43 protein-coding genes (1 of these 43 cut by a window edge) are annotated in these 57,671 nt (G+C 69.8%); 16 read left to right on the top strand and 27 right to left on the bottom strand.

Translation table 11 applies throughout. The annotated features are described in order from the left end of the window. Together LDO11_RS01735 and LDO11_RS01730 are read right to left on the bottom strand one after the other, a co-directional pair. Positions 1 to 463: the 5' portion of a hypothetical protein gene (locus LDO11_RS01735; RefSeq protein WP_232140024.1), read on the bottom strand. 50 nt of this gene lie to the left of the window's left edge; only the first 463 of its 513 coding nucleotides appear in the window; its start codon is at positions 461 to 463; its stop codon lies beyond the left edge, outside the window. Beyond that, a complete protein-coding gene (locus tag LDO11_RS01730; RefSeq protein ID WP_232140022.1) occupies positions 460 to 867 on the bottom strand; it encodes a copper resistance protein NlpE N-terminal domain-containing protein in 408 nt (135 codons plus the stop codon). The genes LDO11_RS01735 and LDO11_RS01730 overlap by 4 nt, the downstream gene beginning before the upstream one ends. A gap of 112 nt (positions 868 to 979) precedes the next feature. Between LDO11_RS01730 and LDO11_RS01725 the strand changes: the two genes are divergently transcribed. Next, a complete protein-coding gene (locus LDO11_RS01725) occupies positions 980 to 1,177 on the top strand; it encodes a hypothetical protein (protein WP_232140019.1) in 198 nt (65 codons plus the stop codon). A 23-nt stretch (positions 1,178 to 1,200) separates the two neighbouring features. Here LDO11_RS01725 and LDO11_RS01720 read toward each other — a convergent pair whose 3' ends face one another. The 3 genes from LDO11_RS01720 to LDO11_RS01710 all read right to left on the bottom strand — a co-directional run bounded on the left by LDO11_RS01720 (position 1,201) and on the right by LDO11_RS01710 (position 2,846). Continuing rightward, positions 1,201 to 1,614 carry a hypothetical protein gene (locus tag LDO11_RS01720; RefSeq protein WP_232140017.1) on the bottom strand — a complete coding sequence of 138 codons (414 nt, stop codon included), beginning with the start codon at positions 1,612 to 1,614 and terminating at the stop codon, positions 1,201 to 1,203. Between the two features lie 179 nt (positions 1,615 to 1,793). Then, positions 1,794 to 2,552 carry an HAD family hydrolase gene (locus LDO11_RS01715; protein WP_232140015.1) on the bottom strand — a complete coding sequence of 253 codons (759 nt, stop codon included), beginning with the start codon at positions 2,550 to 2,552 and terminating at the stop codon, positions 1,794 to 1,796. 108 nt (positions 2,553 to 2,660) lie between these two features. Next, on the bottom strand, positions 2,661 to 2,846 hold the full coding sequence (locus tag LDO11_RS01710) for a hypothetical protein (RefSeq protein ID WP_232140013.1): 186 nt from the start codon (positions 2,844 to 2,846) through the stop codon (positions 2,661 to 2,663). A gap of 79 nt (positions 2,847 to 2,925) precedes the next feature. Here LDO11_RS01710 and LDO11_RS01705 point away from each other — a divergent pair, with 79 nt between their 5' ends. Continuing rightward, complete coding sequence (locus LDO11_RS01705; RefSeq protein ID WP_232140012.1) at positions 2,926 to 4,146, top strand: PQQ-dependent sugar dehydrogenase; 1,221 nt, start codon at positions 2,926 to 2,928, stop codon at positions 4,144 to 4,146. A gap of 93 nt (positions 4,147 to 4,239) precedes the next feature. Here LDO11_RS01705 and LDO11_RS01700 read toward each other — a convergent pair whose 3' ends face one another. Then, positions 4,240 to 4,605 carry a glycine zipper 2TM domain-containing protein gene (locus tag LDO11_RS01700; protein WP_129134998.1) on the bottom strand — a complete coding sequence of 122 codons (366 nt, stop codon included), beginning with the start codon at positions 4,603 to 4,605 and terminating at the stop codon, positions 4,240 to 4,242. Positions 4,606 to 4,749: 144 nt separating this feature from the next. On the opposite strand from LDO11_RS01700, the gene LDO11_RS01695 reads away from it, so the two are divergent. Beyond that, a complete protein-coding gene (locus tag LDO11_RS01695) occupies positions 4,750 to 5,271 on the top strand; it encodes an adenine phosphoribosyltransferase (RefSeq protein ID WP_232140010.1) in 522 nt (173 codons plus the stop codon). 122 nt (positions 5,272 to 5,393) lie between these two features. On the opposite strand, the gene LDO11_RS01690 is transcribed toward LDO11_RS01695, so the two are convergent. The 5 genes from LDO11_RS01690 to xerD form a co-directional block, all read right to left on the bottom strand. Next, positions 5,394 to 7,265 (bottom strand): S8 family serine peptidase, encoded by a 1,872-nt coding sequence (locus tag LDO11_RS01690; RefSeq protein ID WP_232140008.1) that lies wholly within the window; start codon positions 7,263 to 7,265, stop codon positions 5,394 to 5,396. Between the two features lie 125 nt (positions 7,266 to 7,390). Beyond that, the gene (locus LDO11_RS01685; RefSeq protein ID WP_232140006.1) at positions 7,391 to 15,310 is read right to left on the bottom strand and encodes an ESPR-type extended signal peptide-containing protein; all 7,920 of its coding nucleotides are present in this window, start codon (positions 15,308 to 15,310) and stop codon (positions 7,391 to 7,393) included. A 505-nt stretch (positions 15,311 to 15,815) separates the two neighbouring features. Then, the gene (purL, locus tag LDO11_RS01680) at positions 15,816 to 19,772 is read right to left on the bottom strand and encodes a phosphoribosylformylglycinamidine synthase (RefSeq protein ID WP_232140004.1); all 3,957 of its coding nucleotides are present in this window, start codon (positions 19,770 to 19,772) and stop codon (positions 15,816 to 15,818) included. A 138-nt stretch (positions 19,773 to 19,910) separates the two neighbouring features. Then, entirely contained in the window at positions 19,911 to 20,729 is an 819-nt protein-coding gene (locus LDO11_RS01675) for a DsbC family protein (protein WP_232140320.1), read from the bottom strand. 93 nt (positions 20,730 to 20,822) lie between these two features. After that, positions 20,823 to 21,803, bottom strand: coding sequence for a site-specific tyrosine recombinase XerD (gene xerD / locus LDO11_RS01670; protein ID WP_232140003.1), 981 nt, complete (start codon positions 21,801 to 21,803; stop codon positions 20,823 to 20,825). Between the two features lie 157 nt (positions 21,804 to 21,960). Here xerD and LDO11_RS01665 point away from each other — a divergent pair, with 157 nt between their 5' ends. Beyond that, a complete protein-coding gene (locus LDO11_RS01665; protein WP_232140001.1) occupies positions 21,961 to 22,431 on the top strand; it encodes an RDD family protein in 471 nt (156 codons plus the stop codon). 200 nt (positions 22,432 to 22,631) lie between these two features. Here the strand turns inward: LDO11_RS01665 and LDO11_RS01660 are convergent, their stop codons facing one another. From LDO11_RS01660 to LDO11_RS01650, 3 genes are all read right to left on the bottom strand, one after another. Then, the gene (locus LDO11_RS01660; RefSeq protein ID WP_232140000.1) at positions 22,632 to 25,463 is read right to left on the bottom strand and encodes a valine--tRNA ligase; all 2,832 of its coding nucleotides are present in this window, start codon (positions 25,461 to 25,463) and stop codon (positions 22,632 to 22,634) included. Positions 25,464 to 25,581: 118 nt separating this feature from the next. Then, positions 25,582 to 26,004 carry a DNA polymerase III subunit chi gene (locus LDO11_RS01655; RefSeq protein ID WP_129134990.1) on the bottom strand — a complete coding sequence of 141 codons (423 nt, stop codon included), beginning with the start codon at positions 26,002 to 26,004 and terminating at the stop codon, positions 25,582 to 25,584. Between the two features lie 67 nt (positions 26,005 to 26,071). Continuing rightward, positions 26,072 to 27,550, bottom strand: a complete 1,479-nt coding sequence (locus LDO11_RS01650) for a leucyl aminopeptidase (protein ID WP_232139998.1) — start codon at positions 27,548 to 27,550, stop codon at positions 26,072 to 26,074. A gap of 172 nt (positions 27,551 to 27,722) precedes the next feature. Between LDO11_RS01650 and lptF the strand changes: the two genes are divergently transcribed. Beyond that, a complete protein-coding gene (gene lptF, locus LDO11_RS01645) occupies positions 27,723 to 28,808 on the top strand; it encodes an LPS export ABC transporter permease LptF (RefSeq protein ID WP_232139997.1) in 1,086 nt (361 codons plus the stop codon). Then, complete coding sequence (lptG, locus tag LDO11_RS01640) at positions 28,805 to 29,914, top strand: LPS export ABC transporter permease LptG (protein ID WP_232139996.1); 1,110 nt, start codon at positions 28,805 to 28,807, stop codon at positions 29,912 to 29,914. The genes lptF and lptG overlap by 4 nt, the downstream gene beginning before the upstream one ends. Positions 29,915 to 29,924: 10 nt before the next feature. On the opposite strand, the gene rimI is transcribed toward lptG, so the two are convergent. From rimI to pssA, 3 genes are read right to left on the bottom strand one after another with little or no spacing between them, the layout of a single operon-like run. Then, positions 29,925 to 30,359, bottom strand: coding sequence for a ribosomal protein S18-alanine N-acetyltransferase (gene rimI, locus LDO11_RS01635; RefSeq protein WP_232140319.1), 435 nt, complete (start codon positions 30,357 to 30,359; stop codon positions 29,925 to 29,927). Between the two features lie 44 nt (positions 30,360 to 30,403). Beyond that, positions 30,404 to 30,724: a hypothetical protein gene (locus LDO11_RS01630; RefSeq protein ID WP_129134986.1), complete on the bottom strand. Its 321-nt coding sequence runs from the start codon at positions 30,722 to 30,724 to the stop codon at positions 30,404 to 30,406. Continuing rightward, positions 30,721 to 31,503: a CDP-diacylglycerol--serine O-phosphatidyltransferase gene (pssA, locus tag LDO11_RS01625; RefSeq protein ID WP_129134985.1), complete on the bottom strand. Its 783-nt coding sequence runs from the start codon at positions 31,501 to 31,503 to the stop codon at positions 30,721 to 30,723. The genes LDO11_RS01630 and pssA overlap by 4 nt, the downstream gene beginning before the upstream one ends. 108 nt (positions 31,504 to 31,611) lie before the next feature. On the opposite strand from pssA, the gene LDO11_RS01620 reads away from it, so the two are divergent. From LDO11_RS01620 to LDO11_RS01610, 3 genes are all read left to right on the top strand, one after another. Further along, positions 31,612 to 32,028, top strand: coding sequence for a DUF4124 domain-containing protein (locus tag LDO11_RS01620; RefSeq protein WP_232139995.1), 417 nt, complete (start codon positions 31,612 to 31,614; stop codon positions 32,026 to 32,028). A gap of 234 nt (positions 32,029 to 32,262) precedes the next feature. After that, positions 32,263 to 33,963 (top strand): proline--tRNA ligase, encoded by a 1,701-nt coding sequence (locus LDO11_RS01615; RefSeq protein WP_232139993.1) that lies wholly within the window; start codon positions 32,263 to 32,265, stop codon positions 33,961 to 33,963. Positions 33,964 to 34,239: 276 nt separating this feature from the next. Further along, on the top strand, positions 34,240 to 34,620 hold the full coding sequence (locus LDO11_RS01610) for an H-NS histone family protein (protein WP_232139992.1): 381 nt from the start codon (positions 34,240 to 34,242) through the stop codon (positions 34,618 to 34,620). A gap of 571 nt (positions 34,621 to 35,191) precedes the next feature. Here the strand turns inward: LDO11_RS01610 and LDO11_RS01605 are convergent. Further along, the gene (locus LDO11_RS01605; protein WP_232139990.1) at positions 35,192 to 36,442 is read right to left on the bottom strand and encodes a threonine/serine exporter family protein; all 1,251 of its coding nucleotides are present in this window, start codon (positions 36,440 to 36,442) and stop codon (positions 35,192 to 35,194) included. 127 nt (positions 36,443 to 36,569) lie between these two features. On the opposite strand from LDO11_RS01605, the gene LDO11_RS01600 reads away from it, so the two are divergent. The 4 genes from LDO11_RS01600 to LDO11_RS01585 all read left to right on the top strand — a co-directional run bounded on the left by LDO11_RS01600 (position 36,570) and on the right by LDO11_RS01585 (position 40,294). After that, complete coding sequence (locus tag LDO11_RS01600) at positions 36,570 to 37,673, top strand: ABC transporter permease (protein WP_232139988.1); 1,104 nt, start codon at positions 36,570 to 36,572, stop codon at positions 37,671 to 37,673. After that, entirely contained in the window at positions 37,670 to 38,506 is an 837-nt protein-coding gene (locus LDO11_RS01595) for an ABC transporter ATP-binding protein (RefSeq protein ID WP_232139987.1), read from the top strand. Before LDO11_RS01600 ends, LDO11_RS01595 begins: the two co-directional genes overlap by 4 nt. A 2-nt stretch (positions 38,507 to 38,508) precedes the next feature. After that, positions 38,509 to 39,438 (top strand): MlaD family protein, encoded by a 930-nt coding sequence (locus LDO11_RS01590; RefSeq protein WP_232139986.1) that lies wholly within the window; start codon positions 38,509 to 38,511, stop codon positions 39,436 to 39,438. Positions 39,439 to 39,652: 214 nt separating this feature from the next. Further along, positions 39,653 to 40,294 (top strand): ABC-type transport auxiliary lipoprotein family protein, encoded by a 642-nt coding sequence (locus LDO11_RS01585; protein WP_232140318.1) that lies wholly within the window; start codon positions 39,653 to 39,655, stop codon positions 40,292 to 40,294. 21 nt (positions 40,295 to 40,315) lie between these two features. Here the strand turns inward: LDO11_RS01585 and LDO11_RS01580 are convergent, their stop codons facing one another. The 4 genes from LDO11_RS01580 to LDO11_RS01565 all read right to left on the bottom strand — a co-directional run bounded on the left by LDO11_RS01580 (position 40,316) and on the right by LDO11_RS01565 (position 44,235). Next, positions 40,316 to 41,677 carry a sensor histidine kinase gene (locus tag LDO11_RS01580; RefSeq protein ID WP_129134976.1) on the bottom strand — a complete coding sequence of 454 codons (1,362 nt, stop codon included), beginning with the start codon at positions 41,675 to 41,677 and terminating at the stop codon, positions 40,316 to 40,318. Next, positions 41,664 to 42,347 carry a response regulator transcription factor gene (locus LDO11_RS01575; RefSeq protein WP_129134975.1) on the bottom strand — a complete coding sequence of 228 codons (684 nt, stop codon included), beginning with the start codon at positions 42,345 to 42,347 and terminating at the stop codon, positions 41,664 to 41,666. Before LDO11_RS01575 ends, LDO11_RS01580 begins: the two co-directional genes overlap by 14 nt. A 291-nt stretch (positions 42,348 to 42,638) precedes the next feature. Further along, the gene (gene rimK / locus LDO11_RS01570) at positions 42,639 to 43,571 is read right to left on the bottom strand and encodes a 30S ribosomal protein S6--L-glutamate ligase (RefSeq protein WP_232139985.1); all 933 of its coding nucleotides are present in this window, start codon (positions 43,569 to 43,571) and stop codon (positions 42,639 to 42,641) included. A gap of 157 nt (positions 43,572 to 43,728) precedes the next feature. Continuing rightward, positions 43,729 to 44,235 carry a hypothetical protein gene (locus tag LDO11_RS01565; protein WP_129134973.1) on the bottom strand — a complete coding sequence of 169 codons (507 nt, stop codon included), beginning with the start codon at positions 44,233 to 44,235 and terminating at the stop codon, positions 43,729 to 43,731. Positions 44,236 to 44,429: 194 nt separating this feature from the next. Here LDO11_RS01565 and LDO11_RS01560 point away from each other — a divergent pair, with 194 nt between their 5' ends. Next, positions 44,430 to 46,457 carry a sodium-translocating pyrophosphatase gene (locus LDO11_RS01560; protein WP_232139983.1) on the top strand — a complete coding sequence of 676 codons (2,028 nt, stop codon included), beginning with the start codon at positions 44,430 to 44,432 and terminating at the stop codon, positions 46,455 to 46,457. A gap of 289 nt (positions 46,458 to 46,746) precedes the next feature. Here the strand turns inward: LDO11_RS01560 and LDO11_RS01555 are convergent, their stop codons facing one another. Beyond that, complete coding sequence (locus LDO11_RS01555; RefSeq protein ID WP_232139982.1) at positions 46,747 to 47,286, bottom strand: hypothetical protein; 540 nt, start codon at positions 47,284 to 47,286, stop codon at positions 46,747 to 46,749. A gap of 202 nt (positions 47,287 to 47,488) precedes the next feature. Beyond that, entirely contained in the window at positions 47,489 to 49,027 is a 1,539-nt protein-coding gene (locus LDO11_RS01550; RefSeq protein ID WP_232139981.1) for a M91 family zinc metallopeptidase, read from the bottom strand. A gap of 189 nt (positions 49,028 to 49,216) precedes the next feature. Between LDO11_RS01550 and ppa the strand changes: the two genes are divergently transcribed. Together ppa and LDO11_RS01540 are read left to right on the top strand one after the other, a co-directional pair. Then, complete coding sequence (gene ppa / locus LDO11_RS01545; protein ID WP_129134969.1) at positions 49,217 to 49,753, top strand: inorganic diphosphatase; 537 nt, start codon at positions 49,217 to 49,219, stop codon at positions 49,751 to 49,753. Positions 49,754 to 49,876: 123 nt separating this feature from the next. After that, positions 49,877 to 51,004 carry an HDOD domain-containing protein gene (locus tag LDO11_RS01540; RefSeq protein WP_232139980.1) on the top strand — a complete coding sequence of 376 codons (1,128 nt, stop codon included), beginning with the start codon at positions 49,877 to 49,879 and terminating at the stop codon, positions 51,002 to 51,004. Between the two features lie 373 nt (positions 51,005 to 51,377). Here LDO11_RS01540 and LDO11_RS01535 read toward each other — a convergent pair whose 3' ends face one another. From LDO11_RS01535 to LDO11_RS01525, 3 genes are all read right to left on the bottom strand, one after another. Continuing rightward, entirely contained in the window at positions 51,378 to 54,224 is a 2,847-nt protein-coding gene (locus tag LDO11_RS01535; RefSeq protein WP_232139978.1) for a TonB-dependent receptor plug domain-containing protein, read from the bottom strand. A 189-nt stretch (positions 54,225 to 54,413) separates the two neighbouring features. Then, positions 54,414 to 55,277 (bottom strand): helix-turn-helix domain-containing protein, encoded by an 864-nt coding sequence (locus LDO11_RS01530; RefSeq protein WP_435574575.1) that lies wholly within the window; start codon positions 55,275 to 55,277, stop codon positions 54,414 to 54,416. A gap of 106 nt (positions 55,278 to 55,383) precedes the next feature. Continuing rightward, positions 55,384 to 57,615: a winged helix-turn-helix domain-containing protein gene (locus tag LDO11_RS01525; RefSeq protein ID WP_232139976.1), complete on the bottom strand. Its 2,232-nt coding sequence runs from the start codon at positions 57,613 to 57,615 to the stop codon at positions 55,384 to 55,386. Positions 57,616 to 57,671 lie beyond the last annotated feature (56 nt).

Below are 57,671 nucleotides of genomic sequence, written 5' to 3'. Positions count from 1 at the left end.
TTTCCGTGCGCAGGCGCTGGAAGGGCGCAGTCCCCGGTGCGGCGCCCACCTGGCCGGCGATCTCCGACCAGGGCTGCGCCGGCGCGCGCTCGCGCAGGGTGACCACGGTACGGCAGGGACGTCCGGACACCTGGCCGAGCGCGCAGGCGAAATACAGGTCTCCCGCGGACCACGCATCCTCGCGTGCGAGCAGTTCCGCGGCCAGCGCACGCGGCGCCCCGTGGTAACGCACCAGTTCATCGATGAAGGCATCGAGGTGGCGCGCGGCGTAGTGGTCGATATCCAGCAGCCGGGCATCGATCCAGGTGTCGCCGGTGGCGGGGCCGGCAGCGACCGGCTGCACGGATGCACTCTCCTCGGCGGCCTCCGCTGTGGCCGAATCCTGCGCCAGGGCAGCGGGCATCAGGGCCAGCAGCAACGGCAGCATTGCGGACGCCACAAGGAAGCGCTGGATCATGTTCATTGCGTCACTCCGGCCACCGGCTGCAGTTCATGCGCTGCGCGCTCGGCGCGACCATCGGCCTGTCGCGACTGCAGGCGGCCGTCGCCCAGCAGCAGGTAGGTGCGCAGGCTGCCATCGTCGCCCTGCAGGCGGACCAGGGTGTCGTCGTACCGCCATGCGCCGGCATCGGTGAAGGGTTCACCGCCGCCGTCGAGCCGATAGGTCTCGATCATTTCGAACCGTTGCTCGCCGTCTCCGTGCGACAGCACCAGCACGGTATCGATGGCATCGCAATCGGCGCAGTGCTGCATGCCCTGCCATTCCATGCGTTCCGCCTGCACAGGTGGCTCCGGCGACGGCGATCCGCATGCCGACAGCAGCAGAAGGATGGCCGGTCCCGCGACGATGCCCGTTGGATTACGCATGCGGCGATTGTGCCGCACGCGTACGCCCGTGGCGTGCACGCCGCCGAGACGTGGCGCTGCCTACGCTTGCCGTGCATGTCGCAAAGCGGCGGCAGCACCCGGAGTACGAGTCATGGCCAGCACCGAATCCCCATCCGCCCCCATCCGCCCCCGCCTGCGCCGCTGGACCATCGGCGCGTCGGCACTGCTGCTCGCCGGGGTCGGATACGCGATCGTGCTGCATCAGCTGAGCGAGCAGGTCGGCGCCGGTGTCGAGGCCAGCCTGCGCGTGGCGCCGGCGGTCGAGGATCACCACCACCGGGCCAAATGACGGCCCGGCAGCGCCGGTGCGTGCTACCAGCGACGGCCCCGCGTCTTGCGGTCGTAACGCGGGTCGTAGTACTGCGCGGTGCAACGACCGCGGCGGTCGCAACGCACGTTGCGCGACGGCGCATGGCGGACATTGTTGCGATGCCCCGGCGGAATGCCATGCACCGGATGCCGGCCACGGTAATGCACGACGTGGGCATTGCGCGGCGCGTAGCGGTAGTACACCGGACGACCATAGCGGTCGCGTTCGACGATCAACCGGTCGTCGTAGCCTTCATGGCGGTAATAGGGAGCACCTCCACGCAGGATGACGTCGGCGGCATCGACGATCACACGCACCAGGTCATCACTGGCACGGGCCGATGCCGGCATCAGCGAGGCGGCACCCAGGCCGAGTGCAAGCGCCAGTGGCGCGATCCAGCGGGCAATTACGGGCATGAGGTGCTCCTTGGGTCCGATCGCGCCACGACCATCGCAGCGCGCGGGTCCAAGCTGCCTCGTCACAGGTGAACCACAACTGGATCCGGCGCCTGTTACGCGAACCCGTTCAGACGTAACCCCTTACAACGCGTTTTCAGCCATGCAACGGCTTACCCGCGCGTCACCGGCGGCGATGCTCAGCGCGTTGCGCACGCCAGCTCATGCAGACTGCGCACCGCCGCGGGCAGGCCACCGATGCCGGGAAGTTCGCGCCAGCGATCGCCCACCGCCGGATCGATGTCGGCCTCGCGCTCGTGCTCCCAGGTCAGGTGATAGGGCACGTGCACCGCCCAGCCACCGAGCCGCAGCACCGGCGCGATATCGGAGCGCAACGAGTTGCCGACCATGCAGAACTGGGCCGGGCCGAGGCCGAATTCGCCGAGCACACGGTGATAGGTGGCGTCATCCTTCTCGCTGACGATCTCGATGCGGCCGAACAGGTCGGCCAGACCGGACTGGCGCACCTTCGCCTCCTGGTGGAACAGGTCGCCCTTTGTGATCAGCACCACCGCATGTTCGCGGGCGACGGCCTCCACCGCCGCGCGCACATCCGGCAGCAGCTCCACCGGATGGCGCAGCATGTCCTTGGCGATCGACACGATCCGGTGCAGGTCAGTCGCGCTGATGCGTTGCGCGGTGATGTCGACCGCAGCCTCGATCATCGACAGGGCCATGCCTTTGACGCCATAGCCGAACAGCGCGAGGTTGCCCTTCTCGATCGCCAGCAGGCGCTGGCGTGCACGTGCGTTGTCGAGGTCGATATAGCCGCCGACGATGCGCTCGAACTCGCGCTGCGCGGCGGCGAAGTAATCCTCGCTGCGCCACAGGGTGTCGTCGGCATCGAAACCCACGAGGTGGATACCGCCGGCGGCGGTGTCGGGAGAGGACGTCTGCATCGGCGGATTGTAGGACCCGGGCCGCGGTATCGACACCGCACCGGACATGACGAAGGCGGCCGCGGCGGCTTCGCTGTCTTCATTGCAGGGCAATGCCGCATCCAGCGGTCACTCGTCGCCGGCCGGGCGTGCGCCCTGAGCGGCGGCGGACATGCGGTACTGGTCAGCGGTCAGCTGGCTGTCGCCGTCGTCATCCGCCCGTCGAGCACCGCTCGCCGATGCGGAATGCGTCGCGGCCTCGTCGCGGCCGGGCGTGCCGTCGCCACTGCTGTCGGGTCCGCCGGCAAGCGGCACGGGCGGCGGGTCTCCATCGGTTCTGCCGGCCTTTCGTACGCGTTACCCTTCCCATCCACCATTCCAGCCGGACGCTCCCATGACCCGACACCTGCTTGCTGCCGCCTGCATTGCCGCACTTGCCGCCTGCAGCGCGGACACCAGCGCCCGTGCCGACGCCGCCGCTGCCCCGGTCGCCGATGCCGCGCCTGCCGCCACCACCGCGGCGCGCACGATCGCGCTGCCCGCGGCGGACGGCCGTCCCTTCATCACCGAGGAAGTGGCGCAGTTCAAGGAACCCTGGGCGATGACCTTCCTGCCCGACGGCCGCCTGCTGGTCACCGAGAAGCCCGGCACGCTGAAGCTGTTCGATCCGGCCAGCGGCCGCGGCAGCGACATCTCCGGCGTGCCCGAAGTCGCCTACGGTGGCCAGGGCGGACTGGGCGACGTGGTGCTGCACCCGGGCTATGCCGACAACGGGCTGGTCTACATCAGCTATGCCGAAGCCGGCGACGGTGGCGCGGGCGGCGTGGTCGCCCGCGCGCGGCTGCGGATCGATGGCGACGGTGGCGAGCTGCAGGACCTCGCGGTGATCTGGCGACAGGTCCCGAAGGTCTCCGGGCAGGGCCACTACGCGTATCGCATCGCTTTTGATGGCGACGGCATGCTTTGGATCACCTCGGGCGAGCGCCAGAAGTTCGATCCCTCGCAGGACATGGCCTCCAACCTGGGCAAGGTCATCCGTCTGCATGACGACGGCAGCGTGCCCGCCGACAATCCCTTCGCCAACCAGGGTGGCGTGGCCGCGCAGGTGTGGTCGCTGGGCCATCGCAACCCGCTGGGCCTGGCCTTCGACGGCGACGGCAGGCTGTGGGTGCACGAAATGGGCCCGAAGAACGGCGACGAACTCAACCGCATCGAGCGCGGCGCCAACTACGGTTATCCGCTGGTGTCCGACGGCGAGCATTACCACGGCCGGCCGATTCCGGACCATGCCACGCGGCCCGAATTCAACGCGCCCGCCGTGGTGTGGACGCCGGTGATCTCCCCCGCAGGCTTCGTCATCTACGACGGGGACCGGTTCGCGGACTGGCGCGGCGACGGATTCATCGGTGGCCTGTCGTCGCAGGCACTGGTGCGGGTGGCCTTCGATGGCGACAGCGCGCGCGAAGTCGAGCGCTATCCGATGCAGACCCGCATCCGCGAAGTCGAGCAGGGGCCGGATGGTGCGCTATGGCTGCTCGAGGACGGTGGCCGTGGTTCCAGCGGCCGGATGTTCCGGCTGGTGCCGGTGACGGATGCCGGGACAGCACGCCCCTGACGCGCGCACGCGGCGGCGACGTCGCCCCCCCCGGAACGTGAGAAGGGCCCGCATTGCGGGCCCTTCTGCTTTGCCGCGGGATATAGCGGGACGTCAGTTGTGGACGCGTCGGCAGCGCTGTTCGACGACGCGCTCGCCACGGGCTTCCTGCTGGTTGCCCTGCACGTTGCGGCCGATCGCGCCACCGGCAACGGCACCGCCGACGGTCGCGATCTTGCGGCCACTGCCGCTGCCAATCTGGTTGCCGACCAGGCCACCGATCACCGCACCCGCGGCAGTGCCGGCAACGCGGTTGGGATCACTGCCTGCGCGTTGCACTTCGACGTCCTCGCAGACGACGCGGCTGCCGTCATTGAAGCGCCGGCCTTCGTCCTGCGGGCCGTAGGTCTGCGCGTGCACGGTGCCGAACGCTGCCAGCGACAGCACGGCCGCACCGGCAAAGCTGCGGAACTTGTTCATGTCGTTCTCCGCGATGGGGTGACGCGATGGGGTGACGCGATGGTGCGTACGCCGCCGCAAACAGGCAGTGAAACGGGAGCCCGAACATGGCTGCGGCCTTAACCCGCCGCGTGGCTATCATGCATCGCCGTCCGGAGAACACCCATGCACGACTGGCACCACCTGATCCGCGAGGTCACCGATTTTCCGCGGCCCGGGATCCGCTTCAGCGACATCACTCCGCTGCTGGCCGATGCACGCGGCCTCGCCGCTGCGATCGATGCGATGGCCGCGCCGTGGCGGGGGTCCGGCATCGATGCGGTGGCCGGTATCGAATCGCGTGGTTTCATCATCGGTAGTGCGTTGGCGCTGTCGCTGAGCGCGGGCTTCGTGCCGATCCGCAAGCCTGGAAAACTGCCGGCGCGCACCCTGCACGAGGACTACGCACTGGAATACGGCCGCGACCGGCTGGAGATCCATGTGGATGCGTTGCAGGCCGGCCAGCGCGTGCTGCTGGTGGACGACGTACTCGCCACCGGCGGCACCCTGATCGCCGGTGCACGCCTGCTGCAGCGGCTCGACGTGGAACTCGTCGGCGTCGGCGTGCTGGTCGAACTCGAGGCGCTGGACGCCCGCGAACGCTGGCCGCATGCGGACATCGCGCTGCACGCCGCGGTGCGTTTCTGAGCGGGTGATGCGCGGCCGGTCCGGGACCGCCCGCCGCAGCTGACAGAGGGTTCTTCTCTTCTGGAGAAACCACAAAAAAAGCCCCGGCACCAGCCGGGGCTTTTCCATACCGCTTTGCGGACTCAGTTGTGGCGGGCCTGCAGCGTCACGTTGCTGTAGGCACGCACGCCGACCAGCTTGATGTAGTACGTGCCGGCCTGCGGTGAGGGGATGCGCACCGTCTCGCTGTTGCCCGGACGCGTGGAGCTCCAGTCGGCGTCGCCTGCGGACGGCTCTTCGTCGAAGCTGACGTACAGCGAGACGTCGCCGCTGCCCCCGCTGGTGCTGATGCTGAGCGGACCGGTGATGCCTGCCGGAACCTCGATCGCGTACAGCACTTCCGAACCCGCTGCACCACCCAGGCCCGGGACCGGCACCTTGTTCTGGATCGTGGTGGCGTCCGGCCCGCATTCCTCGACCGCCGGATCGCAGGGCTCCTCGGTGGCCTTTTCCAGCAGCGCCGGCAGATCGAGGATGCCCGCGCCCATCGGCGTGGACGCCGGGATCGCCACCGGGAACGGGCGCGCGGTTTCGGCCAGCAGGTCACGCATTTCCTGCCAGTCGAGCGGCGTCTCCACGACCGACTGCACCATCGCCGCGGCCGCGGCCACGTGCGGCGACGCCATCGAGGTACCGGCGGAACCGCGCAGGATCCAGTTGCCCGGTTCGGGGCTCTGGGCACCGCCGTTGGTCACCTGCCAGACGTAGCCGTTCGGGTTGCCGTCGGCCGAACCACCGCCACCCGGCGCCGAGATGTCCACGCGCGCGCCGTAGTTGGAGTAGGAGGCCTTGCCGCCGGTGATGCGGGTGGCGCCGACGCTGATCACCCCGTTGCAGGCCGACATCGTGTAGTTGGCGGCGTTGCCATTGGCGTTGCCCGCCGCGACGACGATGATCGAACCGGCAGCGTTGACCTGGTTGATCGCATCCTGGTAAAGCCCCGGGCACGTGGTCTGTCCGCCGCTGCCCAGGCTCATATTGAGCACTTCGGCCGGATTCGGGTTGTCCGGGAGCCCGGGCACGCTGATGCCGGCGGCCCACAGCATGCCGTCGGAGATATCGCTGCCGAAGCCACCGCAGGAACCAAGCACGCGGATCGGCATCACCTGCGCGCCATGGGCGATGCCCGCCAGGCCCGTCCCGTTATTGGTCTCCTGGGCGATGGTGCCGGCGACATGACTACCGTGCCAGGAACTCGATGCCGGCCCGTGCGGCGGCGCGCCGAGCGCGACGCAGTAGTTCTCCTCCTCCCAGTCACCAAGGTCCCAGCCGCCTGGAACGCGACCGTTCTCGGCCCGACGCGACACGCGCGCGTCGCTGATCATGTCGTAACCCGGGATCACGTTGTTCTGCAGGTCCAGCGTCCCCTGCACGATGCCGGTGTCGAGCACCGCCACCACGACGCCCTCGCCGGTGGAGATCTCCCAGGCCTCCTCGGCGCCAACGCCACCTGCGGGATTGTTGAAGTTCCACTGGTACTGCGCGTAGTTCGGATCGTTCGGCGCCGCGGCCGGGCCCATCGTGCCCATGTGCCGGTACAGCAGGTCGGGTTCCGCAGAGACCACGGCCGGGTCGGCCGCCAGTTCGCGCAGGAAGGTCGCAGACTCCGACGCGCTCAGCGGCCGCGAGGTGGTGACCACGTGCCAGCCGGGTGCTGCTGTGCGGCGCAGCACCTGCGCGGACACCGCGGCGCGTGCGCTTGCGTTCGCGGTGGCCTGCAACGGACGGTCGAGCCCGGAGCGGCCCAATGCGTTCTTCAGCGCCGCCGCCTGCGAGCGCGCGGCGGTATCGCGGTACTTGACCACATAGCGGTCACCGGTGGTGGCCACGGCGGGCGCGGTCGAGGGCTCGCTCACGCGGGTGCCGGAAATGCGGTCGGCCGCGGACACGCCCATGCCAACGCTGCCGACGAGGATCGCCGCGGCGACCGCCATGCTGATCTTGCTCTGCTTCATCTCGTTCCTGCCTCTCTTGAGTTGGGTGCTGCACGTGTGCGATCCGTCGTCGCGCCGCCGCGAACCGCTTTGGAAATCCCTGCGCTGTCAGGTGGCCGGCCGGCGGGCCGGCCACCCCGTGTCCATCACCAGCCGAAGCCCGCGCCGATACCCACCGACTTCTCGTCACCGCTGAAGGCGCCACCAACCGTCACCGTCGCGCGCTCGCTGATCGCACGCTGGTAACCGATCGACAGCGCGCTCTCGCCGCTCTGGAAGCCGACACCGACACCAACGCGGTTCTGCGTGCGCACGCCCGCGGCGCTGGTGGCCATGTTGAGCATCGCGGCGTTCATCGCGCCCTGGCGGTCCATGCGACGGTCGACATCGTCGAAGCGACGCTCCACGTCGCCGCGGTACGCCTCGAAGTTGTCGTCCCATGCGGCGAACTTCGCGTCCGTGTAGGCATTCGCCGAGCCCAGCGTTTGGGTTGCGGTGCTGCGCACCTGGCCCACGTTGGCCGCGTCGGTATCAGCCGTACCGGCCGCCACGTTGGTGACCTGCCGTTCGTTGCCGGTGCTGCCGACCGAGACGGTGTTGGCGCGGGTGGCAACCGAACCGTCGCCCAGCGCGACCGAGTTGTTGCCCGATGCCACCGCGCCTTCACCGATCGCGGTGCCCGCCGAACTCACCGGAGCGGTGAGCTGGCTGCCCCCCGGCGCAGCGGCCTGTGCACCGCCCACCTGCACCGGACCACCGGCCGACATCGTCCGGGGCCCGCCGGATACGGTTGCCGTTCCCACTGCGGGCGTTTCTTCGGAATCAGAGTCGGTCGAAACCGGGCCGTCGTCCACCATCGCGATGCCGGTGTCGCCGGTCACCGATGCGGACGCATCCGGTGATACGGCGTCGCCTGCACCAGCCCCGTCCTGCACGGCGGCGTCCTGCGATGTCTGCAGGGAAGCGACGTCCGACTGCAATGCCGAGGTCGCGGCAGCGACGCCCGCGATGTCCTGCTCCGCCCACGACATCCGGTTCGTCAGCGAGCCGATCTCGGCATCGAGTGCGCCGATCGCGTCACCGACGCTGTAGTAGTTGCCCCCCTGAACGGTGTAGACCGGTGCGACGAGGCTTCCGAACGCCGTCACGCCTGCGCCGCCGCCGAGCGCTTCCGCAGTGCTCGACATCGCGCCGAAGAGCTGTCCACCGGTGATGGCGTCCCTGCTGCCGGACGTCACGGCGCCTGCGGCGAGGTTGGTCAGCCGCGTGCCGTTGTTGCCGTCCAGCGTAATCACCGAGTGCGACTCGTCGTCGTACCGCACCGCACCTTCCGCGACCGAGTTGAGTTGAGCCACGTTGACGGCGTCGGTGTCCTCGGTACCTTCCGCGACGTTGGTGATCTGGCGATCGACGGGCTGGTGAACGACGCCGTACTCGTCGGTCCACGCCTGCGCCGCACCGACCGAGATGGTGCTGGCGCGATCAGCCATCGAACCGGCGCCGAGCGCCACGCTGTCTGCCGCCGCTGCATAGGCATTCGCGCCGATTGCGACGCCATTGATGCCATTGCTGTCGACGGTCGCCCGCCAGCCCTGCGCGATCGCGTTGTCGGCGAGGCTGAGAGTGCCGCGACCGATCGCGACCGCGTTGGTGCCGTCCGCCAGGCTCGTCGCGCCAAGCGCCATCGCATAGTTCTCCGTGGCAAGGGCGCCGCGGCCGATTGCGATGGCGCTGATGCCATCCGCCCAGGTATCCATACCCAGCGCCGTGGCACCGCCGTCTGCCGCCCAGGCACCGTAGCCAAAGGCGGACGCGTTGGCGGCGGTGGCCCAGGCCGAGGCGCCGAAGGCAGTTGCGCCATTGGCGGTGGCCCACGCGTAGGCGCCAGTCGCAGTGGCGTCGCCACCGCTGGCCCATGCATTGCTGCCGACGGCCGTACTCCACTCACCCGTTGCGCGCGACTTGAAGCCGTTGGCGGTGCTGTTGCCCCCCAATGCCTGGGCACCGCTGCCGAACGCGGAAGCACTAGCTCCAGTGGCCAGCGCGCCGGCACCCACGGCGGCAGCATCCACCCCGGCCTGGGCCGCGACGAGCTCGGGATTGCCCTCGTCGTCGGTGATCGGCGAGTTGAACTGGTCGTAGGCCTGGCCCATGCCACCGACCGCGACCGAACCGGTCGCCGCACTGCTGTTCATGCCGACGGCCACTGCGTTGTCGCCCAGTGCCGTCGCGCCGCTGCCGACTGCCGAGGAACCGGCCCCGAATGCACTGCTGCCGGCACCGACCGCGGTGCTGTAGTCGGCCTCGGCGTAGGCATCCGAACCTGCCGCGGTGGCGTCCTCGCCCAGCGCGAAGGCTTCGCCGTCGCCGGTGGCGCGGAAGTAACGGGTGTCGGCGGTGGCTTCCTGCAGCTGGTCGAGGTTCACCGCGTCGGTGCCCTCGGTACCCGCCGCGACATTGGTGATCTGGCGCTCGGCACCGGCCGAACCGACCGACACCGTGCCGTCGCGATCGGCCACCGAGGCCTGGCCCAGCGCCACGCTGTTGTCGGCAGCCGCGACACTGTCGGACCCCAGCGCCAGGCTGCTGTCGCCTTCGGCCGAGGAGAAGTTGCCCAGCGCGGTGGAGTTGAAACCGCCGGCGTAGGCCGCGCCACCCACGGCGGTGGAGAAATCGCCCGCGGCTTCGGTCGGGATCAGGCCGAAGAACGCACCACCGACGGCGACGCTGTTGTCGCCGCTGGCGATCGCGTTGGCGCCGACCGCGGTGGCGTCGAAGTTCGAGGCCAGTGCACCAAAACCGACGGCCGTGCTGGTATCGGCCGAGGCTTCCGCGCCGTAGCCCAGCGCGGTGGCGCCGAAACCGGTGGCGGTGGCGTAGCTGCCGTAGGCCGACGCACCATCGGCCGTGGCCTCGGAACGGAAGCCGCTGGCGGTGGCCTGGGTACCGGAGGCGGTGGCCTCGGTGCCGGTGGCGGTGGCATAGGCGCCGTCGGCGGTGGCCGACGCACCGGTCGCGGTCGCGCCGATTTCGCCGGCGTAGGCCGCGGTGCCCAGTGCGGTGCTGGTTTCACCCCAGGCTTCGGCAAACGCGCCCAGCGCCACCGAATCGATGCCCGCGCCCACGCTGTTGAAGCCGATCGCGGTGGCGCCGATGTCCATTGCGAAGGCGCCGCTGCCGAAGGCGGACGACCCGTCGCCCTGTGCCTGCGCGGTGGAGCCCACCGCGGTCGAGTAGTCACCGTCCGCTGCGGCACCCGAGCCCGCCGCAAGCGCTTCCTCACCGGTGACCCAGGCCTCGCCTTCGCCGGTGGCCTTGAAGTAACGACTGGTCTCCTCGGCGACGTCCGCCACCTCGTTGAGCTGGGCGACATTCACCGCATCGGTGTCCTCGGTACCCGCCGCGACATTGGTGATCTGGCGCTCGTTGCCGGCGCTGCCCACCGAGACGGTATCGGCACGGTCGGCTTCCGATCCGGCGCCCAGGGCCACGCTGTTGTCGGCAAGTGCGAACGCGCTCTCGCCGATGGCGGTTGCGCTCGTCGCATCGGCCCAGGCATTCCAGCCGACCGCGGTTGCATAGTCCTCCGTGGCCCATGCGCCGGCGCCGAATGCGGCGGCACCGGTGCCCGTGGCCTGTGCGGGGATGAGGCCGAAGAACGTGGTACCGCCGACCGCGACGCTCTCGTCGCCGGTGGCCGCGCTGTATTCGCCCACCGCGACGCTGCCGGTGCCTGACGCACCGGCCGCGACACCGACCGCGGTCGAGTAATCGCTGGCCGCCGCGGCGCCGTAGCCGAGCGCGGTGGACTGGTAACCGGTGGCCTCGCTGAAGCCACCGAAGGCCGAGCCGTAGTCGCCCGCCGCCGAACTGCTGTAGCCGGCCGCGATCGCCTGCCCGCCCACGGCATCGGCACCGGCGCCCACGGCGGTGGCGAGGAAGCCGCTGGCCTGCGCGCCCGCCCCCAACGCCGAGGCGCCGAAGCCGGTCGCCGCGGTGGCCTGGTCGAGCACCACGTTGCCGGCCTCGTCCTCGTAGTACAGCCAGCCGCCGAGCGCGGTGCTGGAATCGCCTTCTGCCACCGCGTTGTAGCCCGAGGCGTAGGCGTAGGTGCCCCACGCCGTCGCGCCGCTGCCCACTGCGGTCGAGCCCACGCCATAGGCGCTGCTGCTCGAGCCCAGCGCGGTGGAATAGTCGGCTTCGGCCAGCGCATTGGACCCCGCGGCGGTGGCGTCCGCGCCTTCGGCGAACGCCTCGCCATCGCCGGTGGCGCGGAAGTAGCGGGTGTCGGCAGTGGCCTCTTCGAGCTGGCCGAGGTTCACCGCGTCGGTGGTCTCGGTCCCCGCCGCCACGTTGGTGATCTGACGCTCGGCACCTTCGGAGCCCACCGACACGCTGTTGTCGCGGTCCGCAAGCGAACCCTGGCCAAGTGCCACGGAACCTTCCGCGGTTGCCACGGCATCCGAGCCGAGCACCACGGTGTTGTCGCCGAGGCCTTCGGCAAAGTTGCCGACCACCGTCGAGTTGAAGCCGGCCGCATAGGCCGCCCCGCCGATGGCGGTCGAGAAATCACCCGAGGCCTCCGTGGGCAGCAGGCCGAAGAAGCCTGCGCCGCCCACGGCGACCGAGTTGGCACCGGTCGCCTGTGCGCCCTGGCCGACTGCGGTGCTGGTATCGCCGGCCGCCACGCTGTCGGAGCCGACCGCCAGGCTGCCCGAGCCGGACGCCTCGCTGAAGTTGCCGAGCGCGGTGCTGTTGAAGCCCGAGGCGGTCGCGTAACCGCCGACCGCGGTGGTGTAGTCATCGGTCGCCTGCGCAAGGAAGCCGAATGCGGCCGAGGATTCGCCGCTTGCGACGCTTTCCGCACCGACCGCGGTCGCCACCTCGCCGGAGGCATCGGCGAAGAAGCCCACCGCGGTGGCTTCGATGCCCGAGGCGTCGGCCAGCGCACCCGAGGCCAGGCTGCCGTCGCCCGTGGCAACCGCGCCTGCCCCGGTGGCGGTCGACAGCTCACCCGACGCCAGGCTCTCGGCGCCCAGCGCGATCGAGTATTCGCCCGCCGCCTCGGCGAGCGCGCCCAGCGCCAGTGCATTGGCCGCCGAGGCGCTGGCATTGAAACCGACCGCGGTGGCGTTGGTTTCGAGTGCGAACGCCCCGCTGCCGAACGCCGAGGCGCCCTGCTCCAGCGCGAGCGCGGAGGAACCCACCGCGGTGCTGTAGTCGCCATCCGCGGCTGCGTTGGAACCCGCCGCGACGGCTTCGTCGCCGGTCACGAACGCCTCGCCCTCGCCACTGGCCTTGAAGTAGCGCGACGTGCCTTCGGCGACGTCGGCCACTGCCTCGAGCTGGCCCATGTTGACCGCGTCGTTGGCATCGATGCCATCCGCGACATTGATGATCCGGCGCGTTGCTGGATGCCCGCTGGCACCGGTGCCGTTGCCGACCGAAACCACGTTGGCCTCGGTGGCGCGCGAACCGGCGCCCAGCGCCACGCTGCTCTGGCCATTGGCCCAGGCACTCACGCCGATCGCGGTGGCATTGATGCCGCCATAGGCGAACGTGTCGCGGCCGATCGCGGTGGAACCTGCCGAGGTGGCCCAGGCGAACTGGCCCAGCGACGTGGTGTTGTCGGCGGTGGCTCGCGCGGAACCGCCCATCGCGGTGCTGTTGAGCCCGCTGGCGGTCGCCGTGCTACCTGCCGCGAGACTGGCACTGCCGCTGGCGGTGGCGGTGTTGCCCAGCGCGGTGGCGTTGAGGCCGGAAGCCGAGGCGCTGATGCCGACCGCGGTGGTGCGGGTGTTGGTGGCCGCGGCGCCATAGCCCAGGGCGGTCGCGAAATCACCGGTGGCCTCGGTGAAGCCGCCATTGGCGGTGGCTGCCAGGCCGGTGGCCTGGCTGTTGTAACCGGTGGCGGTGGCCTGGGTGTTGCTGGCGACGGCCCCGGCGCCGGTGGCCGTGGCGAACGCGCCGGACGCCTGTGCCCCGGCACCCAGGGCCGAAGCACCGTCGCCGGTGGCCGACGTGGCCTGGTCGAGCAGGACCTCGCCGGTGGCCGGATCGACGTAGTACAGCGTGCCGCCGACGGCGGTGCTGGAGGTCGCCTCGGCCACCGCGCCATAACCGGACGCGGTGGAGAACTGCCCGCCCGCCAGTGCACCGGTGCCGAACGCGGACGCGCCCTCGCCAAGCGCACTGCTGCCGGCACCGACCGCGGTGCTGTAGTCGGCCTCGGCGTAGGCATCCGAACCTGCCGCGGTGGCGTCCTCGCCCAGCGCATAGGCTTCGCCATCGCCGGTGGCGCGGAAGTAACGGGTGTCGGCGGTGGCTTCCTGCAGCTGGTCAAGGTTCACCGCGTCGGTGCCCTCGGTGCCGGCGGCGACATTGGTGATCTGGCGTTCGGCACCGGCCGAACCGACCGACACCGTGTCGTCGCGATCAGCCACGGAGCCCTGGCCGAGTGCCACGCTGCTGTCGGCGGCCGCGACGCTGTCGGAACCCAGCGCCAGGCTGCTATCGCCTTCGGCCGAAGCGAAGTTGCCCAGCGCGGTGGAGTTGAAGCCACCGGCAAAGGCGGCGCCACCCACGGCGGTGGAGAAATCGCCCGCGGCTTCGGTCGGGATCAGGCCGAAGAACGCACCGCCCACCGCGACCGAATTGTCGCCGCTGGCGATCGCGTTGGCGCCGACCGCGGTGGCGTCGAAGTTCGAGGCCAGTGCACCAAAACCGACGGCCGTGCTGGTATCGGCCGAGGCTTCCGCGCCGTAGCCCAGCGCGGTGGCGCCGAAGCTGGTGGCGGTGGCGTAGCTGCCGTAGGCCGACGACCCATCGGCCGTGGCCTCGGAACGGAAGCCGCTGGCGGTGGCCTGGGTGCCGGAGGCCGTGGCCTCGGTGCCGGTGGCGGTGGCATAGGCGCCGTCGGCGGTGGCCGACGCACCGGTCGCGGTCGCGCCGATTTCGCCCGCGTAGGCCGCGGTGCCCAGTGCGGTGCTGGTTTCACCCCAGGCTTCGGCGAACGCGCCCAGCGCCACCGAATCGATGCCAGCGCCCACACTGTTGAAGCCGATCGCGGTGGCACCCGCTTCCATTGCGTACGCGCCGCTGCCGAAGGCGGACGACTCGTCACCCTGTGCCTGCGCGGTCGAACCCACCGCTGTCGAATAGTCGCCTTCCGCAAGCGCATCCGCGCCGGCGGCCACCGACTCCTCGCCCTCTGCCCAGGCCTGGCCTTCGCCGGTGGCCTGGAAGTACTGGCTGGTCTCCTCGGCGACGTCCGCCACCGCATTGAGCTGGGCGACGTTCACCGCGTCGGTGTCGGCAGTGCCGGCGGACACGTTGACGATCCGCCGCGTCGCCGGCGCACCACCGGCACCGGTGCCATTGCCCACGGACACCGTATTGGCCTGGCTGGCGATCGCACCGTGACCCAGCGCCACCGCGTTCTCCGCACTGCCCTGCACGATCGCCGCGCGGCCGACCGCAACACCGCCGGTCGCCAGCGTCTGCGCGTTGAAGCCGACCGCGGTGCTCTGCTGTGCGCCTGCGCGCGCGTTCGAGCCCAGCGCGGTGGCGCCGGTCTGCTGCGCATTCGCGCCCGCACCCAGCGCGGTGGCGTTGGCGGCGGTCGCGCGGCTGTTGGCGCCGACCGACGTCGCGCTGGTGGCGGTGGCCTGCGACGACGCACCCAGTGCCACGGTGTTGGCGCCGGTGGCCTGTGCGGCACGTCCGATCGCCACTGCCTGCGCGCCGCTCGCCCTCGCCTGGCTGCCGATCGCGACCGCGTTCTGCCCGCTCGCATCCGCGGACCCGGCCGCGGCGCAGCGCGCCAGCAGGCTGGTATCGAGCACCAGGCAGTTGCGGTTCTCGCCCACTGAAACCGACTGGCCCATCGCCGCCGGCGCCAACAATGCACCGGCCAGCGCCAGGCCGAGGGTCGCTGCCCGCATGCCGTATCCGCGCAGCACGACATCGGCTGCCCGTACACCGGCGCTGTCGCCCGAGGCGAGCTCCGATGCCACGACCAGCTGGTTCAGCGACTTGTTCCAGACCTTGCGGTAGATGCGGTTCATCGATGCGTTCCTTCGAGAGTGGTGGACGCCACGCGCAGAGCGCGCAGGTTGGAAATCGAGGAAGAGGCAGACGATCTGCCAAGGCCGGACAGCTGGCATGTCCGCCGTGCACGGGTGCACGGCCTGCATGCAAAGCTGAACTCCCCCTCAACGGCCTGTTGACGCTCGATACTGCGACCCGGTGACGCAGGGAGTCAAGCCGTGACGCGGAACAGCCATGAAGGCACTGGATGTGACGACATTCGTCACGAATATGACCGCGTGGCAGCACGAGACCGGCCGATGTCGCCATGACGCGACGGAACTACGTCACTACGGGCAACTGGCTGCGGGTCACACATGCAGCCACCTGACCCGACGCGCCACGCCCGAGGTCAGACGGACGAACACCGGCATAGACACGCGAGGAACCGGGCGCTTCTTTCCCGCCGGCACGAAAAAGCCCGCCTTGCGGCGGGCTTGGAGGGGATCCGGCCTGACCTGCGGCCGGCCCGCTGCCGCGTGGTCAGCCGACCGCGCGGCGGGCGTTGCGGAACATCCGCAGCCAGGGCGAATCGTCAGGCCAGTCGGCCGGGTGCCAGCTGAAGTTGAGCGTGCGCAGCGTGCGCTCGGGATGCGGCATCAGGATGGTGGCGCGGCCGTCCACACTGGTCAGGCCCGCGATCGCGTCCGGCGAGCCGTTGGGATTGGCCGGGTACATCGCCGCCGGCGCGCCGGTGTTGTCGAGGTAGCGCAGCGCCACCACGGCCTGGCCGGCATCGGCATCGCTGTCGAAGCGGGCCCGACCCTCGCCGTGGGCGATGGCCACCGGGATGCGCGAACCTTCCATGCCCTGCAACAGCAGCGACGGCGTCGCCTCCACGCCGAGCAGCCCGAGGCGCGCCTCGAACTGCTCGCTGCGGTTGCGCAGGAAGCGCGGCCAGTGCGTGGCACCGGGGATGATGTCCCTGAGCTGGGACATCATCTGGCAGCCGTTGCACACGCCCAGCGAAAACGTGCCCTCGCGTGCGAAGAACGCGGCGAATGCATCGCGCAGATCGTTGCGCTCGAGGATCGAGGTGGCCCAGCCACGGCCGGCACCGAGCACGTCGCCATAGCTGAAGCCGCCGCAGGCGACGAGGCCCTGGAAGTCGCCCAGCTGCAGGCGACCGGCGACCAGGTCGCTCATGTGCACGTCGATCGCGCTGAAACCGGCACGGTCGAAGCCGACCGCCATCTCGGTCTGGCTGTTGACGCCCTGCTCGCGCAGGATCGCCACCCGCGGCCGCACGCCGCGCGCGATGTACGGCGCAGCGATGTCGTCGGCCGGGTCGAATCCGAGTACCGGCTTGAGGCCGGGATCGTCGAACCGCCGCGCGGCAGCACGCTCCTCGTCGGCGCACTCGGGGTTGTCGCGCAGGCGCTGCAGCGCATGGCTCACCGACCACCACGCATCGAACAACGCCTCCCAACGCCACTCGGCGAGGATGTCGCCGTCGTCCAGCACGCGGATGGTCGGCGCCGTCGTCGGCCGCGCGATGCGCTGCGCGCACTCCACCAGCCCGTGGCGCGAGACCAGGTCGGCGAACTCGGCGCGGTCGCCCGCCGCGATCTCGACCACCGCGCCCAGCTCCTCGTTGAACAGCACCCGGAACACGTCGTCGATGCGGTCCTCGCCCCAGCCGGCGAGATCGATGTCCAGACCCGCATGCGAGCAGAACGCCATTTCGCACAGTGCGGCGAAGGCACCGCCGTCGGATCGGTCGTGGTAGGCGAGCAGAAGATCCTGTTCGCGTGCGTCGCGCACCAGTTCGAAGAATGCGCGCAGCCGCTCGGGCTGGTCGAGATCCGGGCAGGCACCGCCGAAGGCGCCGTGGCACTGCGACAGGATCGAGCCGCCAAGGCGCTGGCGACCACCGCCGAGACCGATCAGCCACAGCTCGGTATCGCGGCGGCCCGACAGCAACGGGGTGAGCTGGCGGCGCACGTCGGCCACCGGCGCGAATGCGCTGACCACCAGTGAGACCGGCGAGACCGCCTTGTGCGCGCCCTCCTCGCCCTGCCACTGCGCCTGCATCGACAGCGAGTCCTTGCCGACCGGAATCGACAGGTCGAGCGACGGACACAGCTCCATGCCGACCGCGCGCACCGCATCGAACAACCGCGCGTCCTCGCCGTCGTGGCCGGCGGCGGCCATCCAGTTCGCCGACAGCTTGACCTGCTCGAGAGAGGCGACCGGCGCGGCACACAGGTTGGTGATCGCCTCGCCGACCGCCATGCGCGCGGCGGCTGCAGGATCGATCAGCGCCAGCGGCGTGCGTTCGCCGATCGCCATCGCCTCGCCTGCATGGCCGTCGTAACCGGCCAGGGTGATCGCGCAGTCGGCGACCGGCATCTGCCACGGGCCGACCAGCTGGTCGCGTACGGTGAGGCCGCCGACATAGCGGTCGCCGATGGTGATCAGGAACTGCTTGGAAGCAACGGTCGGGTGCGCAAGCACCCTGAGGCCGGCGTCGTGCAGATCGAGCGTGCGGCCGTTGAGCACCGGCCAGCGCGCCGTCGCCGGGCGTTCCACATCGCGGTGCATCTTCGGGGCCTTGCCGAACAGCACGTCCATCGGCAGGTCGATGGGGTGAGCGGAGGCGTTTGCGGACCACGGGTCCGCGCCTTCGCGAACGCCGGCAGGCGGTGCCTGCTGACCGGGCACCGCGGCGGCATCGCCATAAACCGAATCCACGGTGGCGCCGTAACCGACCACCAGCCGTTCCTCGGCGGTGGCGTGGCCGACGACCGCGAACGGGCAGCGCTCGCGCTCGCACAGCGCGGCGAACTCCTCCACGCGCTCGGGCGCGATGCCCAGGACGTAGCGTTCCTGCGATTCATTGCTCCACAGCTGCATCGGCGACAGCGACGGATCGTCGCTGGGCACGCGGTCGAGGTCGATCACGCCGCCGACGCCGGAGTCGTGCAGCAGTTCCGGGATCGCGTTGGACAGCCCGCCGGCGCCGACATCGTGGATCGACAGGATCGGGTTGCGTTCGCCCAGCGCCACGCAGCGGTCGATGACCTCCTGGCAGCGGCGCTCCATTTCCGGGTTCTCGCGCTGCACGCTGGCGAAATCCAGCGCCTCGTCGCTGCTGCCGCCGGCGACCGAACTGGCGGCGCCACCGCCCAGCCCGATCAGCATCGCCGGCCCGCCCAGCACCACCACCGCCGAACCCGGCCGCAGCGGCAGCTTGGTCACCTGGTTGCGGTCGATCGCACCCAGTCCCCCCGCCAGCATGATCGGCTTGTCGTAGGCCCAGGTGATCCCGGCGTCGGGCTGCGCGAGTTCGAAGCTGCGGAAATAACCGGTGAGGTTGGGGCGGCCGAACTCGTTGTTGAACGCGGCGGCACCCAGCGGGCCGTCGAGCATGATCTCGAGCGCCGGCGCCAGGCGCGGATTGAGCGCGCGCGGCTGTTCCCAGTCCTGCGGCAGGGTCGGGATGCGCAGGTGCGACACCGAGAACCCGGCCAGTCCGGCCTTCGGCTTGCCACCCCGGCCGGTGGCGCCCTCGTCGCGGATCTCGCCACCGGCGCCGGTGGAGGCGCCCGGGAACGGCGAAATCGCGGTGGGGTGGTTGTGGGTTTCGACCTTGATGCAGAACGCGCTGTCGGCCAGCGGCTCGGCGCGGTATTCCTGGGTCTGCGGATCGGGTCGGAAGCGGCGCGCGGGGAAACCTTCCACCACCGCGGCGTTGTCGCTGTAGGCGGTCAGCGTGTATGCCGGCGTCTGCGCATGGGTGTGGCGGATCATGGCGAACAGCGACTTCGGCTGCGCCTCGCCGTCGACGGTCCAGCTGGCATTGAAGATCTTGTGCCGGCAGTGCTCGGAGTTCGCCTGCGCGAACATCATCAACTCGACATCCGACGGGTCGCGGCCGAGCTGCGCATAGCGCTCGCGCAGGTAGGCGATCTCGTCCTCGGCCAGGGCCAGGCCGAGCCGGTCGTTGGCGGCATCGAGTTCGCCAAGCGGAATGCGTTCGAGCGCGCCGCGTGCGGGCACCGCGAACAGGCCGGCAGCCTCGTCGTGGCCGGCCAGCAGCGACTGTGTCATCGGATCGTGCAGCAGGCGCTCGATCGCGGGCGCCCCGGCGTCGCGCCAGCCGGCGAAATCCAGCCGCACGCCGCGCTCGACACGGTGCACCGGCAGGCCGGCACCCTGCAGGAGCTCGGTGGTCTTGCTCGCCCAGGGCGAGATGGTGCCCAGCCGCGGGGCGACGAAACGCGAGACCGCGCCTTCGGCCAGCGGTTCGACACCGTCGCGCGCCTGCAGGATGCGCTGCAGGGCGGCCGGATCCGGGATCGCGCCCGGCTCGGGATCGACCCAGTAGACATGCCATGCGCCCAGCAGGCGCAGGTCCGGGGCAACGGTGAGCAGGCGGGCTTGGAGGCGCTCCAGTCGGAACGCTGACAGGGCCGGCAGGCCCTCGAGGACGATCATGTCCGGCAGCTGGTGGGACGGGCCCGCTATTGTAGCGGACGCGGTGCCGCAGGCCCGGCCCCTGCACTCCAGCCCCCCGCCGCCCGGTACGGCCGCTCAGCCCGCGGTCAACCTGCGGCCTGCGGCCGGTGGCTGGCCTCAGCCATCAGCCGCAACGGCACCATCGGCGTTCTTCGCCAGGTCATCCAGTGCCGCGCGCAGCGCCGTCGGCGGCATGTAGCCCGGCAGCTGGGTGCCGTCCTCGGCAATGATCAGCGGAGTGCCGCTCAGGCCGATGCGCTGGCCGAGTTCGTAATGCATCGCCACCGGATTGGTGCAGCGGCGCGACGGCACGGTCTTGCCCGACTTGGCGTCGGTCAGCGCCTGCTTGCGGTCCTCCGCGCACCAGACCGCCTCCATCGTGCGGAAGTCCTCGCTCGACGGTCCCATGCGCGGGAATGCGAGGTACTGGATCGCGATGCCTTGGCGGTTGTACTCGTCGATCTCCTGGTGGAGCTTGCGGCAGTAGCCGCATTCGACGTCGGTGAAAACGGTGACGGTGTAGGTCGGCGCCGGCGGGCCGAACACGATGCGGTCGCTCTCCGGAACGTCAGCCAGCAGCGTGCGGCGCACCTTCGCCAGCCCGACCTCGCTGAGATCGCGCCGCTGCTCGATGTCGAACAGGCTGCCCTGCAGCAGGTAGCGGCCGTCATCGCTGACATACAGCACCTGGCCGCTGACGATCACCTCGCGGAAGCCGTCGATCGGCGCCGCACCCACGGCATCGACCTCGACGCGCGGATTGATGCTGCGGATCGCATCGACCGCGCGGCCATCGGCACTGGCCGGGTCGACATCGGGCCCGGACGCCGGCGGCGTCCCGTTGGCGGCGCCCTCGCCGGCGGCGGGTGCGGGCGCCTGCGCGCAGGCGGTCAGGCTGAACGACGCGATCAGCATCGCAGGCAGCAACAGCTTCATGGCTGGGGTCATCGTGCGGATCCGACCGCGCGCGGAGGCGGTCTCGAAGGTGGCCGGATTGTCGCACGCCCCACCCGGACGCCCGCTGAGCGCTCAGGCGCGTGGATGGTGGCGGGCGTGCAGGCGCTTGAGCTGTTCGCGCGCGACGAGGGTGTAGATCTGCGTGGTCGACAGCGAACTGTGGCCGAGCAGCATCTGCAAAGCACGCAGGTCGGCGCCGTGGTTCAACAGATGGGTGGCGAAGCTGTGGCGCAGTGCGTGCGGGCTGACCCGTGCCGGGTCGATGCCCGCGACCGCGGCGTAGGCCTTGACCATCGACCAGAACCGCTGCCGCGTCAGCGGCTGTCCGCCGCGGGCCAGAAACAGCACGCCATCCGCCGGCAATGCGCGGCCCGTGGGCGCGCCCCCGGAACCGCGGGCGGCCAGCTGCGGACGCGCGCGCGCGAGGTACTGCTCAAGCCAGTACTGCGCTTCCTCGCCCAGCGGCACCAGGCGGTCGCGGCTGCCCTTGCCGGTCACGCGCAGCACGCCCTGGCGGAGGTTGACGCCATTGGCGACCAGCCCGACCAGCTCGCTTACCCGCAATCCGCAGGCGTACATGAGTTCGAGCATCGCGCGATCGCGCAGGCCGTCGACATCATCGGTGTCGGGCGCCGCCAGCAGCGCTTCGATCTGGCCTTCGGTCAGCGCCTTCGGCAGCAGGCGGCCCTGCCTGGGGGCTTCGAGCAGGGCGGTCGGGTCGTCGCTGCGCTCGCCGCGCGCGACCTGGCTGATGAAGAAGGTGCGCAGTGCCGACAGCAGCCGCGCATTGCTGCGCGCGGTGAAGCCGTGGAGGGCGCGCCATGCGAGGTAATCGAGCAGGTCGGCGCGAGCGGCCCGGGGCAGGCCACCGCCACGGCCATCCAGCCAGCGCGCCAGCAGCACGAGGTCGCTGCGGTAGCTCTCCAGCGTGCTGCGCGCGAGCCCACGCTCCGCCCAGACGACATCCAGGCAACGATCAATGGCCCGCGCATCGGCATCAGCCAATTGCGGCAGCGACATGGAGGCCTGGCGGCGGTCAGCGGGAGTGGGCATGCGGCGGAGGTTAGCGGGTTGGCGTTCCTTTGCCGGTGCCGACGGCAGGCGGCAGGGGGCAGGCGACGAACAGTGTCGCTGGAACGCGCTTGTGGATCCGCGTCGCCGGCGTGCACCGCGACGGAACCTGCGTCGTGGCGAACGGTATCCTTGCGCGATGAACCAGCACGCGCTTCCCGTCGCACGCCCGCGCCCCTGGATCGGCTGGCGCCTCGCCGCACTGTTCTATGACCTGTGGCCGGTGCTTGCGATGTGGTTCGCGCTCGGCTTCGTGTTCGCGCTCGGGCACACGGTGCTCGGCCAGCACGATCCGCGCGAGAACATCTCGCCGCTGGGTGCGCTGCAGTGGCTGCTGTGGGCCTGCTGCTGGACCGTGACGGGACTCTATGCGGTCGCCAGCTGGCGCCGCGGCGGGCAGACACTCGGCATGCGGCCATGGCGCTTGCGGCTGGTCACGCTCGAAGGCGGCCCGGCGCAGGCGCCAGCACTGTGGCGACGTTATGTGGTCGGAACGCTGTCGTTGCTGGCCGGCGGCCTGGGCTTCTGGTGGGCGTGGTTCGACCGCGATGGCCTGACCTGGCACGACCGCGCCAGCGGCACCCGGCTGCTGCGCGAGCCCAAGCGCTGAGGCGGCCTGCCGCGGATCGACGCGGATGGAATGCGATAGAACGGATAAGCGAGTAGCAGGTCCGCGGATAAGCGGAAACATCGAGGCGGGTGCGGCCGCCTCGTTGCGTCACGGCCCGCGACGACGCGCACCGACCGGAGTGCCACGAACACACCGCTGTCGCCCTCGTGCATTCGCGCAGGCCCGCGGCAGAGAAACCTTCAGAGGCGTGCGCGTTGTGCCGCGAGCCCGTCGCGCTGCATGGTCCAGTCGGCCAGGCGCTGGCGCTCCTGCTCGACCACGGCGGCCGGCGCATTGGCCACGAATGTCGCGCTGCCGAGCTTGCCGTTGCACTTGGCGATCTCGGTTTCGACGCGCTTGAGCTCCTTGTCGAGGCGCACGCGCTCGGCATCGAGATCGACCAGACCTTCCAGCGGCACGAACAGGCGCAGCTCGCCGACCACCGCGGTTGCCGACGGCGGTGGATCGCCTTCGACGCGATCGATGCGCTCCAGCCGCAGCAGGAACTGCAGCGACGCGCCGAAGCGCTCGAGGCGCGCGACCTCCTGCGCACCGCCGCCCTGCACCAGCAACGGGACGTGGCGTGCCGGCGGTACGCCCAGCTCGCTGCGTACGCGACGCAGCGCCGACACCATCTGCTTGAGCCATTCGATGTCGCCTGCGGCCTGCGCATACGCCGCGACGTCAATGTCGCCGGCCTGCGGATAGGCCTGCAGCGAGATCGTCGCCGCGCCGATGCCCAGCCGCGGCGCCACCTGCCGCCACAGTTCCTCGCTGACGAACGGGGTCAGCGGATGCAGCAGCCGCAGCAGCGATTCGAGCACGTACAGCAGGGTGTGGCGGGTGCTGCGCGCGGCCTCGGCATCGTCGCCATTGAGTGCCGGCTTGGCGAGTTCGAGGAACCAGTCGCAGACCTCGTTCCAGGCGAACTCGTAGAGCGTCTGCGCCAGCAGGTCGAAGCGGTAGGCGGCGAAATGCTCGGCGGCCTGCGCGCTGGTCTGCGCCAGCTGCGCGAGGATCCAGCGTTCGGCATCGGTGCGCGGCTGCGGCACACCTGCGAAACGCGCGCCTTCGGTGTTCATCAGCACGAAGCGCGTCGCGTTCCACAGCTTGTTGCAGAAGTTCTTGTAGCCCTCGGCGCGGCCGAGGTCGAACTTGATGTCGCGGCCCGGGCCGGCCAGCGCGGCCATGGTGAAACGCAGCGCATCCGCGCCATGCGGGCTGATGCCCTCGGGGAATTCCTTGCGTGTCGCCTTCTCGATCTTCGCCGCCATCTGCGGCTGCATCAGCCCGCCGGTGCGCTTGGCGACGAGGTCGTCGAGGGCGATGCCGTCGATGATGTCGATCGGGTCGAGGATGTTGCCCTTCGACTTCGACATCTTCTGGCCGTCCTTGTCGCGGACCAGACCGGTGATGTAGACATCGCGGAACGGCACCTGCCCGGTCAGGCGGTCGGTGACCATGACCATCCGCGCCACCCAGAAGAAGATGATGTCGAACCCGGTGACCAGCACGCTCGACGGCAGGTAGTCGGCGAACCCGCGCTCGCGCATGGCGGCCTCGTCCGGCCAGCCCATGGTGCTGAACGGCCACAGTGCCGACGAGAACCAGGTCTCGAGCACGTCCGGGTCCTGGCGCAGCGCGACGTCGGCGCCCAGGCCGCTGCGCGCGCGCGCGTCGGCCTCGTCGCGCCCGACATGCACGTTGCCGGCATCGTCGAACCACGCGGGGATGCGGTGGCCCCACCAGAGCTGGCGGCTGATGGTCCAGTCCTGGATGTTGCCAAGCCAGTGGCGGTAGGTATTGATCCAGTTCGGCGGCACGAAACGCACCGACCCGTCCTCCACCAGTTGCAGGCCGCGCCGGCCCATGTCGTCCATGCGCACGAACCACTGGTCGGTGAGGTAGGGCTCGATGACCTGGCCGCTGCGGTCGCCACGCGGCACCTGCAGCCGGTGCGGCCTGGTTTCCACCAGCAGGCCGGCGGACTCGAGGTCGGCCAGCACCGCCCTGCGCGCGTCGTAGCGGTCGAGGCCACGGTAGGCCTCCGGCGCACTGTCGTTGACGGTGGCCGTATCGGTGAACAGGTTGATCATCGGCAGGCCATGGCGCTGGCCCACGGCGTAATCATTGAAGTCGTGCGCCGGGGTGACCTTGACCACGCCGGTGCCGAACGCGCGGTCGACGTAGTCGTCGGCGATCACCGGGATCCGGCGGCCGGTCAACGGCAGCTGCACGGCCCTGCCGATCAGGCCGGCGTAGCGCCGATCCTCCGGATGCACCATCACCGCGGTATCGCCGAGCATGGTTTCCGGGCGCGTGGTGGCGACGACCAGGTAATCGCGGGTCTCGCGCAGGGTCTCGTTGCCGTCGGCATCGTGCTCGACATGCTCGTAGCTCGCGCCGTCGGCCAGCGGATAGCGGATCGACCACAGGAAGCCGTCCTCCTCCTCGCTGACCACCTCGAGGTCGGACACCGCGGTCTGCAGGACCGGATCCCAGTTGACCAGGCGCTTGCCGCGGTAGATCAGGCCTTCCTCGTGCAGGCGCACGAACGCCTCGACCACCGCGGCCGACGGCGCCTCGTCCATCGTGAACACCTTGCGCGACCAGTCGCCCGACGCGCCAAGCCGGCGCATCTGCCGCTCGATGGTGTCGCCCGACTGCGCCTTCCACTCCCAGACCTTTTCGATGAACCGCTCGCGGCCCAGCGAGTCGCGGGTCTCGCCCTCACCGGCGATCGCGAGGTTGCGCCCGACCACCATCTCGGTCGCGATGCCCGCATGGTCGCTGCCGACCTGCCACAGGGTCCGGTACCCGCGCATGCGGTGGTAGCGGACCAGCGCATCCTGCAGCGTGTGCTGGAACGCGTGGCCCATGTGCAGCGTGCCGGTGACGTTGGGCGGCGGCAGCAGGATCGAGTAGGCCGGGCCGTCGCCCTGCGGCGCGAACACGCCGGAGGCTTCCCACTCCGCGTACAGGCGGGACTCGAAGGCACGGGGGTCGTAGCTGGAGGGAAGCTGGTCGGTCATGGCTGGCGGTTCGCGATGGTGACCGCCTTCCCCGCTGGGGAAGGCGCCGGGGACTGGGCCGGGGAACACGGAACGGCGGGCCCGCAGGACGCCTTCCCGGCACAACCGGTGGGATGACTTACATGTCGTGCTTGGCAGGCTCGATGCCGCGCGCGCGGTACTGCTTCCAGCGTTCGCGCAGCGGCTCGCGCGCGGCCGGATCGGCCGGCACCACCTCGAGCACGCGCTCGAAGCCGTCGGGCACCGCGGCATCGCGCAGGTTGATCACCAGCGCGCGCAGCGGCGGGTCGAACTCCGGCGTGGCGATCAGGACCGGGCACTCGTCGTCCTCCTCGTCACCGGCGATCTGGTGCGGGATGAAGACGTCGTCGCCCATGTCCCAGAGCTGGTCGTCGATCGCCTCGGCCTGGGCCTGGTCGCGTGCCAGCACCAGCGTCCACTGGCCGCTGTCGTAGGCCTTGCGTGCGAGCTCGGCGACCAGCCGCAACGGGTCGTCGCGGAAGCGCGGCCTGGCGATGAGGTAGAAGTCGGCGCGTGGCATCGGGAAGCCGGGCGTGGGAGCCGGAGCGGAACGGCGCGAGCGAACCTGCCGTTCCGCCCCGCTGCCGTCAGGCGGCCTGGTCCATCAGCCACTGCGACAGCAGGCCGACCGGGCGGCCGGTGGCCATGCCCATCTTGCCGCTGTCGCTGCCGCTGCCGGCGATGTCGATATGCGCCCAGCGCTGGCCTTCGGTGAAGCGCGAGAGGAAGCAGCCGGCGGTGATCGCCCCGCCCCAGCGGCCGCCGATGTTGTAGACGTCGGCGAACGCGGAATCGAGCACGCCCTGGTATTCGTCCCACAGCGGCAGGCGCCAGGCGCGGTCGAAGACCTGCTCGCCGGCGGCGAGCAGCTCGTTGGCGAGGTCGTCGTGCTTGCTCATCAGGCCGCTGGCCTGGGTGCCCAGCGCGATCATGCAGGCACCGGTCAGCGTGGCCACGTCGACCAGCGCCTGCGGCTCGAAGCGCTGCGCGTAGGTCAGCGCGTCGCACAGGATCAGGCGGCCCTCGGCGTCGGTGTTGCCGACCTCGATGGTCTTGCCGGACATGCTGGTGATGATGTCGGAGGGGCGGTAGCTGTTGCCGTCGATGGCGTTCTCGACCGCGGGCACCACCACGCGCAGGTTGATCGGCAGCTCCATGCCAACCGCCGACACGAACGTGCCGAGCACGGTGGCCGCACCGCACATGTCGAACTTCATTTCCTCGATGCCGCCCTGGGTCTTGAGGTTCACGCCGCCGGTGTCGAAGGTGATGCCCTTGCCGACCAGCACGTAGGGCTTCGCGTCGCCGCCGTTGTTCCACTCCAGCACGATCAGCCGCGGGGTGTTGGCCGAGCCGCGGGCCACCGCCAGCAGCGAGCCCATGCCGAGCTCCTCCATCTGCTCGCGCTCGAGCACGGTGCAGGCGGCCCTGTCGAAGCGTGCCGCGAATGCCTGCGCCTGCTCGGCGAGATAGGCCGGCGTGCAGATATTGGGCGGCAGGTTGCCGAGCTCGCGGGCGAACTCCACGCCGTTGGCGATGGCACGCCCCTGCGCGAGCGCGGCCGCGTCGTCACCGGCGATCGCCAGCGCCTTCAGGCCGGTTTCCTCGCGCTTGCGGTTCTTCGCGCCCAGGGTCGCGGTGTAACGGTAGGCAGCGTGGCCGGCGGCGACCACGGCCTGGCGCACGCGCCACGCGGTGTCATGGCCGGGCACGTCGAGCTCGGCAAGGGTCAGCAGGGCGCTGTCGACCGGACCGGTGCGCAGCGCGCGCACCGCGTCGGCGACCGCCTTGAGGTACTGCGGCGTAGCGAACTTGTCCGCCTCGCCCAGGCCCACGACCAGCACGCGCGGGGCAGCGACGCCGTCGAGGTCATGCAGCAGCGCGGTCTGGCCGGGCTTGCCGGTGATGTCGCCGCGCTCGATGAGCCGGGTGAGGCGCCCGCCGGATGCGGCGTCGATCGCCTGGGCGGCCGGCGACAGCTGCTTGCCGGCGAACACGCCGACCACCACGCAGCCGGTCTCGACGCCAGTGGTCGCTTGCTGGTTCAGGGTGAATTCGAGGGTCATCAAGGAGATTCCGTGGGGGTTGTGGGGGCCGGCCGCGCACTCGGCACGTTCTTTATCCGCATTCCCTACAATGGAGCGCTTGACCGCAGCCGAGGACCGGTGGCCTGGCGGCCGGCCCGCATGAAAAAAGCGCCCGGAATGGACCCCGTAGTCTAAAGCAACCCGCCAGACGATGCCGAAGCTCGATACCTACCTCTTCCGCGAATTCACCCAGGCCACCTTCGCGGTGCTCGTGGTGCTGATGGTCGTCAGCCTCGGCGGCGTGTTCGCCGACGTGCTCGGCGACATCGCCCGCGGCCGGGTACCGGCGGGGATGATGCTGTCGCAGCTCGGCCTGCAGGTGCTCAACTACCTGCCGCTGATCCTGCCGCTGGGGCTGATGATCGGCCTGCTGATGTCGGTCGGCCGGCTGTACCGCGATTCGGAAATGCCGGTGCTCACCGCCACCGGTGTCGGCCCGAAGCGGCTGCTGCGCCCGGTACTGATGCTGGTGGTGCCGATGGTCACCGTGATCGGCCTGTGCTCGCTGTGGCTGGGGCCGTGGGCGCGCGACTACTCGCAGCGGATGATCGCCGAGGGCAACCGCAGCCTGCTGCTGGCCGGGCTGGAAGCTGGCCGCTTCGTGGAACTGCCGGGCGGGCGCGGCGTGGTGTACGTGGGCGGCATGTCCAACGACGGCAGCCAGATGGCGCGCGTGTTCGTCTACCAGCAGGACGGTGAGCGCATGGACGTCACCACCGCCGCCACCGGCACCCTGCACCTCGAAGACAGCGGCCACCGCTTTCTCGAACTCGGCGACGGCTTCCGCGTCGAAGGGCCGCTGCGCGAGGGCCTCGACTTCCGGATGATGCGCTTCGCCAGCAACGAGCTGCAGTTGCCGGAAACCGATGGCCGACGTGACGACGACGATCCCGGCACGAGTTCGACGGTGGCGCTGTTCGGTGATGGCCGACCGGAAGCGCAGGCGGAACTGCACTACCGCATCGCGCCGCCGCTGCTGGCGCTGGCATTCGCGCTGCTGGCGGTGCCGCTGGCGCGCAGCCCGCCGCGGCAGTCGCGTTACGGGCGCACGATGCTGGCGTTCCTCGGCTATTTCGTGTCGATCAACCTGACGATGCTGGGCCAGGACTGGATCGCCGACGGCAAGCTCGCGCCGGGCCTGGGACTGTGGTGGCTGCTGCTGCCGCTGCTGGCGTTCGCGCTATGGGCGTATGCACGTGACGGCCGCCTGCGCCGCCCGCGGAGGCGCGCGGCATGAACCTGCTCCCGCGCATCCACACGCTGTATGTCGCCCGCGTGGTGACCGTCACCGTGCTGCTCACCTGGGCGGTGCTGGTCGGCGTGGACCTCGTCATCAGCGGCCTGCTGGCGGAAATCGACAACATCGGCGAGGGCCAGTACGGCGCGGTGTCGGCACTGACCTACGTGCTGTACACAGTGCCGCGACGCGCCTACATGATGTTCCCGACCGCCGCGGTGATCGGCACGCTGATGGGCCTGGGCCAGCTGGCGGCCAGTTCGGAACTGACCGCGCTGCGCGCGCTCGGGCTGTCGCGCCGGCGAATCAGCCTTGCCGCCGCCGCGCCGCTGGCGCTGCTGACCGTGCTGATGATCCTCAACGGCGAGACGCTCGGGCCGTGGGCGCAGCGCGCCGGCGACGCGATGAAAGCCGCGGCACGCTCCAACGACATGGTGGTTGCGCGCTATTCCGGCCTGTGGGCGCGAGAGGGCAATACCTTCCTCAACGCCCAGGTCGGCCAGCAGCGCGACGAGGGCGGCCGCCAGTGGCTCGAGCTCGGCGATGTGCGCCTGTTCGAGTTCGATGCAAACGGCCGTCTGGTGTCGGTGGCGCGCGCCGAGATCGCCGAGCACACCGGCGACGGCTGGTTGCTGCGCGATGTCGAGCGCACCTGGTTCGAGGAACGCGCGGTCACCCGCACCGAGGCGATGGAGGAAACCTGGGCCTCGCAGCTCGATGCCGCGGCGCTGGCAACCGCCGGCAACCTGTGGCGGCCGCGCTACCAGACCGCCGCCGACCTCAAGCGCGGCATCGACTATCGCCACCGCAACGCGCTCGACGCCTCGGAGTACGAGGAACACTACTGGGGCCGCTGGTTCTATCCGCTCAACGTGCTGGCGCTGTGCCTGGCGGCGATCCCGTTCGCGTTCGGCAACCTGCGCAGCGGCGGCCTGGGGCGGCGGCTGTTCGTGGGCGTGGTGTTCGCGCTGGGCTTCTGGCTGCTGCAGAACCAGTTCGTGCGCATGGCCAGCGTCTACCAGTTCGACTTCCGCATCGCCTACATGATCCCGCCGCTGGCGATGCTGGCGATCTCGTTCCTGCTGTTCCGCAGCCGCAGCGGCTGAGCCACCCCGCTCAACTGTCGGCCAGCAGCTCCATCGCCATCACGATCGCGTCCTCGCGGCCGTTGACGGTCGGGTAGTAGCGCGGTCGCCGGCCGATCTCGTTGAAGCCCTGCGCGTGGTAGAGCGCGATCGCCGCCGGATTGGACGGGCGTACTTCCAGGAACACCCGTTGCGCGCCATGTCCCTGCGCCAGCCGCAGCACCGTCTGCAGCAGGCGGCGGCCGTGGCCGCGCCCCTGGGCGGACGGGTCGACGCAGAGGTTGAGCAGGTGCGCCTCGCCCGCGGCGATGCTCAGCACCGCGTAGCCGATCACCTGCGCGCCCTCGTACAGCAGCCAGGCGGGATAACCGGCGCGGATGCAGTCGCGGAAGATGCCGGGCGTCCACGGGAACGGATAGGCGCGCCGTTCCACCGCCATCACCGCGTCGAGATCGTCCTCGCGCATCGGCCGCAGCGCCGGCGCACCGACACGATCGGCCGCCGGTGCGTTCACCGCCGGCGTGCCCGCAATGCGCGCAGGCGCGGCCACAGCGCGCGCTTGGCGGCCGGCGTGCGCAGCGCCTCGGGTGCCGGCCACTCACTGCACAGGCGCGCGGTGTCGCGGTCGTCGGGACTACGGCCGACGGCGCGCAACAGCGCCAGGTGCAGCGGATGCAGCGCTGGCGGGCGGTCCGACGGTGCCGGCGCCGGGGCGGGTGCAGCGACAGCCACCTCCTCTTCCACCGCTACCGGCTGCGATGCATCGAACGGGCGATAGAGCCGGTAACCCAGCTCGGCAAGCGCTTCGCGCTGGAAGCCGTCCCAGTTCATGCCGTGGCGGTCGGGCTGCGACGCCGGCGCCACAGCCACAGGACAGGCCCGGACAGCAGGTAGAGCGTGCTCGCCGCCAGCAGGGTCTTGGGCGGGTCGATCCACAGCGCGATCAGGATCGCCACCGCGATCGGCAGCGCCACGAACGGCACGCGGTCGGCCCTGGGGCCGGTGCCGCCGCCCTTGAAGCTCGAATAGCGGATGCGGCTGACCATCGCCAGGCCCGCCACCACGGTGACCGCCAGCGCCGGGTAGCGCAGGTCGATACCACGCAGCCCGAGCTCGTGGCAGGTCCACACGAAGCTCGCCATGACACCGGCAGCCGCCGGGCTCGCCAGGCCGACGAACCAGCGCTTGTCGACGGTGCCGACCTGGCTGTTGAAGCGCGCCAGCCGCAACGCCGCGCACGCGGCATACAGGAACGCCGCCAGCCAGCCGACCTTGCCCAGCGTCGGCCCGTCCATGCGCATCTCGATCAGCGCCCAGTGATACATCACCAGCGCCGGTGCCATGCCGAAGCTCACCAGGTCGGCAAGCGAGTCGTACTGCACGCCGAATTCGCTCTGGGTATTGGTCAGCCGCGCCACCCGGCCGTCGATGCCGTCGAGGATGCCGGCAACGAAGATCGCCACGCAGGCGGCTCCGAAGCGCCCCTGCGACGCGGCGATGATGGCGAAGAAACCCGCGAACAGCCCGCCCGTGGTGAACAGGTTGGGCAGCAGGTAGATGCCGCGGCCGCGCGATGGCAGCGGGGCGGCGGGGTCCCGATCGTGATCCATCGCCCAAGTCTAGCGGCTGCGGGGCCACCCGCGCTGCGTGCCGCTTGCGCCGGGGACGGGGCGGTGCTGCAATCCGGCGCACGTCACCGACCCCTCAAGGAGCTCCACATGCGCCATCCGCTCAACGGCCTCGCCCTCGGGCTTGTCGCCGCGCTGCTGGCCGGTGCCGCCGGCGCACAGGACATCTACCAGTGGAAGGACGCGCGTGGCGTCACCCATTATTCGGAAGCTCCGCCCAGTGGGGGAGAGAAGTACACCCACCGCCGGGTGACCCAGTCCGGCGCCAGCCCGGCGCAGCCGGCCAGCACTGCCGCATCGGCAGCGACCGCGACCGCCAGCGCCGCCGCGACGAATGATCCGCGCGCCGAACAGTGCCGCACCGCGCGCGCCAATATCGAGGCGCTCAATGGCGCGGGCCCGGTGCAGCAGGACGACGGCAGTGGCAATCCGCGTACGCTCAACGATGCCGAGCGCGCCGCGCAGCTGGAATTCGCCCAGGCCGCCGCGCGCGCCTACTGCGGCTGACGCATCCCCGGACGCCATTCCCGCGAGCCTCCCGGTCGTCATCCCCGCGAAGGGGATGCTCTCGACAGCCGAATGGGTGGTCGACCATGGACGTGCCGGGGCGAAGCGGCCTGGCGCCGCGCGCTCCCGCCTCGGCCGCTGATGCCCGGCACGGATAATCATCGCCAGCGCGCCCTCCGGCCGCGGCGCAGGTCGCGTGGCACAATGCCCGCCCCCTGATTCCCGACGCCTGCCATGCGCCTGTCGCAGTTCCATCTCCATACCAGCAAGGAAACCCCCGCCGACGCCGAGATCGCCAGCCACCGGCTGATGCTGCGCGCCGGGCTGATCCGCAAGCTGGCCGCCGGCCTCTATACCTGGTCGCCGCTGGGACTGCGCGTGTTGCGCCGGGTGGAAGCGGTGGTGCGCGAGGAAATGGAGGCCGCGGGCGCGGTGGAACTGCTGATGCCGTCGGTGCAGCCGCGCGAACTCTGGGAGGAAACCGGGCGCTGGGAGAAATTCGGCGGCCAGCTGCTGAAAATCCAGGACCGCAAGGAATCCTGGTACTGCTACGGCCCCACGCACGAGGAAGTCATCACCGACTTCGCGCGCTCGGAACTGGCGAGCTATCGCCAGCTGCCGGTCACCTTCTTCCAGATCCAGACCAAGTTCCGCGACGAGATCCGCCCGCGTTTCGGGGTGATGCGCGCGCGCGAGTTCCTGATGAAGGACGCCTATTCGTTCGATATCGACGATGCCGGCATGGCCGCGCAATACCGGCGGATGTACGACGCCTACGTGCGTATCTTTACCCGCCTGCAGCTGGAATTCCGCGCGGTCGAGGCCGATACCGGCGCGATCGGCGGCAGCGCCTCGCATGAATTCCACGTGCTGGCCGATTCCGGCGAGGACGCGATCGCGTTTTCCACCGCCTCGGATTACGCGGCCAACGTCGAACTGGCCGGGGCCGCGGAGCCGGCGCCACGGCCGGCGCCCGCGGAGGAAATGCGGCGGGTTGAAACCCCCACCCAGAAAACCTGCGAGGACGTGGCCGCACTGCTGGGCGTCCCGCTGGCGCGCACCGTGCGGACGGTGGCGGTAATGGGCGAGGACGGTTTCGTCGCCGTGCTGATGCGCGGTGACCACGCGGTCAACGAGATCAAGCTGGCCAAGCTGCCGGGGCTTGCCGAGTACCGCATGGCGACGGAAGCCGAAATCGCCGATCACCTCGGCAGCGAGCCGGGTTTCCTGGGCCCGGTGGCCCCTGCGCGTGCGATCCGCGTGGTCGCCGATCGCGAGGTCGCGGCATTGGCCGATTTCGTTGTCGGTGCCAACCAGCCCGGTTTCCACCTGGCCGGTGTCAACTGGGGGCGCGACCTGCCCGAGCCAGACCTGGTCGCGGACCTGCGCAATGTCGCCGAGGGTGATCGCGCACTGGATGGCGGCGAGATCCGCATCGCGCGCGGCATCGAGGTCGGCCATGTCTTCCAGCTCGGCCGCCGTTATGCCGAGGCCATGGGTTTCAGCGTGCTCGACGAACAGGGCAAGGCGGTGGTGCCGGCGATGGGCTGCTACGGCATCGGCGTGTCGCGCATCGTGGCCGCGGCGATCGAACAGAACCACGACGATGCCGGCATCATCTGGCCCGAGCCGATGGCGCCGTGGCAGGTGGCGGTGTGCATCATCAATCCCAAGCAGAACCCCGACGTGGACGAGGCCGCCGAGGCCCTGCACCGCGAGCTGCGCGCGGCCGGCCTCGACGCGGTACTCGACGACCGTGGCTTGCGCCCCGGCCCGATGTTCGCGGACATGGAACTGATCGGCATCCCGCACCGGGTGGTGGTCTCCGAGCGCGGGCTTGCGGCGGGCACGTTCGAATATCGCGCCCGGCGTGGCGGCGACGCGGAACATCTGGACCGCGGCAATCTGCGCGCACGGCTGGGGCTGGGCGAATAGTCCGGAGGCTGCGCGGCCACGCGGGTCTGCAGGGCGTATTCCGCAGCACCTCCGGATATGCCGCGACCGCATCAGGGCTGCCCATCGGCCCGCCACTGACTGATGGAAACGGGAACAACCGGCGCGGCCGATTTTTCCGTCTTACCTCCGGAAACCTCCGGCCGCATATTCCACCCGGGTTGCACCGGGGTTTCCCCGCCGTGCCTGCTTGCTTTACCATCGCCGCGCACACTGTCAGGACGACTCCCATTCCAACAACCATTTCCGGAGCAGCGCATGGCGATCGACCTCAATACCCTTTCTCCCCGTGAACTCGAATCACTGATCGCCCAGGCGCGCAAGCGCAAGACCACCCTGCAGAAGCGCAAGCCCGCCGCGAGCGTGCGCCGCAAGGTGGAGGCGCTGCTGAAGACCGAGGGATACACCGTCGCCGAGCTGTTCGGCACCGGTGGCACCGCCGGCAGCAGCGCGCCGCGCACGCGCAAGACCGCGGCCGCCGGCAAGTCCGCTGCTGGCCGCAAGCTCGGCAAGGTGCCGCCGAAGTACCGCAATCCGGCCAACCGGGATGAAACCTGGACGGGCCGCGGCAAGCATCCGCGCTGGCTGGCGGCGGAACTGGCGGATGGAAAGAAGATCGAGGATTTCCTGATCCAGTAATCGATCAGCGAAATGCAGAAAGAAGCGCCGGCCCAGTGCCGGCGTTTTCTTTGTTTGCTCCGGACGATCACAGACGCTGGACTGCCTGAGCGCCTACGGGGTGGCTCCGTTTCGATTTCGCGCTGCCCGTTGCGCGCACAGGGGATGTGCTCCCCCGGCCGGAGTCCGCGTCCAGCTACCACGGCCGGCCGCCGGCCATCCATGGCCGGCTGTCCGCACACCCCCTGTGCACGCAACGGGCCCAGACGTCCGCCGACACTGGCAGGAAGATCAACGGCGGTTGAAGCCGAAGTCCTCGGCTGACAGAACGGCCGATCGACCGTCGCCGTTGATCTCCGTCCCGACGCGACGACAGCTTGGGGCCCGCCGCGGCCGCAGGGGGATGTCCAGAGCCGGCCATGGATGGCCGGCGGCCGGATGTGGTAGCAGGACGCGGAGATATCCGGCTGGGCATCCCCCTGTGGCCGTGGTGGGCCGCCCAGACTCGAAGAACTTTCTCGATCGGCGGAAGACACCTTCCTTCGCGCATGGACCGGCGAAGCGCGGACACGATTACCGACAGCAGTCCCGATTACAGGCTTTTGCGCGCCGGCAGCAGCAGGTTTCCGAACATCAGGCCCGCGACCAGCGCCAGGATGATATTCAGCACGCCCAGCATCGCCTGCTGCCCCACCGCGACGTCCTGCTGCTGGAACAGGCTCATCAGGCCGCGCAGGCTGGCACTGCCGGGCACCAGCATGATGATGCCGGGCACGCGGATCACCGCACCGGGGCGGTTGGCCCAGCGCGCGTAACCGTTGCCGGCAGCGGTGACCAGCAGCGCGGATGCGAACAGTCCCACCGATGCCCCCAGCGCCAGGCCGACATACCGCGAGATCAGGTAGCCGCCGATCGCCGCCGACATCACCAGCACGTAGTCGCGACGCGGGGCCCGGAACAGCACCGCGAAGGCGAAGGCGGCCACCAGCATCGCGGCCCACTCCACCCAGTCCGGCTGCGGACGCCAGGCGCGCACCTGCGGCTCCACGCCGGCCAGCTGGGCCGCGGTCAGCGCGATCATGGTGCCGACGGTGAGTTTCATCACCGTGGTCAGCGCACCGGCAAACCGCACCGTTCCCGATACCAGGTGCTGGCTGGTCAGTTCGTTGACCGCGTTGGTCAGCGCCATGCCCGGCAGCATCACGATCAGCGACGCGATGATCACGGTGTTGAGGTTGAGCGGCGCGACATACCCGGCCACTGCGATCGCCACCAGGCCGGCGATCATGCCGGCGATCGCATCGGCGGATTCGCGCATGCGCACGCTGCGCCGGGTCACCGCATCGAGCTGGCCCAGCAGCACGCCGATCGCCGAGGCGGTGGCGATATCCAGCCATGGCAGCCGCCATAACCCGGCGATGCCCGCAGCGACCATGCCGTAGGCCAGCACATGGAACAGCCGGCCGCGCCAGTCCGGCCTGTGCAGGTCCAGCGCCAGCAGCGCGGCATGTCCTTCCGACAGGTCCAGGCGGCCGGCGACGACTTCCTCGGTGATCCGGTCCACCTCGCTGAGCTTGGACAGGTCGAGATCACCCGGCGCGGCGCGGATCACCCGGGTGGTGTCGCTGTCGCCCGGCGGCCGGTGCGGGTCGTTGAACGACAGCACCATGCCGGTGGGGTTCACCCATGGCTCGCAGTGCAGCTGCAGCTGTTCGCAGACGTCGGTGACCGCGCCTTCCAGGCGCTGTGCGGTGGTGCCGTAGGCATGCAGGTGTTCGGCCAGCTCCACCACGAAGGCGATGCGGGCGGCATATCCGTAGGTGTGCGGAGACGGGCGATCCATCGCCACAGGATCGCACGCGCGGCGCGTGCGTTGCTGCGATGCACAGCTTCACGACCCGATTGCGTACTCTATGCGGCACCGGCCCGCGCCGCCCGGACACATCCCTCCGCATGCCCGTTCCGTCCGCATGATCGACACCGCGCCCAGCTTCGACGCCGATCCCGACGGCCGCATGGTGCTGCGCGGGCGATGGACGCTCAGCCATGCCGGCGAGATCGGCGAGGCGTTGCGCGAGGCCCCCGAGGACGCGCACGAGGTGGACGCCACGCATATCGAACGCATCGACTCGGTGGGCGTGCTGCAGCTGCTGCGCTTCGCCCACAAGCGCGGCATCGATTTCGAGCAGTTCCGTTTCCGCGACGACCACCGCGCCTTGGTGGCGGCGATCGAGGACGTGCACGACGACCGCCCGGCGAAGAAAAAGGAGTACGGCTTCGCCGCGGCGCTGGGCCGGCTCGGCTACGCGATGGTCGACAACGGCCGCGAGATCATGGCGCTGATCAGCTTCCTGGGCGAGAACCTGATCAAGCTGATGCGCCTGATCAAGGAGCCGTCGCGCTTCCGGCTCACGCCCACCGTGGCGCACATGGAACAGGTGGGGCTGGATGCGGTGCCACTGGTGGTGCTGCTGTCGTTCCTGGTGGGCGCGGTCATCGCTTTCCTCGGCTCGACGATCCTTGCCGAGTTCGGTGCGCAGATCTTCGTGGTCGAGCTGGTCAACATCGCGTTCCTGCGCGAGTTCGGCGTGCTGCTGACGGCGATCATCCTCGCCGGCCGCACCGCCAGCGCGTTCACCGCGCAGATCGGGGCGATGGTCAGCCGCGAGGAAGTGGACGCGATCCGCACCCTCGGCCTCGATCCGATCGACCTGCTGGTGCTGCCGCGGGTGATCGCGCTCATGGTGATGCTGCCGCTGCTGACCTTCCTGGCGATGGTGGCGGGTCTCGCCGGCGGCCTGACGGTCGGCGTCTTCAGCCTCGAGATCCCGCCGCAGGGCTATCTCTCGCGGATGCAGGACACCTTCGAGCTGCGGCACATGCTGGTGGGCCTGTCGAAGGCGCCGGTGTTCGCCCTGCTGATCGCGCTGATCGGCTGCCTGGAAGGATTGCAGGTGGAAGGCACCGCACAGTCGGTGGGCGAGCGCACGACGTCGAGCGTGGTGCAGGCGATCGCGCTGGTGATCGTGCTCGATGCGCTCGCCGCGCTGTGGTTCATGGAGCTGGGATGGTGAGCACGAACGAGCGCGACGCCACGACCGCGCCGGACGCCGACGACGGGATCATCGTGCGCGTGCGCGGGCTGGAAAACCGGTTCGGCAAGCAGGTCGTCCACGAAGGCCTCGACCTCGACGTGCACCGCGGCGAGATCCTCGGCGTGGTCGGCGGCTCGGGCACCGGCAAGTCGGTGCTGATGCGCACCATCCTCGGCCTGCGTACACCGGATGCCGGCAGCATCGAGGTGTTCGGCATCGATGCGATCGACGCCGACGCCGCCGGGCGCTCGTATATCGAGCGCCACACCGGCGTGCTGTTCCAGGACGGCGCGCTGTTCTCGTCGCTGACGGTGGGCGAGAACGTCGAGGTGCCGCTGAAGGAGCACTACCCCGGCATCAGCCCTTCGCTGCGCTACGAACTGGCGCTGCTGAAGGTGAAGCTTGCCGGCCTGCCGGCGGATGCCATCGACAAGCTGCCGTCGCAGCTGTCGGGTGGCATGCGCAAGCGCGCCGGCGTGGCCCGTGCGCTGGCGCTCGATCCGCCACTGATGTTCCTCGACGAGCCCACCGCCGGCCTGGACCCGATCGGCGCGGCGGCGTTCGACGAGCTGATCCGCACCCTGCAGGAAGCGCTGGGCCTGACCGTGTTCCTCATCACCCACGACCTCGACACCCTCTACGCCATCTGTGACCGCGTCGCGGTGCTCGCCGACCGCAGGGTGCTGGCGATCGGCCCGCTGTCGGAAGTCGAACGCGTCGACCACCCGTGGGTGCAATCCTATTTCCACGGCCCCCGCGCACGCGCGGCGCGCGCCGCCGACGGCGCCACCGCGCCCGCACTGGAAGCCTGAGCATGGAAACCAAAGCCAATTACGTCCTGATCGGCGCCTTCACCATCGCGGTGGTGACATTCGGCCTGCTGTTCGCACTATGGGCGGCGAAATACGCCTCCGACCGCAGCTGGCAGGACTACGCGGTGGTCTTCAACGAGCCGGTCACCGGCATGTCGGAAGGCAGCAGCGTGCAGTACAACGGCATTGCGGTGGGCAGCGTGCAGAGCCTGCAGCTGGCACCGGACGATCCGCGGCAGGTGATCGCGCACCTGCGCCTGGATGCACGTGCGCCGGTGCGGACCGACACCCGCGCGCGGATGTCGATGACCGGCCTGACCGGCTCGCCGATCATCCAGTTGACCGGCGGCAGCCCGGAGCTGCCGCGGCTGGTCGACGTCTCCGACCGCGAGATCCCGATCATCCTCACCGAGCCGTCGGCGCTGCAGAACATCTCCGATACCGCCAACCGGCTGGTCGAGCGCCTCGACCAGGTGCTGAGCGAGGAGAACGTCGCCCGTATCTCGCAGACGCTGACCCATATCGAACAGGCCACCGGATCGATCGCCGCCGGCCGCGAGGACATCCGCGAACTGCTGGCCTCCGCGCGCGCGGCCAGCGTCCAGCTGGAGCAGACGCTCGCCACCACCAACCAGGCGGTGGAGACCATCGACCGCGAACTGGTGCAGGAGCTACCGGGGATGGTCGATCGCCTCAACAACTCGCTGGCGCAGTTCGATTCCGCCACCGGCGGCGCCGACGCGATCCTCAACGAGAACCGCGCCGCCATCCACAGCTTCGCCAACGACGGGCTGTCGCAGCTGGGGCCGACGCTCACCGAGCTGCGCAGCCTGGTCCGCGACCTGCGCCGCATCAGCGACCGCCTCAACGGCAACCCCACCCGGTTCCTGCTCGGCGGCGACGCACCCAAGGAGTTCGACCCCAATGAATGAAGAACAGGGAGCCCGTGCCCCAGGATCAGCCCACCGTGTCCAGTGGAATGACTCCCGCCCGGCACCATCGCCCCTCTCCCGCAGGCGGGGTGAAGAGGCGCGCCTGCGAGCCATTGGCTCGCGTGTCGATGAACGCCCTCGCGGTGACGCGAGGGCCGGGGCGCGGAGCGGAGGATGGGGTGAGGGCAACACGCCCGCCAGAAGCGCCTTCCAGATCCTCTGCACCGCCTGCCTTCTGCCCATCCTGCTCGCCGGCTGCAGCCTGCTCGGCGGCGGTTCGCGCGAGCCGGTGACCACCTGGTCGCCGGTGGTGGAGACGCGCAGCGATCCCGCGTGGCCCGCGGTGGACTGGCAGCTGACCATCGTGCCGACCACGGCGCCGCGCGTCGTCGACAGCCCGCGGATCTCGGTGCGCCGCACGCCGTCGGAACTGCAGGTCTACGCCGGATCGGTCTGGGCGCAGCCGGCCACCGAACTGGTGGAACTGGCCCTGCTGCGAACATTCGAGGCGTCGGACCGCATTCCCGCGGTGGCGACCTCGGGCGCGGGCATCCGCGCCGACTACAAGCTGGTGCTGGACCTGCGCCGCTTCGAGTCCGATTACGCCGGACGCGACATTCCGCAGGCCACCATCGAACTCGGTGCGCGCCTGCTGCACAACCACGACCAGCGCGTGGTCGCCTCGCGTACCTTCCTGCAGACCGTGCCGGCGACGGGCACCGCGGTGGAGAACGTGGTCACCGCGTTCGAAGAGGCGCTGGCCGCACTCGGCCACGACGTTGCCGGCTGGACGCTGGTGAGCGGCGATGCCGACGTGCGCGCGCCTGCCGTGGTGGCGCCCCGTACGCAGCGCTGACCGCGCCTGCCGCTGCCGCCGTCAGCCGACGGCGGCATCGCTGGAGTCAGGCCGGAACGACAGCGTCGCGATCACACCGCGCGTCGCTCCCGGCACCACCCGCACGCTCCAGCCATAGAGGTCGCACAGGCGGCGAACGATCGACAGGCCGATGCCGCCGCCCTGCGAATGCTCCGCATGCGAGCCACGGTATCCGCGCTCGAACAGCCTTGCCGCATCCTCGGCGCTCAGCCCCGGGCCGCTGTCGATCACCTGCACCGCATCGTCGAGCACCCGCACCACCACCTCGCCCGACGGCGTGTACTTCACCGCATTGCCGATCAGGTTGCCGAGCGCGACCGCGACCGCGGCTTCCGGCGCATCGACGACCAGGCCGCCCTCGCCTTCCAGCCGCAGTTCCAGCGGCTTGCCGCCCACCTGCGCGCGGTGCGCTTCGAGCAGCTGCTCGGCCGCGCGCGCGATGTCGGTATTGCCGTGCCCGCGCTCGGCGCGCGACAGCAGCAGCAGCGCGCTGATGAGGTCGGTGCACTGCTGTTCGGCGCGCTGGATGCGCAGCAGCCGCGCACGGGTCTTGTCGTCGAGTTCCGGCCGCGCCAGCAGCAGCTCCACCGCACCGCGGATCACCGCCAGCGGCGTGCGCAGTTCATGGCTGACGTCGGCATTGAACTCGCGGTCGCGCTGCACCACCTCGGTCAGGCGCGCGGAATAGTCGTCGAGCGCGCTGGCAAGCTGGCCGACCTCGTCGTCGGGGAAATGCGATGCCAGCGGCACCGGCTGCGCGGTGCCGCCCGACTGCCGCAGGCGCTGGGCGAGTTCCGATACCGGGCTCATCACCCGCGACGCCGCCCACCAGCCCACCAGCAGCGACAGCAGCGAGAACACCAGCACCGATCCGTAGATGGCGCGCTGGAACTGTTCGTCGCCGCGCATGGTCTGGGTCATGTCGTAGGCAAGGAAGAACCACTCCTCATCGGTCTTGCGCACCGCCAGCTTGTAGGCGAACGGCTGGCCCAGCTCGTCGGTGCCGCCCAGGGTATGGATGCCGGTGCCGAGCTCCACCCATTCCGGGAAGTCGCGGCGCAGGCGGTCGATGCGGTCGGGCGTGAACACGTAGCCGCGCATCTGCTGCACCGGCAGGTCCGGGTTGCGCGTCGGGTCGCTGTAGTAGAGGTGCGCGTACTCGTCGATGTTGCGGTTCATCACGTCCTCGACCAGCGCGTTCTCCACCCGGTTGCGCGCGTACTGGGTGGCGAACGCGAACAGCAGGGTCAGGCCGAGGCCGAGCAGCAGGAACGAGAGGATGATGCGGCTGCGCAGGCGCCGCCGGTAACGGCGGGCCCCGCGCAGCGACGCCGTCGAGGCGTGCCGGTCAGCTGCCGCCATCGGGGGCGGCGATCCGGTACCCGATGCCGTGGCGGGTCTGGATGTACGGGGTGTCGAACGGCTTGTCGATCACCGCGCGCAGGCCATGGATATGCACGCGCAGCGAGTCGGAATCGGGCAACTCCTCGCCCCACACCCGGGTTTCCAGGTCCTGGCGGGTGACCACCGCCGGCGAGGCCTCCATCAGCGCCTGCAGGATCTTGAGCGCGGTCGGGTTGAGCTGCAGCAGCTTGCCCAGCCGGCGCACCTCGAGGGTGTCGAGGTTGTATTCGATCTCGCCGACCTCCAGCACGCGGGTCTGCACCCCGCGACCGCGGCGCGACAGCGCATTGAGGCGGACTTCCACCTCCTGCAGCGCGAACGGCTTGACCAGGTAGTCGTCGGCACCGGAATCGAAGCCGGCGAGCTTGTTGTCGAGCGAATCGCGCGCGGTGAGCATCAGCACCGGGGTCTGCTTGCGCGCGTCGTTGCGCAGCTTGCGGCAGACCTCGAGGCCGTCCATGCCCGGCAGGTTGAGGTCGAGCACGATCGCGTCGAAGTCGTGCACCACCGCCAGGTGCAGGCCGGTCACGCCATCGGCGGCGAAGTCGACGGTATGGCCACGATCCTCCAGGTAGTCGCCCAGGTTGGCGGCGATGTCCTGGTTGTCTTCGATCACGAGTATGCGCATGGGAGGCCGTTGCGTTGAGGGGCGGACATACTGGGCTGCAGGTCACGGCGGTGCCGTGAACGGCTGCGGGCATGGCGCCGGAAGGCGCGCGACATGAGCGCCGATTCTGGCACACGTCCGACGCGTGGACCCCGGCCCTCGTGATGGCCGCCGCAGCCGGACACAAAAAGACCCAGGCGGGGGAACGCCGCCTGGGTCGAAAGGTTACCGCCCCGATGACCATCGCCCGAGCCGGTTGCCCGGCTGCCGACCATGTGTGGCGACCATAGCCCGGCGCCGGTTACAGGCCGGTTAACCCGCCGGTACGCGTGCGTTACGGCGACGCTTCGGGGGGATCCGCACCGGGCGCGCGGCCACATGCGCGGCGACGTGCTCGACCACCAGCCCGGCCACGTCGACGCCGGTTGCACCCTCGATGCCCTCGAGGCCGGGCGAGGCATTGACCTCGAGCACCAGCGGGCCGCGGGCCGAGCGGATCAGGTCGACCCCGGCCACGCGCAGCCCCAGCCCCTGCGCGGCGCGTACCGCCAGCGCCTGCTCGTCGGCAGAGGCGGTGTCGGCGGTACCGGTGCCGCCACGATGCAGGTTGGAGCGGAAATCGCCGATCGGCGCCTCGCGCCGCATCGCCGCGACCACGCGGTCGCCGACCACGAAGCAGCGCAGGTCGCAGCCGGCCGCCTCGCCGATGAATTCCTGCACCAGGAAGGTCGCCTGCAGCCCGCGCAGGGTTTCGATGACGCTGCGCGAGGCCGATGGCTTCTCGGTAAGCATGACCCCGGCGCCCTGGGCGCCTTCGTTGAGCTTGATGATGTGCGGCGGCGGGCCGAGCATCGACAGCAGGTCGTGGGTGTCGTCGGGGTTGTCGCCGAACACCGTGACCGGCAGGCCGATGCCCTGCGCGGCGAGGATCTGGTGCGCGCGCAGCTTGTCGCGCGCGGCGCCGATCGCGGCAGACGGGTTCGGCGTGTAGGCGCCCATCAGCTCGAACTGGTGCAGTACCGCGTTGCCGTACCGTGTGACCGACGCGCCGATGCGCGGGATCACCGCATCGAAGTCCGAGATCGGGCGGCCCTTGTAGTGCATCGCGAAACCGTCGCAGGCGATGCGCAGGTAGCAGCGCAGCGGGTCGAGCACGCGCACGGTATGGCCGCGGGTGCGCGCTGCCTCGACGAGGCGACGGGTCGAATACAGCCGCGTGTTGCGGGAGAGGATGGCGAGCTTCATCGACCGTGCCGGGTTTTCGGGCGGCCGTTATATCCCACCGCGGTACGTTGCACGATGACCGTCGCCGCGGCGCCGTGCACGCGGTTCATGGCCGCGCCTGCACGGCGTGGCAGCGACCCGGGCGGTGCAGTCCTGGCGGCCGATCCCCGCAGGATTTTCAGCGGCAGCCGTCGCCTTGCACGCGCAGCTGCGCGGCGTACATCGCAGGGTCGCGGGCGCGGCCGGCTTCGGCATCCGCGCGGGCCTCGTCGAGATAGATGCGCGCGCGCCCCTGGGCATCGAGTTCGAGGGTATCGGTGCCCGGCTTGCGCCAGATCCGCGCCACCGCCACCAGGCCCTCGCAGGCGGCGCTGGGGATGCGGACCTCGTCGTGGTACAGCCAGCCCTGCGCGGCATCGGGTTCGACCTCGTCGGCGTTGACCAGCCGCGCGCGTGGCTGGCATTGCGGCGCGGTCTGCTTGACCGAGAAGCGGTAAGGCGGTTGCGCCTGGCCGGTGAACACGCCTTCGATGCGGGCGCAGGCTTCCGGGATCGTGCGTACGGTATGCGCCGCGCCATCGGCCTGCGGCGTCGCCGGCTCGCGGGAGATCTCCGGGGCCTGTTGCGCGGCGGCGGCAGGCACCGCCAGCAGCAGGGCAAGCGAGAGGCAGGTGGTGGGGGACATGGTGCGGCTCGCAGGGGGCGGTGGCACAGGCTGTCACGGTGGCGCTGAATCGTGCTTCCACGTGGCAGGCGCGACGGCGCGCACACCGCCCCATGCCGCTGTGCCATAGTCGGGCGGCATCACCGCTGTGCGAGGGGATCTGTCCTCATCATCTGTGCGGGCAGTCCCAGGCATTCCACTCTGGGAGGGGTTACATGCTCGAGCAACACGGTTTGTGGATGGCGCTGGCCTGCGCCGTCATCGCGATTCTCTACGGGATCGTTTCCGCTGCCTGGATCAACCGGCAGCCGGCCGGCAACCAACGGATGCAGGAGATCGCCGGCGCGATCCAGGAAGGCGCGCGCGCCTACCTCAACCGCCAGTACCTGACGATCTCCGTTGCCGGCGTGGTGCTGTTCGTGCTCGTCGGCATCTTCCTGGGCTGGGCCACCGGCGTCGGCTTCCTGCTCGGTGCGGTGCTGTCGGGGGCGGCCGGCTATATCGGCATGAACGTCTCGGTGCGCGCCAACGTGCGCACCGCGGAGGCCGCGCGGCGTGGCATCGGCCCGGCCATGGATGTCGCGTTCCGCGGTGGTGCCATCACCGGCATGCTGGTGGTGGGCCTGGGCCTGCTGGGCGTGGCCGGCTACTGGTGGCTGCTGCCGCGTTTCGGCATCGGCGGCGAGGCCGCGCTGCACGCGCTGGTGGGGCTGGCGTTCGGCAGCTCGCTGATCTCGATCTTCGCGCGGCTGGGTGGCGGCATCTTCACCAAGGGCGCCGACGTCGGCGCCGACCTCGTCGGCAAGGTGGAAGCCGGCATCCCCGAGGACGACCCGCGCAACCCGGCGGTGATCGCCGACAACGTCGGTGACAATGTCGGCGACTGCGCAGGCATGGCCGCGGACCTGTTCGAGACCTACGCCGTCACCGTGATCGCGACGATGCTGCTGGGCTACCTGATGGCCGATACCGTCGGCGCCAATGGCGTGCTGTATCCGCTGGTGCTGGGAGGGGCCTCGATCCTGGCATCGATCGTCGGCACGTTCTTCGTCAAGGTGAAGCCCGGCGGCTCGATCATGGGCGCGCTGTACAAGGGCGTGGTCGTCTCCGGCGTGATCGCGGCCGTGCTGTTCTGGCCGATCACCACCGAGCTGATGGCCGACAACAGCCACGGCGCGGACAACCTGTACTGGTGCGCGCTGGTGGGCCTGGTGCTGACCGGCGTGATCGTCTGGATCACCGAGTACTACACCGGCACCCAGTACAGGCCGGTGCAGCACATCGCCCAGGCCTCGACCACCGGGCACGGCACCAACATCATTGCGGGCCTCGGCATCTCGATGAAGTCGACCGCGTGGCCGGTGATCGCGGTGTGCCTCGCGATCTGGGTGTGCTTCGCGCTGTCCGGCCTTTACGGCATCGCGATCGCGGCCACCGCAATGCTGTCGATGGCGGGCATGATCGTCGCGCTCGACGCCTACGGCCCGATCACCGACAACGCCGGCGGCATTGCCGAGATGGCGGAGCTGCCGCCGGAAGTGCGCGAAGTCACCGATCCGCTGGACGCCGTCGGCAACACCACCAAGGCGGTGACCAAGGGCTATGCGATCGGATCGGCGGCACTGGCCGCGCTGGTGCTGTTTGCCGATTACACCCACAACCTGCAGGCCAACAACCCGGGCACGACGTTCGCCTTCGACCTGTCCGACCACTACGTGATCATCGGCCTCCTGATCGGGGGCCTGATCCCGTACCTGTTCGGCGCGATGGCGATGGAGGCGGTCGGACGCGCCGCCGGCAGCGTGGTGGAGGAAGTGCGCCGGCAGTTCCGCGAGATCCCGGGGATCATGCAGGGCACCGCGAAGCCCGACTACTCGCGCGCGGTCGACATGCTGACGAAGTCCGCGATCAAGGAGATGATCCTGCCGTCGCTGCTGCCGGTGGCGGTGCCGATCGTGGTCGGCCTGCTGCTGGGGCCGCGGGCGCTGGGCGGCCTGCTGATCGGCACCATCGTCACCGGGCTGTTCGTGGCGATCTCGATGACCACAGGTGGCGGCGCCTGGGACAACGCCAAGAAATACATCGAGGACGGCCACTTCGGCGGCAAGGGCTCGGAAGCCCACAAGGCAGCGGTGACCGGCGACACCGTGGGTGACCCCTACAAGGACACCGCGGGGCCGGCGATCAATCCGCTGATCAAGATCATCAACATCGTGGCGCTGCTGATGGTCCCGCTTCTATAGAACCGAAACCGAAAGCCCCGGCGTCGAACCGCCACGACACCGCCCGGTGAAGCATCTCCCGTCCGGCACCAACGCCCCTCTCCCGCTTGCGGGAGAGGGGTTGGGGTGAGGGGAAGCGCGAAACCCCCTCATCCGCCCCTGCGGGGCACCTTCTCCCCCGCGCGCGGGGGAAGAGTCAGGCCGCGGCGCCTCTACACCGCATATCCGATGCAACCGGGCGCATGCGCGGCATTGGCCCGGGGCACGCGTTGCGAGGGTCCATCCCACGCTGCAGATCAACCCCTCGCCTTCAACGCTCGAACGCGCCTGCCGCCACGTCGTACCACGGCGTGCACAGCTGCTGCTGACGGTCGACCACGTCGAAGCTGGCGCGCCAGACGCTGACGCCGGCGGAATCCTCCGGCATATCGAACAGGTCCGCGTCGAACGGCGCCACGCCCAGGCACCAGCGCACGCGACGCGGTTCCGCGTCGGTCGGTGGCGCATAGGCGAACTCGCCTTCCAGGCTGGCGCCGGGGTCGATGCGCGCGGCCATCGGGCTGGGCGGCGACGTCGGCGCCGGATCGGGAAGCGGCAATGCGATATGGCGCAGGGTCACCTCGCCCGGGCGCTCCTCGACAAAGGTGGGTTCGCCGACCGCGCCGGACGGCTGCCGACCGGTGAGGACCGCGTGCCGGTGGCCGCGGTCGAACACCGCCACCGCCTGCGCGCCGGCGTTCTCGACGCGGTACCGCACGCGCACGGTGCCGCTGCGCGGCTCGTATGCGAAGCCGGCAGCGAGGCGTACGGGGCCGTCGGCCACGGGGGCCAGCTGGATGGAGTCGGACATGGATGCGGTTCCGGTGGGCGGGACGACGGGCGCCTGTGCGCAGGCCGCGAGCGGCAACGCGGCGAGGATGGCGGTCGCGAAGACGGTACGCGCGGAGCGCGGTGATGTGTTCATGCAGGGCAGCCTAAAGGACGACAGGCGGCCCGCCAATGCGGGCCGCCTGCAGCTCCGGTCATGGAGCGGGACGTGCTGGCGGCTGCACTTACAGCCGGTAGCTCGGACGATCCGGCATGCCCAGCTCGCGGCGCAGGCCGTTCTCGGTCAGGTGGATCGGGTTGTGGGTGGTGGGTGGGGTGCTCGGATCGCCATCGAAGTCGAAGGCGGGAGCAGAAGTCTCCAGTCCCACGGCCTGGCGTTCGGCATTGCGGATGCCGCGATCAGGGCCGGAGCCGGTGTAGCTGCCCGGCTGGAAGGTGCCGTTGACGCCGTTATAGGCGTGCGACATCTCGTGATAGAGCACCACGGTGGGGGCCGGGAAGGCATCCATGTGGAACGACGGGTTGTAGCCGATGGTCACGTCACCGCCCACGCCGGCACGGCCGTTGACGATCTCGGCACCACCACGGCCAAAGGTCTGGGCATAGCCGTTCTGTTCGTTGGCCAGCTCCTGGATGGTCACGCGGTTGCCCTTGTTCTCGACGGCGGCATCAAGCTCGGAGAGCATCTGGGTCCCGGCGGCGGAGCTGCGCAGGAAATCCAGCTCGGATTCCACACGCTGGCGGAACTGCTCGGAGCCCGTGACCGCGATGGTCTGCCCGGCGCCGGTGTCGATCTCGACGTTGACCACGGTCGGCCGGGCGCCGGTGGCGGCGTTCACCAGGTCGCCGACCTCGGTGTAGACGAGGTCGTTGGCACCGGCACCGTTGATGGTGTCGTTGCCGAGGCCTGCATAGGCCGAGCTGCGCCCCGCTGCATCGACATGGATGACGTCGTCGCCACGGCCACCGGAGAGGATGTTCTGGCCGGCGCCGCCGAAGATCTCGTCATTGCCGAGGCCGCCTTCGATGAAGTTGAAGCCGCTGCCTGCGCGGATCACGTCGTTGCCGGCACCACCGAAGATGATGTTGTCGCCATCGCCGCCGACGAGGGTGTCGTCGCCGTTGCCGCCATCGATGTCGTTGCGGCCACCGATGGTCTCGATGGTGTCGTTGCCGTCGCCGCCGAAGATGCGGTCGTCGCCCATGCCGGTGCGGATGACGTCGTCGCCGGCGCCGGCATCGATCACCAGGTTCACGGTGACATTGGGCGAGGCGGTGATCGTGTCGTTGCCGCCACCGGTGCGCAGGGTCAGCTCCTGGCGCTCGGTCAGGCGGACGGCATAGGACTCGCCATTGACCTCGACGTCGAGGGTGCCGTCGTCGCGCTGGCTGATACGCACGTCGTCGTCGCCCTCGCCCGTGCTCGTGGTGAACACCACCTGGTCACTGGTGATGCCGTAGTCGGCGACGGTCTGCTCGCGGGTGACGGTGGCCTGCTCGCCCACGTGCAATTCGGAATTGGTGATGCGCTTGCCATCCGGGGTCTGCAGGCCGGGCAGGCTGCTGCCACGGTCGTTGCCCTGGATCGGGATCGCGGTGTCGGCGACGTTGACCGCGCGGTCGGCCACCTGGGCCGGCGCGTCCGTCGAGCGCAGCGGTGCATCGTTGAAACGGTTCTGGGTGGCGTCCTGCGCCTGTTGTCCGTCCCAGTACCCCTGCGTCGGCTGGAGGGCTGCAGGGCTGGCGGCGTCGAGGTGGGTCATGTCGGAATCCGTTGCGTCTGGGGGCGTGGGGCATATGGATACGCCCCAGTACGGGACCGGCCAAGCTGGGGCCTACCCCAAGGTGGGGTCGACCCGAGGCTCTGCTGCGACGCAACAGCCGGCGGCGTAGAATGCGCGGTTTCCCCTACCCGACGTGGCGCGCGCCACGTCCGCCTTCGGAGTCGATACATGGGACTGCAGCGCGTCACCACCGGCAACAACCCGCCGCACGAGATCAACGTCATCATCGAAATCCCCAAGGATGCGGAGCCGGTGAAGTACGAGGTGGACAAGGCCAGTGGCGCGATCTTCGTCGACCGCGTGCTGTCCACGCCGATGCGCTACCCGTGCAACTACGGTTACGTGCCCCACACCATGTGCGGCGATGGCGACCCGGCCGACGTGCTGGTGATCCTGCCGCTGCCGCTGGTGCCCGGCTCGGTGATCCGCTGCCGCCCGGTCGGCGTGCTGAAGATGTCCGACGAGGCCGGCAACGACGAGAAGATCCTCGCGGTGCCGGTGGAGAAGGTGTTCGCCGGCTATGCCCACGTCGATGACCTCGACAAGGTGTCGGCGCACTGGCTGGAGCGCATCGGCCACTTCTTCGAGCACTACAAGGATCTCGAGAAGGGCAAGTGGGTCAAGGTCGACGGCTGGGGCGATGCCGCCGAGGCGAAGAAGATCCTCGAGGACGCCATCAGCGCCTGTGCCAACGAGCAGGCCTGACCATTCCGGCGGCACCGTCACAGTTTGACTTGTGGCACGGGTCGCCAGCGCCGTCGCGTTGTTAACATCCTTCGCACACGCGGGCCCGTCGGGTCCGCGCCGTTGCCAGGGGGAGTTCCGAAGTTGCGCATCCTGTTCGTGGGCGGCGAAGACAGCCTGCCGCCCGATCTGATCGATCTCGTCGGCGGCATGGATGAAAGCTGGGACGTGCAGTGCGTCGGCGACGGCGCCACTGCCACTTCGCTTGCCGCCGACCTGCCACAGGACATCGTGGTGGTCGCCCCGGTGCTTCCCGACATGCCCGCGGCAACGCTCCTCGGGCAGATCCGCACCCTGCGCCCGGAAACCTCGCGCATCGCCCTGGTCGGCGACCGCGAGCCACCGCCCGCGCGTGTGCTGTCGCTTGCCCACCGCTTCCTGCCGCTGCCGCTGGGCGAGGAACTGCTGCTGGAAGCGATCGGCAGCCTCGAGGAACTGCGCGACCTGCTGGGCGACCCGCGGTTGCGCGAACACATCGGCCGCATCGACCAGCTGCCCTCCCCGCCGCACACCTATCTGGCGCTGATGCACGCGCTCGAGGCCGACGACGAGACCAGCGCGACCGAGATCGCACGGCTGATCTCCGGCGACCCGGCAATCGCGGCCAAGGTGCTTCAGCTGTGCAACTCGGCGTATTTCTCCGCGGGACGCAGCATCACCGACCTGCGCATGGCCGTGACCCGGCTCGGCATCGGCACCCTGCGCAACCTGGTGCTGGCCAGCGAAGTGTTCGGGCAGAGCGCGCAGACCGGCGTCGACCGGCACGCGCTGCAGCAGCGTGCGCTGCTGGCCTCGCAGCTCGCTCGGCGGCTGCTGCCGGAATCGAGTGCGGAGCTCGGCGCCACCGCGGCGCTGCTGGCCGACATCGGCCTGCTGCTGCCGGGTGTCCATGACGCGCGCAACGCCGCTGCGGGCGAACACGATGGCGCCGGCGAGGGCGACGTGCTCGACCATGCCGAAGCAGGGGCATACCTGCTGGGCCTGTGGGGCCTGCCGATGCCGATCATCGAGGCGGTGGCCTTCCAGCGCGCGCCAGCGCGTGCCGGCACGCGCAGCTTCTGGGTGACCGGTGCCGTGCACGTGGCCACCTCGCTGGTGGCACGCGTCGGCGTCGACGAGGATTACCTGCGCCGCACCGGCGTGCTGGATCGCCTCGATGGCTGGCGCACCCAGGCGGATCGGCTGATGGGCGTCACGCCGCAGCCTGCGTAGCGGTACCCCCCGCGGCCCCCGCCGCGTACACGCCTCCACGACCGGATCAGCAACCGGCGGTCCGCCGCGGGGGCACCGCGCTGTGCGGCTGCCTGCGGCCGTGCCGGTCTGGATTGCGAGCAGCTGGTGTTCAGCGCGTCGGCGTGGCTGCTGCTGATCGGCATTGATCGCGCCGCTGCGGCGCGGCGCATCCGGCGCCGGGTTGCACAAGCACACCGTCGCTCACGGGCGCCAGCGAAGTTCGCCATTGCAGTCAGCGATGGCTGCGCACTGCCGCGTACCGCATCCCGCATGGCGGCTGACCTGCACCGATCCAAAGAAAAAGGGCGGGCCTCGCGGCCCGCCCTCCTTCAGCACGTTTCCGATCCGTGGATCAGAAGCGCTGCACGTAACGCATGTAGGTGAAGCGGCCGATGTCGAACTCGGGGTAGTACGGGAACGCGGTGCTCACGTTGCCGCCCGAGTACATGATCTGCGCCTCACGCTCGAACACGTTGTCCACGCCGACCGAGATGGTCGCATTCCACGGTGCGGTGTAGGCCACCTGGAAGTCGTGGAAGGTGTTCGAACCGAGCTGGTTACGCGGGGCCGTCTCGCCATAGGCGTAACGATCCGGATCCGAGCACGGACGGTTCGCGACGCAACCGTCGTTGATGCCGGAATAGTAGCGGGTGGTCCAGCCGACGTTCCACTCGTCGTTGATCGCCCAGTTGACGTTGAGGTTGGACTTCACGCGGAAGATGCCGGGGTCGCCGACATAACCGATCATGATGTCTTCGCCATCCGCGTTCTGGCCGGCCTGGTCGTACTTGCTGGTGTAGGTGGTCTGCCAGTTGAAGTGGAAGCCGCCGAACGCGGTGTCCAGCATCCGGTACTTCACGCCGAAGTCCCAGCCCTCGGTTTCCATGCTGCCGAGGTTGGTCAGGCCGTAGAACATCGCACTGATATGGCCCTGGCCCGAACGGGTGATACCGCCACAACGGCTGGAATCGCCGATCACGTAGCAATCGCGAAGAATGCGATTGACGCTGTCGGAGATGATCATGTTCTCCAGCTCGTAACGGTACCAGTCGAGGCTCAGATCCAGGCCGTCAACGAACTCCGGGCTGTACACGATGCCCGCGGTGACGCTCTCCGAGGTCTCCGGCCCGAGGTTCGGGTTGGAACCCGAGATGAACTGGTCCGGGGTCTGGCACGGCCACGAGGTGCAGGGCTGGTAACCCTGGCCCAGCTGCACGTAGCCCACCGGCACGCCGGCGGCATTACAGGCGGCATTGCCGTTGACGCTGCCCGGCACGCCGACCGAGCACGGATCGGTGTACGACTCGAAGCTCGCGCCGGTACCGCCGTACAGGTTGTCGATGCTCGGGGCACGGAAGCCCTCCGCCCAGGTACCACGCACCGCGACCGCGTCGGTCGGACGCCACAGCACGCTGAACTTGCTGTTGATGGTGTCGCCGAAGTTGCTGTAGTCGGAGTAGCGCGTGGCCACGTTGACGGTCAGCTCGCGGGCAAACGCCATGTCGGCGAGGATCGGCACGTTGAACTCGAGGTAGGCCTCGTCGACCTCGTACTCGCCCAGCGTGGTGCTGGCGGCAAGACCGGTGTACTGGCCGCTCTGCGCGAACGCGTCGGGAACGAAACGACCTTCTTCCTTGCGGGTCTCGATGCCCACCGCCATCGACAGGTCGCCTGCCGGCAGCTCGAACAGCGAACCGCTCAGGTTGGCGGACAGGATCTTGGTCTTGGTCTCGCCGGTGTCGGTGTAGTACGGGAACAGGAAGTCCTGCACTTCGGAATTGCCGAGCGAACCCTGGCCGGCAACGCCGTACGGCAGCAGCGGGTTCCACGGACGGCACGCATCCAGACCGGCATTGGTCGCACCAGCCACGCCGCAGCGCGCGACACCGTTGGCATCGATGAAAGACGGACCCAGCGCCTGGCGCGCGGCGATCAGGCTGGCATCGCCATGACCGGTCTTGGTCACTTCATTGCGGTTGTAGGCGTAGTTGACGTCCCAGTCCCATGGCTTGTCGGCGATGTCGAAGTAACCGCTGACGCCACCGGAGAAGCGGGTGGTCTTGAGCTGGCTGGTCGTGGTGCGCGGCACTTCCCACAGGCGACGGCGGAACTGGATCTGCTCGCCAGTCGGGTTGAACGCACTGTCGGCCGACAGAGGCGTATTGATCGCCGCCGATGCCGACTGGTACGGGTAACCCGCGATCATCTGGTCGGTGGTGCGCTTGTTGAACAGCAGGTCCGCATTGAGCGTGATGCGGTCGGTCAGGTCGTAGTTGATGTTGGAGAACACCGACTCGCGCTTCATGCCGGTCGAGACCAGCATCTGCTCGTTGGAGTTGGCGTACTCCGCAGGCGTGATGGCGACGTAGTCCGCGGCGTTGGCCGGGTTGCCACCCGGACGCAGCGTGCGCCAGGTCTCGGTACCCTCGTCGAACCACGAACCGTACTGGCTCACCGGGCTCCAGCCCGAACCCGGGTAGTCCGGGCCGGCATTGCCGTAGCGGCTGAAGAAGCGGTCGCCACCGTAGACCGGGTCGGCTTCCATCACTTCGGCGCTGACGGTGATGCCGCTGCGGTCGTTGGCGACGCCAACGGTTGCCGAATAGGTGGTCTCGGCACCGTCGCCCTGGCCGTACTGGCCGTACTGGACAGACGCTTCCGCGCCCTCGAAACGCTTGCGGGTGATCACGTTGACCACGGCCGCGATCGCGTCGGAACCGTAGATCGACGAGGCGCCGTCCTTGAGGACGTCGATGCGCTCGATCGCCGACATCGGGATCTGGCTCAGGTCCTGGTAGCCGCCGGTGGTGGCGCCCAGGCGCACGCCGTTGAGCAGCACCAGGGTGCGGTTGGCACCGAGGTTGCGGATGTCGATGTAGTAGCCACCGACGTTCTCGCCCGAGGCCAGCGCGTCAGCGCGCGAGATGGCCGGCGAACCCGCCGACGGGATGTTCTGCAGCAGGTCGGCGACCGAGGTATGGCCGCTGCGCTCGATGTCCTGGCGGCTGACCGTAAGGATCGGCTGCTGGTTCTCGATCTCGACGCCACGGATGCGCGAGCCCGTCACCGAGATGCGGTCGAGCGTGGTCGCCCCACCGGCGGCGTCCTGCGCTTGCGCGGAGGCGGCGACCGGGAGCAGCGCCGTCAGGATGGCAGCAGGCAGCAGGCCCGGCCGCATCGCTGGAATGCGAGCTTTCATTGATTCTCTCTCCAGAATTGCATTAGTGATGCGTTAAGACGCATCCGAACGTTACGGCGCCGTGTGCGCGCATGCTTTGCAGCGCGGGCCCTATGACTTTGCGCAATCTGTCCGGAGTGGTTTCTGTCACCCATCGGACACGCAGGTAGGCCATACATGTCGGCTGCCCGGCGGCTGCCGACACATCGCTCAGGCTGCGACCTGCCCGCGGTCCGCGCCGCCATGACGGGCGCGGTAACCGGTGGCGGTGGTGCCATGCCGGGCACGGAAGGCACGGGCGAAACTGCAGCAGTTGTCGAACCCGCACGATGCCGCGACTTCCCCCACCGTCATCGACGTGGTGGTCAACAGTTCGGCCGCACGCTCGAGACGCAGTCGCGCCGACAGTGCCTGCGGGCTTTCCTCGTACAGGCTCTGGAACGCCTTGGAGAAGTACCAGCTGGAGAAGTTGGTGAGGTCGGCAAGTTCGCCGATCCGGACCACGCGGTCGTTGTGCCCTTCCAGGTAGAGGCGCGCGCGCTGCATGCGGCCGAACACCTGGCGCTTGCGGCTGCGCGAGCGTCCCGGGCACAGCTGCACCCGCGTGGCAAGGTCGCGCTGCGAGCGCGCGATGTGCAGCAGCACCGGCCGCAGCGCGCCCGCGCTGCCATCGGCACGCGCCGCGCGCCACAGTTGCAGGGCCACCCGCAGCTGGCGCGCCGGGAGGGCGCCACGGCCGGGATACAGCACGGTGTCGGCCGCCTGCTCCAGCAGCTTGAGATCGGCACCGCGCAACACCACGCCGATGACCAGGCTGCTGTCGTCGGTATGCAGCACCGGTACCGATTCGCGCTCGAACACCATCCACTCGCCGCGGGGCAGGCGGAAACGGCCTTCCTTGCATTCCACCGAGGCGCTGCCGCGCAGCACCACCCAGGCCGAGCAGGCCGCGGCGGCCACGCGTGCCCCACCCATCCGCGACAGGCCCACGCAGTGCGGGCGCGGAACGGTGGCATCGTCGAGATCGATCTGAAGCATGCGGCCGCGATCGGCCCAGTCATTGCTCGTGGTCATGGAGGCATCCAGCGTGGGGAGCCTCTGTTTTGCCGGTAATGCGCGCGGACTACCGGAAATCCCACCGAATCCTGTGCGAAATCTGGCGGAAACTCTTCCGAAACCGTTACGAAACCGGTTTTCCCCGGAATTTCAGCAGGTTGACGATGCCCAGTGTCGACACCGAACGACGCTTCGGGAGGTGGGTGAAGCCGATTTCCATGCCATCGTCGATCACCATCGACAGGTACAGCGTGCCGTCGCGGGTGCTGCTGCTGAACCCGCTGGTGGCGGCGCGTCGCTCCGCACTCAGGCACAGCTGGCGGGAGCCCTCCGATCCGCCGAAGCGGTTGAGCTGGGTGCGACAGCCCGGTGCCGAGACCACGTAGTCGACCGCGCCATCGACTGACGGCGACCACCCGCGGTAATGGACACGTCGCGGATGATGCGGATCCACCTGGTGCACGCTGTCCGGGCGCAGGTCGATCGACGCTTCCCACAGCCCATCACCGGACAGCCGCGTGAACAGGATGCGGCCGGCCACCGGGTCGTGGAGGAAATGCGAGACATCGTCCAACGCACGCAGCTGCCGCCAGCCGCGCTCGTCGGCCACCAGCAGTGCAAGCTGCAACGGGCCGTCGCGGGCCTGCGCCGCCACCACCAGCTGGCGCGGATCCAGCCGCAGGGCCTGCACCGGGTTGCGTACCGGCACCTCAAGCCGGCGGACATCGCCGCTGGCGGCTTCCACCTCGTAGAGCACGGTCGGCGCGCCGGGGTCGGTGGAATCGCTGACGCCTGCCACCAGCAGATGCCGGCCGTCGATCGACCAGGTGGGCGCATGGCTGCCCACCGGCGTGATTCCGGGCACCGGCACCGGCTGGCTGGACTGGCCCTGCAGGTCTGCCAGCCAGAGTTCATACGGTCCGGCGCGATCGGATGCGAATGCCAGCCGGTCGCCATCGGGGGATAAGGCCGGGGTGTTGTCGCGGCCGTTGGAAGCGAACAGGCGCTGCTTGTCGATGCCACCCGACGCATCCACCGCGACGCGGAACAGGCCGAAATGCAGGTTCCTGCGCACGAATGCGAGCGCGCCGCTGGCAGGAACCATCGACGGCGCCTGGGCATCGTCGAAGCCCAGGTCCGAGATCGCGCCGCTGCGAGGATCGAGCCCGTACAGGCGCACCTCGGAGTCGACGCGCCGGCCGAACACCACCTGGCCACCATCTGCCCAGGCCCAGCCGCGCAGTTCGGTGTTGAGGTGAGTCAACTGCTCCGCACGTCCGCCGCCTACGGGCACGCGCCAGAGGTCGCCAAGCTGCGGGTTGCGCGCGAACAGGATCCAGGCACCGTCCGGTGACACCCGCGGCGCATGGTCGATGGCCCCCGGCGCATGGTCGTAGGCGAGCGGCTGCCAGGCCCCGGTCGCCAGGTCGAGCACGCGCAGGCCGGGCGCGGCGAACCTGCCATCCATCGTGCCGAACAGCAGGCCGGCCCCATCGGCGGTCCAGTCGAAACTGACCGTCTGCGCCCCATCGCAACGCGCCACTTCGCGCGCGTCGTTGCCGCGCACATCGGCCACCATGACCGCGCAGCCCGTATCGCCTGAGCGGCGCAGGAAGGCGATGTCACGACCGTCGGGCGACCAGCGCGGCACCGAGTCGGTCGCATCCGTGCCCGCGGGCGCAGGCGCCAGCACGCGGGCCGGCGCGTTATGCGTCGGCTGCACGAGGATCACGCTGCCGGCGGGGCCGGCCGCGCCATCGGCAGCAGTCGCGGCATAGGCGACCTGGCGGCCATCGGGAGACAGCGACGGCGAACCCTTGAAGCCCATGCTGGAGGTGATCAGGCGGGTGGCCCGCGGCCCGGTGGACGCATCGTCCTGACCATGACCGCGCACGCCGGACCAGAGCACCACGCCCACGGCGGCAAGCAGCAGACAACCGGCGACCGCCACGGCGATCCACCACCGTCGCGTGGGGGCGGACCGCGGCCCATGCACCTGCAATGCACGCGGCACCGGTGCGTCAGGCAACGCCGCCTGCGCCGCGCCCTGCAGCTGCGTTGGCGGGGACGACGCCACCACTGCCGCGCGATCCGCATCCTGCCCTGGCACGGTCACGTCGCACAGCAACCGGTAGCCACTCTTGGCGATCGTCTCGATATAGGCGCGGCCCTCGTCGGGACCGCCGGCGCCGCTTCCGAACGCCTTGCGAAGCTGGGTGATGGCCTGGGTCAGGACATCATCGGTCGGCATGGTTTCCGACCAGACCTCGTCCAGCAGGGCCTGCCGCGTCACCACCTGCCCGGGCTGCGCCGCCAGCACGCGCAATACAGCCAGTGCCTTCGGGGTGATACGCACCGGGCGGCGCGCACCGGGCATCGTGACCTCGCGCGTGAGCGCGTCTACCGAAGCAT

The organism is Alterluteimonas muca, from assembly GCF_021191595.1.
GTDB classification, from domain to species: Bacteria; Pseudomonadota; Gammaproteobacteria; order Xanthomonadales; family Xanthomonadaceae; genus Luteimonas; species Luteimonas muca.
This window is presented reverse-complemented; position numbering and strand designations above follow the sequence as displayed.

What these genes read in the sequence shown, in the direction of transcription:
- LDO11_RS01730 (WP_232140022.1), bottom strand. Translation starts at nt 867, where the DNA reads ATGCGTAATCCAACGGGCATCGTCGCGGGACCGGCCATCCTTCTGCTG.
- LDO11_RS01725 (WP_232140019.1), top strand. Translation starts at nt 980, where the DNA reads ATGGCCAGCACCGAATCCCCATCCGCCCCCATCCGCCCCCGCCTGCGC.
- LDO11_RS01720 (WP_232140017.1), bottom strand. Translation starts at nt 1,614, where the DNA reads ATGCCCGTAATTGCCCGCTGGATCGCGCCACTGGCGCTTGCACTCGGC.
- LDO11_RS01715 (WP_232140015.1), bottom strand. Translation starts at nt 2,552, where the DNA reads ATGCAGACGTCCTCTCCCGACACCGCCGCCGGCGGTATCCACCTCGTG.
- LDO11_RS01705 (WP_232140012.1), top strand. Translation starts at nt 2,926, where the DNA reads ATGACCCGACACCTGCTTGCTGCCGCCTGCATTGCCGCACTTGCCGCC.
- LDO11_RS01700 (WP_129134998.1), bottom strand. Translation starts at nt 4,605, where the DNA reads ATGAACAAGTTCCGCAGCTTTGCCGGTGCGGCCGTGCTGTCGCTGGCA.
- LDO11_RS01695 (WP_232140010.1), top strand. Translation starts at nt 4,750, where the DNA reads ATGCACGACTGGCACCACCTGATCCGCGAGGTCACCGATTTTCCGCGG.
- LDO11_RS01690 (WP_232140008.1), bottom strand. Translation starts at nt 7,265, where the DNA reads ATGAAGCAGAGCAAGATCAGCATGGCGGTCGCCGCGGCGATCCTCGTC.
- LDO11_RS01685 (WP_232140006.1), bottom strand. Translation starts at nt 15,310, where the DNA reads ATGAACCGCATCTACCGCAAGGTCTGGAACAAGTCGCTGAACCAGCTG.
- purL (WP_232140004.1), bottom strand. Translation starts at nt 19,772, where the DNA reads ATGATCGTCCTCGAGGGCCTGCCGGCCCTGTCAGCGTTCCGACTGGAG.
- LDO11_RS01675 (WP_232140320.1), bottom strand. Translation starts at nt 20,729, where the DNA reads ATGAAGCTGTTGCTGCCTGCGATGCTGATCGCGTCGTTCAGCCTGACC.
- xerD (WP_232140003.1), bottom strand. Translation starts at nt 21,803, where the DNA reads ATGCCCACTCCCGCTGACCGCCGCCAGGCCTCCATGTCGCTGCCGCAA.
- LDO11_RS01665 (WP_232140001.1), top strand. Translation starts at nt 21,961, where the DNA reads ATGAACCAGCACGCGCTTCCCGTCGCACGCCCGCGCCCCTGGATCGGC.
- LDO11_RS01660 (WP_232140000.1), bottom strand. Translation starts at nt 25,463, where the DNA reads ATGACCGACCAGCTTCCCTCCAGCTACGACCCCCGTGCCTTCGAGTCC.
- LDO11_RS01655 (WP_129134990.1), bottom strand. Translation starts at nt 26,004, where the DNA reads ATGCCACGCGCCGACTTCTACCTCATCGCCAGGCCGCGCTTCCGCGAC.
- LDO11_RS01650 (WP_232139998.1), bottom strand. Translation starts at nt 27,550, where the DNA reads ATGACCCTCGAATTCACCCTGAACCAGCAAGCGACCACTGGCGTCGAG.
- lptF (WP_232139997.1), top strand. Translation starts at nt 27,723, where the DNA reads ATGCCGAAGCTCGATACCTACCTCTTCCGCGAATTCACCCAGGCCACC.
- lptG (WP_232139996.1), top strand. Translation starts at nt 28,805, where the DNA reads ATGAACCTGCTCCCGCGCATCCACACGCTGTATGTCGCCCGCGTGGTG.
- rimI (WP_232140319.1), bottom strand. Translation starts at nt 30,359, where the DNA reads ATGCGCGAGGACGATCTCGACGCGGTGATGGCGGTGGAACGGCGCGCC.
- LDO11_RS01630 (WP_129134986.1), bottom strand. Translation starts at nt 30,724, where the DNA reads ATGAACTGGGACGGCTTCCAGCGCGAAGCGCTTGCCGAGCTGGGTTAC.
- pssA (WP_129134985.1), bottom strand. Translation starts at nt 31,503, where the DNA reads ATGGATCACGATCGGGACCCCGCCGCCCCGCTGCCATCGCGCGGCCGC.
- LDO11_RS01620 (WP_232139995.1), top strand. Translation starts at nt 31,612, where the DNA reads ATGCGCCATCCGCTCAACGGCCTCGCCCTCGGGCTTGTCGCCGCGCTG.
- LDO11_RS01615 (WP_232139993.1), top strand. Translation starts at nt 32,263, where the DNA reads ATGCGCCTGTCGCAGTTCCATCTCCATACCAGCAAGGAAACCCCCGCC.
- LDO11_RS01610 (WP_232139992.1), top strand. Translation starts at nt 34,240, where the DNA reads ATGGCGATCGACCTCAATACCCTTTCTCCCCGTGAACTCGAATCACTG.
- LDO11_RS01605 (WP_232139990.1), bottom strand. Translation starts at nt 36,442, where the DNA reads ATGGATCGCCCGTCTCCGCACACCTACGGATATGCCGCCCGCATCGCC.
- LDO11_RS01600 (WP_232139988.1), top strand. Translation starts at nt 36,570, where the DNA reads ATGATCGACACCGCGCCCAGCTTCGACGCCGATCCCGACGGCCGCATG.
- LDO11_RS01590 (WP_232139986.1), top strand. Translation starts at nt 38,509, where the DNA reads ATGGAAACCAAAGCCAATTACGTCCTGATCGGCGCCTTCACCATCGCG.
- LDO11_RS01580 (WP_129134976.1), bottom strand. Translation starts at nt 41,677, where the DNA reads ATGGCGGCAGCTGACCGGCACGCCTCGACGGCGTCGCTGCGCGGGGCC.
- LDO11_RS01575 (WP_129134975.1), bottom strand. Translation starts at nt 42,347, where the DNA reads ATGCGCATACTCGTGATCGAAGACAACCAGGACATCGCCGCCAACCTG.
- rimK (WP_232139985.1), bottom strand. Translation starts at nt 43,571, where the DNA reads ATGAAGCTCGCCATCCTCTCCCGCAACACGCGGCTGTATTCGACCCGT.
- LDO11_RS01565 (WP_129134973.1), bottom strand. Translation starts at nt 44,235, where the DNA reads ATGTCCCCCACCACCTGCCTCTCGCTTGCCCTGCTGCTGGCGGTGCCT.
- LDO11_RS01560 (WP_232139983.1), top strand. Translation starts at nt 44,430, where the DNA reads ATGCTCGAGCAACACGGTTTGTGGATGGCGCTGGCCTGCGCCGTCATC.
- LDO11_RS01555 (WP_232139982.1), bottom strand. Translation starts at nt 47,286, where the DNA reads ATGTCCGACTCCATCCAGCTGGCCCCCGTGGCCGACGGCCCCGTACGC.
- LDO11_RS01550 (WP_232139981.1), bottom strand. Translation starts at nt 49,027, where the DNA reads ATGACCCACCTCGACGCCGCCAGCCCTGCAGCCCTCCAGCCGACGCAG.
- ppa (WP_129134969.1), top strand. Translation starts at nt 49,217, where the DNA reads ATGGGACTGCAGCGCGTCACCACCGGCAACAACCCGCCGCACGAGATC.
- LDO11_RS01535 (WP_232139978.1), bottom strand. Translation starts at nt 54,224, where the DNA reads ATGAAAGCTCGCATTCCAGCGATGCGGCCGGGCCTGCTGCCTGCTGCC.
- LDO11_RS01530 (WP_435574575.1), bottom strand. Translation starts at nt 55,277, where the DNA reads ATGACCACGAGCAATGACTGGGCCGATCGCGGCCGCATGCTTCAGATC.